This window comes from Mucilaginibacter gossypiicola (assembly GCF_900110105.1).
Lineage (GTDB): Bacteria > Bacteroidota > Bacteroidia > Sphingobacteriales > Sphingobacteriaceae > Mucilaginibacter > Mucilaginibacter gossypiicola.
The window spans coordinates 346029-401545 of the sequence record NZ_FOCL01000005.1; the positions used below are offsets into that span (position 1 = coordinate 346029).

Sequence of the window (55517 nt, forward strand, 5' to 3'; positions counted from 1 at the left end):
TCATCGCCAAAGTCCTCTAACTCATAGGTCGTAAAATCAGCTTTTTTTGCAGCCGCGATACAGAGCAAAATCCCTGATAGACCCGAACTTAAACTGTAATTATTGATGTTGACGGCGCCAGCGTCCGGATTATATAAGCTTGACTTGAAAATGTTTAGTCCTTTAAGTATTGTTTCCTGTGCGCTTGACTTGGGCAATGCTTTCCTTACATCAATACTTTCTGTCTGTGATTTAGTGAAAAGTGCCGACAAGGATTCACGAAGATCTAATGCTTGACCTGCTAAGCGGAGAGCGGCGATTTCATGAGCTATATCTCGATTCCCCAAGAAAAATAACAATTGTTTTTCCAATACGCTCGGATCGGTGTTTTCAAATTTTAGTGGCGAACAGCCGCTAAACAGTTTGATCAATATGCCTGATAATCCGTAGAGATCATCGCGAATGGAAGGTTCATTTCCTTGAAATTGTTCCCGTGTCATATAACCTGGTGTTCCGACGCCAAACGGGGGTTCCGGCCCTTGCCTGTTAAGCGAAGCCGAAAGCTCAAAATCTGTCAGGACCAATTCGCCCGAGTTCCTTACGATGAAATTTTGCGGGTTAAGGTCGCGGTGCACATAATTAAGGGAATGCAGGTTTTTAACGATATCGATGACCTGTTTAGCAAGGTTGATAACGATGGACTGGATTTCAACCGTAGAAGATTTAAAGCTCTTCCCTGCATATAGCGATTGCACCCGGTCGCTCAGGCTTTGGCCTTCAATATACTCCATCACCAGGTAGCCGTCACCATCAGATTCGAAGTAATCCAAAACTTTAGGAATGCTCAATTGAGCCTGCAAAACCTGGTGGACACGAAACTGCCACGAAAGCCTGCTCCTGATATCGCGATGATGATCGTCGTAGGATTGCGACTGTAAGCCTTGCTTGATCAAATACGTTACCGGGTTTAAAGTCCAGGAAAGCCTGATTGCTTTAAAAACCTTCCCCTTCGGGTCATCTTTGATGATTTCAGTAAGTACGTATTTTCTAACGATCTTCGGATGTTCTTTTCTTTTGACGGTTTTGAAATTCCGAAAAGGCCATGCGTAGCCTGTAGCCCTCCATTTGATAGCTGAATTCGAATTCAGGTACTGCTCGGGATTTCCGTGTCCGAATCTCGCAGGAATGCATGATGTAAATACACAATTTCCGAGCTTGAATGATCCAGGTATATCCGGGCCGGCAAAGTCGACGGCCAGCCCCGTAATTTGAACAGCCAACTGCCTTGCTTCAATTTCATTTTTAGGGTATAGGTTGATAACTTTTCCATACGTTGATGGCCCGTGTTTTCCTGTGAGGAGGTTTTGATGAGCCTGCCTGTCTGCAGGGATATCGAATGGAACGCTGAACTGCTTAAGTAAAGGGAGAAGCACGCCCAGGAATTTCGAAGTTAAGGGAACGACTAAGGAAATATGCAGTGCCCATCCTTCGAAGGGCTTATCAGCCCCGACGCTCAGATAAGGATAATTGACGGCGGAATTGAATTTTCCGGCGTTTAGGTATTGTCCATAGTCGCCTGACCCACTATTCGTGTGATTGAACATTTCGGCCGCCTGTGTCTCCACCGGCAGGAAGGAGTCATTTTCGAAATTTTTTACATCCATTTGGTCTCCTGGTTTGATGAACCCAAGTTACCCATGGTTTTTGGTGCTGATTTTGATATACCGTATCAAAAATCTGATATTCCTTAACAAATGCCGCTGTTTTCTACGGCGTCGACTTCAATACGGCAGGCCCTTATGGATTCGGCTGAATGTTTCTTTGGTTATATTCAGGTATGAAGCGATAAGGTAATGAGGAACCTGCAGCGTCAAATATGGTTCCTTTATTTTCATGAGATTGTACCTCGCCTTAGCAGAGCCTAACCTCAATAAAGATTCCCTGTAGCGCCCGGCAATTGATACCTCCAGCGATAGCATGATCATTAAGGATGCCGCCTCACTATATTTTTCGGCGATATGCATAAGGTGCGCAAAGGGAATGGTAAGCACCTCGACCTTGGTAACGGAAATGACATATTCTTCACCGGCTGAATTGTTAAAAAGATTTGGCGGGATCACCAGTTCTCCTTCCTTCTGAAACCATGCCGTCATCCTGTCTTTTTCGCCTTCAAATGCGCCCCGTATAATTCCGCTTTGTATATAGTAAATGGATGTCGGATAATTACCCGGCGATAAGATCGTCTCAAGTGCTTCGTATCTGTTAAACCGGGCCTTTTCCGTGATTGCGGTTATTATTGCCGGAGATATATCTTTCGTAATTGTGAGCCTATTTATAAGCCCTTTAATATCTGTCATCGGATATTTTTTTTCGCAAATAAATCATTCATGATAACCCGGTCAAGTGGCAACAGGTGGCAATAATATGCCATCTTATCGCTGAAAGACCATAAGTGTCGGAAAAACAACTAATATTTCTGCTTTTTTTCCCTGTATAGGGAAAAATTAATTACTTTGTAAATAATATTATAGCTTAAAGGAGTAAAATACGGCAGTTTAGCGGTCATGGGTTGTGAACAAGCAGATTATGATTACATCACTTACAAAAATAAAGGCATTTATTCATACTTACGGGGAATTGAACAACGCAGAGATTTCTGCGGCAACGCTGGAGGAACTAAAAACATTTGCGGGGCACGCAGTGACTTCTCTTATTTTAAATATCGACGATGAGATCGTTTTAAAAAAAGACGAGCGGGAAAGACTTTTGTTTACGGAACAGCTGCAGTTAGCCCTGATAGGTATTATCGATGACCTCGCAAAAATAAGCCGGGGCAGCGACGATTTAAGCGGGATCTTCGTTTGGCTCGATACTGAACTCATAGGCTTGCTCGAACACCTGCACCAATATTTCGGAAGTTATTTTAGTAACGAGGTACCGGTTCCGGCAAGCTTTGTTATTCTTCATAAACGAAAAATTTATCCCGAATCAATTGAATTAGTCGCTCAGTTTCGTAAAATGGTCAGCGATGAAAACTTGACGGACCTTTTTTCATCCTTTTTGCTTGCAAATAATGTTAAGGACCGGTTTTTTATAAGGAAATGGAACCAATGGCTATTTTACAAAAATTTCATCGCAGAGGCTACCTTGTTTTTTAACGGTGCTCTCCCGGAAGAACCGAGTATCGCGGTCATGAAATTATTCATAGAACTCAATTTCAACAGCCTCTATGTATACAGCTATTTTCTGAAGTTCATGGATGGAATTTCGTCCAGGGACGCGGACGACGAAGAAATAGAACACGAATTATTTTACCTCCTTAAAATTTTCCGGCAAATCAATACGCGTTACCAGAAAGGCTTCGACCCCGAATCAAAGACGTTAAAAGAACTTATACGAGGGGCCATAACCGCAGAACTCAAATATATTTCGCAAAAAAATAAACTGTTTCAAAAAGTTTCCAAAGGGACTGAGGAACCCGGAGTTTCCAGGTATTACTTCATGGTGATGGTAACCCTTGCTGAACTGATGTTTCTGTTGAGGATTATGGTCGAAACAGAATTCCTGGTTACCAAATTGAAGTCACATATATATGAATTTGTAGCTAATCATATCCGGACGCAGCGTGCGGAGAATTTTTCAAAGAAGAGTATGCGAAACCGGTTTGGTTCAAAACCCTTCTCCGACGGCATCGTACACAATGTCAGGCAGTGGTTGTTGAAAATGGTTCAACATATAGATTTACATTATAAATGATTTTGGTTTCTTATTAGTATGAAGCTTGAATTTATTATAAGTTGTCAGTCTAATACCTTAATAATTAGTTTTTACAATTGTATAGTTGTTCTTTATTACAATATCGTTGTGCACTTGGTTTTCCGAATTACATAAGTTTACAGCAACTGATTGTAAATTAAACGAAAACGAATCCATAAATATACTCATGAATTCGTTGTTGATAGCATTTAGTGCGTCAAATCATTCCTTGACATTTTTATCGTGCGGCGGTAGAAACTTGTCTAATTCTTCAAATTCATTGGCGGTTATTTCGATCGTTTTAGTATTGTCTTTTTCCAAGATCAGCTTTGTCTTCGTCAAATCATAAAGCATACTGATTCTTTCGCGTTCTGTTTCAAGTTTGGCTTTTTCAAGTTCAGCATCGCGTTGGTTTTTTCTATTAGTTACCCAGGCAGTGATTGCGGTAACTACTATCGGGCTTAACGTTGAAATTATTCCAATTAATCCCGGCTCCAATTGCATTCCGGGTGTGGATTTATAATCCTCCTCAATTTCCAGGGTAGCATCTGCCTCATAAATTAACTGATGGATTTCTTTAAGGTTGTCATGATCGCTTTCGATGCGAATTTTCATATTAATATTTTGTTTAAGGTTTTAAAAATTAAATCTGTTTGCGGTATGTTATTTTCTATTAAAAACTTTCGCCAGATCTGAACTTCAGTTAGCGCGAAATTTTGGAGAGCTTGCGTGCCGGCGAATATCTGAAATTGTCCATTAACTTCTTTACTTTGATGCTCCACAAACATTGGCAGCAAGATAAATTTATGGTTGATTTCACTATCGAAATTGATGTAATATAATAGTTCCGGCACAAGCATTTTACTTGCTTTGATAAATTCCACAACCGCGGGAATGGAAAAGATTGGCCTGGCGTCATGGTTGTAACCGTAAAAGTCAAGACTAATCGAAGAAAACAGGCTTTGACTTGTTTCCCTATAACGATCTTTCAGGTAAGCAATGAAGTCCGGAAACATCGTTTTCGTCCTTTCATCTTTGATATCCTGAGCGTCAATAGTCAGGAGGTATCCCGGATTCAGCAATTTGTATTCAAAACTACGGGACTTCGAAGTGCGGCGACCATATTCTTCATAATTGGCATCGGCTTCTTCTTTCGAGATTTTAATCAGGGTTTTATTAGCTAAATTTATTTTTCTATAGAAAAGATAGGCAAAAAATTGAGGAAAGCCACAGTCATTGAAATCTAAAGGAATAGAGTTCCAAAGCTTGCAAAGGCCCAGGGAATAATAAGAACAATCCCGGTGATGGCAATTGTTGTCTATGGAAGAATGAATCCTTGAAAAGAGTGCGAGTTGCGTTTCTTTTATCTTGATCAATTCCTTAACATAAAAAGGATAAGTAAGGCCAAGCGGTGTAATGGAATCACGATAATCTTCACCCATTACGATTGAACCGTTTCTTCCATCAAAATCTTTGTAGTGGTAATGGATAGCAAAAGGATAATATTCTTTCAGTAATTCCTGAAAGGTAGCTTTGTTCGCCTGCAAAATGCGGGTTTGATAACCGGGTTCATTTTTAATGCGAGCCACTACTTTCTTAAATTGTTTATTTAGCGGAAAATGTAATGCCCCCCCTTCGCCGTCAGCTCTGGCGGTAACAAGCTCCATATCTTCGTAGTGGACGGTAGAAACAGGGATAGTCATCAGAAAATGATGCTTTTTCGGATCAAGGATAATTCGGCCCATTTTACTTTCCAAAAACGACATAACCTCATTAAAAAGCTCATCCATCGACTTTCTCTTGTAGTCAAGTCCTCGGATATTTATATAAGAAACCGCACCTGAAAAACCGGATAAAGGATCTGTACAGCTAAAAGCCGCCTGTACAATTAAAGGCAGGAGATTAAAAGTATTTTCTCTGCCCAGCAACGTTTTTAAGAACCGGTAGGTTTTTTTGTAACAATTGTTGGCAGGATTGTTTATCCACTTTTCGAACCCTTCAGCAGTCGGATTTTCCTCGTAAATCCGATACTCAAAAATTGTTGTGGCATCTTCCAGCAAATCGTTCAAAGTGAATACATTACTTCCGTAAGTTTCAGTTTCAGGAATACGTATTTTGAGGTGGGACTTTTCGATGTAAAATTCAACCAACTGGTGAAGGAAATAATAATTTCGAAAGAAATCATCATTCATGTGAATACTGCTAATCGGAAAAGATTCAACTGTCGAATCTTTTAACTGGTTGCCTAAGTACATTAAATTATCAAGCTCCAGCCAGCTCAAATAATACAGGAAGGGATAAAACAGCCCTTGAAGGTAATGATGAAATTCATGGGCAAGCACCCTAAGCATTTCCTCATTTGACTGATGTTCCATTGAAAGATGTCGCGTAATAAACTCACGCCTGATAGGCGCCGATGTTTCCGATTCCTTCAAGTACTGCCGCATGGCATCAGTACTTTCCGGTGACATCCCCGAATACCTGTTGATATGAATGATCCTTAATGTAGTATCAAGGTATGATTTTACTTGCGGCATGATAAGATTTGTTAGGCAAATATATGTAACGATATTGCCAATATCCTATTTAAAACAAGATTACATAAGTGTTAAAATTAATCTTGCTGATCTGATTTCGGGATATTATATATCAGTATAAATATGAAAAATAACTTGCTCATCTATTGTAGCTATATTCGTTTTCACCTATTCCGATCATTTGTCAAGAATCCTTTAAAATGAATTTCAATGGAACAGAGCAAATTAGATATTGAAGATGGACATTATGGCGGCAAATTAAACTTGCAGCTTTGGAAACTAAAATCGGATCCGAGTCACAAAGAATCTTTTATCGAGTTATTTCAGAGCATTGTTGACCTGAACTTACTGGACATAACGCTTGAGTTCCTGAAAGAGCATTTTAACGAAAAATTAAACGATATCGTTGAACTGGATGTTCCAAAACTCGGGGACAATAAGGAGTTGCTCGCGCGTTGTCTCGATATTAAGATCCTGGTTCATAGTTCAAATATCAAAAAACACCTAAAGACAGCAGTTAATAATTATTGGGATGTGTTTCTTGCTACCGGTCACCATGAGTACCTGGTCAGATATTTAGGTTTGATACGGCTGGCTAAGGCTATGTTTGCATCGCAAATCGATGAAATTTACGAACGAATCAAAGAAATTGTGATACCGTTACCATCGATGTACTGGCAATTGCAAATCATTAAACAGATGCCGGCTGTTTTCGGAAAGGAGAATTGCCAGGAATTACTGGGCGCACAAATTGAGCAGAAAATAATTGATTTGAAAAAAAGCCTGGACTTTAATGCAGCGCGTTTATGCGTTCAAAGCTTAAGGGCTCTTGAACTTATTTCTGACGATGTTTCTAATATAGAGCAAGCGCTATTGTTTGAATACGAAGCAGATTTAATCGTTAGCGAGAAACAACCCAATACCTTTTACCCGACTATTTCACAAAAATATACCATAGCATTAGAACAGGTATTCAACGTACCCAATTCCCAGGAAATTAAAAACAGGATCATTTTAAAGTTGCAGGAGGCACAACTTGAGGATTCAAAAATGATTAACGCGGTCGGTATAAGCATGGGGGCGACAATAGATTACAAGGGTATTCAGGAGACGATCAATTCTTTAAATCTGACCAGCTTTTACGATGCGTTTCAAACTTTACTTATGTTGCCGATCCTTCCGAAGCAACCAATTGACGAAACCGCAGCAATCGAAGATGAAAAGGAATCACCCATTGCCAAAGCATTTTCGAAACATGTGAAACTTTCAGGCAAGGGAAAACCGATTGGATTCGGGGAGGAAAAGAAGCCAAAGCGAACGTGCTCAGAACGAGCCATCGTGATATTTTGATCGTCATGATCAAAATGTTAAAAACCGTCATGGATATGCATGCGCGGCTAACAAAGGATCAACTTTTTGACATTCTTCAAAAGCTCGATAGCCCTTTTGTTCCAACTACGAGGCTATACATCTATACGGAGGGGCTTGGGGCAGGATTTGAAAATAACTTTATAATGGCATCGCATTTTTTGTTACCACAAATTGAAAATAGTCTAAGGGTAATCGCTGATTTAAAACAAATTTCTGTAACTAATTTTAGGAAACCTGAACAGTTTGAGAACACATTTGGGAGGGTACTTGAAAAACTTGCGCCTGATATGAATGCAGACCTCTATGCTGAATTGCAAAGTTTTTTCCTCGATTCCACTAATGTGAATTTTAGGAACGAATTGTTGCACGGATTAATCGATACCGCCAGCACCCAGCACTTTGGCTATTACGCCTGGTGGCTAAGCCTTAAATTGATTTATTTTACAAACACTTATTTTAGTTTGGGCAAAACCGAAAACCCCTAAAATTTCACCAGGTGCAATTTTTTTTTAAGTTGATTTTCTGACATTCAATTCCGTTTGTAAAATAACGTGCTGTTTGAAATCACTCCTGACGGTGTTCAGCCTGTTAAGCAAAATTGTAATCAGCTGGTCGGCAATGATATCAATCGGCTGAGCAATAGCGGTGACCGTTGGGTTACTCAATTCGAAGACCTCGAGTAATCGAAAGAGATCAGCGCGATGTCCTCCGGTATGCGTTTATTTAGTTTTTTGAGTGCCTTGAGTCCGCTCGTAGCGAGGCAATTATTCCCAAACAAAATTGCATCCGTTTCCTGATGCTCATTTAAGAAATCAACAATCGGGCCTGCCAGTTTTTTTTTTAGCCTGGTAGAAATCAACCGCCCTGAAATTTGTTTTCAGCTTGCTTTCATCCATTGCCTTCGTATAGCCGCCAAGCCTGTCCACCATCTGGCTCTGGTGCGCATGAATGCTGATGAATGCCACATTTTTATATCCCTTGTCGATTAAATATCGTGTCGGGTTTTAAGTGCTGAATAAATTATCAACCAGCACGTAATCAGTTTCTACTTCCGGTAAATTTCTGTCGAAAAGTACAACCGGAAATCCGTCCCTGATGAGTGCCCTAATATCGTCTTCCACGCCTTGTGGTGGCACGATGATGTATCCGTCAACATGCCTGTCCCGAAGCATGGCGATCAGTTCCCGGGTTTTATGCGTATCGTTATCTGTGCTGCTGTAGACAATTTTATACCCGTTTTTATAGGCTCGTTCTTCAATCTGCCGGGCTATGCTGGAAAAGAAGATGTTGGATATATCTTCCACCAATAATCCGATGATATTTGATTTACCGGTATGAAGGGTTTGGCAACGGAATCGGGTTTATAGCCGACCTGTTCAACATATTTCAAAAACCGGTCAACCAATTCCGAACCTATCCTTTTTTCACGGGCCTTCCGTTTAAAATAAATGAAACAGTTGTTTAAGATATATTCAGGGCATTGGCTATATCAACATTAGATAACTTCTTTTTCAAAGGTTTAATGTTAATTGTTCAAATATAGAATATATATGCGGGGCGTTGTTTTAAACAATTCCCACGATTGCAATTACCTTATCAAAATATGATCTGTATCATATATGATCAAAAATTTCCAAGAGCCTGTGGAAATTTGTTGCGTTAAAAAGGTTAATAGAAAATTCAGTAATTTCAACGATCAATTTAAACCTGATCACAACAATGAAAATTACCAGGATAAGACTTAAAGGCTTCCGAAATTTTAAGAATTCCTTAATCAACGTGACTGAAAAGACACTGATTATCGGTGCTAACGATGTCGGCAAATCTAATATGCTGCATGCCATGCGGATCCTACTGGATCGCTCTATGTCTGATTGGGATATTGAACCAAAGGATTCTGATTTTTATTGTCACGAAGAAACAAATGAACTTGCAATCTACATTCGTTTCGAAGAGGTCACAGAAGATTGCGTTTTATCCAAGCTGCCCGGCAAAGTGAGTGATGATGGCGTTCTTTACCTTGGTTTCAAGGCCTGGAAAGATACGCATGATTATAAATTTTACGCCGGCTCTTCCTTTGAACTGTTGGAAGAAATTCAGGAACGTTTTTACCGGAAAGTACTTCACCTTAAATATATTAGCAGCAACCGTGATTTAGCGGGATACATCAAACGTGAAAAAAAGGGTTTACTTAAAGAGGCACAAGACAAACGTACCCCGGCGCAAGAAAAAGCAGATGATAAAAGCATTTCCACAATTGAGAAAAAGCTGAGCGAGGTCAACGATAAAATTGTAAGCCTGGCGTATGTTAACAAGGCAACAGAGGCCATCAATACCGAGCTCAAAGAATTGTCTTTTCATCATGAAGGACAGGAAGTCATCTTTGACATCGGTGCATCCGACGTTAACAGCTTTATCGAAAATCTTCACCTTTCATCCAAAGTGAATACATCGAACCTGGCCATTGGTGGTGACGGAAGAAACAATCAGATATTTTTGGCTTTATGGGCAGCAAAAAATGGGATCAACGAGGACAACCCGCTGGAAGTGGTCTTTTACTGCATCGAAGAACCCGAGGCCCACTTGCACCCGCATCAGCAGCGTAAGCTGGCGGAATACCTCATCAAAACGTTGAAAGGCCAGGTTTTTATTACCTCCCACTCCCCACAGATAGCCTCTGAATTTTCGCCAAATTCTATTGTCCGTTTAAAGCACACAGGTAAATCTACCAATGCAGCCAGCAAAGGATGTAGTAAGATCATCGAAGATTCGATCTACGAATTTGGTTATCGCCTGAACGTTATTGCCGCGGAGGCATTTTTTGCCAACGTCGTATTTCTTGTCGAGGGGCCATCTGAAATATTATTTTATAAAGTATTGGCGAGGGAACTTGATATAGATCTGGATCGTCTCAATATCAGCGTATTAGTGGCAGATGGTATCGGCTTTGACGTCTTTGTAAAAGTCTTAAATGCTTTAGCTATTGACTGGGTCGTTCGGACTGACAATGACGTTTTTAAAATCCCTAAAAAAAGCGAATACCGTATGGCTGGCCTGCAGCGTGCAATCAGTGTTTACGACAAAAACGTGGGAACAGACGGCGACATTGATCGCATGATCAAGGAAAAAAGCCATCTTTTGACGGGTTTTCCTTTAAAAACCCCTCCAAAATCCACATTGGAAGCTGTAAAAGAACTTATCACTGAGCTGGAGATTTATAATATATTCTTATCCGAAACAGACCTTGAACAGGATATGCTTGGCCAGGGCCTAAAGACTTCCATCTTTAAGCATTTAGGGGTCGATACCAACGCCGATGCACTTGAGCAGATGCAAAAACGTAAAGCCTCGTTCATGTTCGAATATCTACGGAAAAACGCCACGGTGCTGAAAAAACTCAAAAAAAGTGCATTGGCAGCTCCATTACTGGCCTGTCAAAAGATCATCACAGGGAGTTCGAAATGAAAGCGACCGACCAGCAACAAAAAATAATTAACTACGAATCAGGTTCGCTTGTCATTATTGCAAATCCTGGCAGCGGGAAAACCTACGTAATTTCAGAAAAAATCAAATTGATCTTACCGCGAATAATGGAATTTAAGGGAGTCATCGCGATTTCCTATACCAATAAGGCATCCAACGAATTGAAACAGCGTTGCTTCAAGGACGGTCTTGATCCAAAGGGTTCTTTTTTCGGCACAATTGACAAGTTCTATTTGCGCGAAATCATACTTCCTTTCGGCAAAATGCTTTTCGGAATTCCTTATAATGATATCAGCGTAATCAAGCTTAAAGATATTGATGAGGAACGCCAGGAAGAATGTCTATGGATAGCGGATCTGGCAGGAGGCGAGACGCTTTCCAAAACACAAATCAAAATATTAAAAAAACTGTTTCTAGGCGGAATCCTGGTACTTGAAACTATTTCATTACTGGCCCTATATGTATTCGACCATTCTATCGCCTGCCGGCACTACCTGAAAGCACGCTATACTCATATATTTATTGATGAATACCAGGACTGTGGTTTAGAGCAACATCAGATCTTTTTACAGATCAAAAACCTGGGGTTAACGGCAATTGCTGTTGGAGATGCAAATCAATCAATTTTCCAGTTTTCCGGCAAGAGTTCCGAATTCCTGATTGACCTTGGTAAACGTAAAACAGAATTTAAGTTGTTTCCGCTGGATTTTAACCATCGTTGCCATCCATCTATCGTGAATTACTCATTGCTATTGCTCAACAGCGAAGCAGAGCTGTTGCAGTCCAAAGAAATATGTGTGTTTGAAAAGCAAGTCGTCGGAAAGGAAGACCAAATCGCAAGCTGGTTGAATACCGCAATTCCCAGCATCAGTAAACAATTTGCCGTCGCAGAAATGCATAAGATCGCAATCCTTGTCAAGAATGGAAGAACGGGTTCGATCATTAATCAAAACCTAAGTCTTGCCCATAAATATTTTGAGAACACCCCGCTTGATGAAGATTTCACCATGTGGTCGGGCATCTTCCGTGATTTATTGAATCTTTGTTTTGACCGTACTTTATCCCGCACGTCATTCGTCGAATCATTTATTGACACGAATGCTAACCGAAAAACTGCCATTGCCGTGTTGCAGCTAATTAAAGAATTAGAAGTCGGGCTAAATATTAAAAGCCCTGCAGTTGATGAGCTGATTAAGCAATTTATTGCCATTGCAATAGCATTACATCCAGCTGGTACCAATAAACGATCAATCGAATTACTTAGGGACATTCTAGCGACACCAATCATGTTGGACGTTTACCGTCCCGCTCAAAGTACAGAAGTTCAAATCATGACGCTCCATAAATCTAAAGGGCTAGAATTTGATGCCGTTTTTCACCTTGATCTTTGCGAATGGATTTTACCGCAAAAAGCAATCAATAGTGGAAAAACAGAATTTCCAGATTTAACCCAGGATGTCAACCTGCACTATGTGGGCATCACAAGGGCGAAAAAATGTTGCGTATTAATTCATAGCACAAAGAGGACAAATTTTAAGATGGAAATTAAACCTGGCAACCCATCAGAATTTCTGCAATTTGATGCATTAGCGGACAAGAGAACCATCTCACCGCATTGAAAATGATCGACCTGCTGAAAGGTTGTTTAGGGCCGGTTGGTTACAGCAATGCACCCCTGAGATGATCTAAATCGAATAAAATTCAAATGAGTAAACATATAGACGAAATAAAAGAAATCATAGCCCATGAGGGTGAGGGCCGAAGTATTGATTTTAAATCCATAGAATATAAAAGCGGGATTTTCATGGAGTTCCTCAAAGACGTGATGGCGATGGCCAACAGTGCTCATATTGGCAACCGCTATCTAATTTGCGGCGTCAAATACACATCAGATACCGACAAACAAATTTTAGGAATTGAGGGGCCTGTCACCGATTCTGCGGTTTATGCGCAACTCATCAATGACAATATAGAACCCGAGGTTCATTTTGACTATGTTGATTTTGACTACGAGGGCAAAATGCTAACTGCTTTTGTAATCTACGATTGTTTGGACCAACCCTACATGTTGAAGAAAGCATATATTAAGCTTCAGGCCGGAGATTCTTTTATTCGTAAAGGCAGTTCAACCAAAAGATTAATGCGGAGCGATATTGACCGGATCTTTGAAAAACGGTCGTCTTCCAAATATTTTCAGGGCGAACTGAATTTGTATTTCAAAGAAACTGGCGCCGATGATCTGATGGTTAGGGTTGCCAGGGATTTTGAATTGCCTTCCGTGACTTTTAAAAAAAGAGCCGAAGCTGTCATCCGACAGAAAGAAAGCCAGGACTACATCAGCCAGGCATTTGGTTCCCGTAGGCCGAACGGGCCTGCAGGCGACCTTGCGCTGGAAAATTTGACAACAACTGAAATTCAATCCATAATAAATTCAATTCCTGAAAATTGGGTTCAGGAGGATCAATATGCTTTGAAAGAGCTTTACAGTTATAAACTTAATGCCGAATTTGTCAATAACGGCGAAGAATATGTGAAAGACCTTTCTTACATCATTACGGTAGAAGGTCCTGAATCGTTGACGATTGCAGAAAGAATCATGTACAGACAGATAAATATCAATACCTCCAACGGCATTAGGAGAGGCTTTGAAATGCAAGCCCCGGCCAACTTAAATGAAGGTTATCCAAATATTTATAAAGAAAACGGTAAATACATTATCGCAGGAAAATTGGGTGACCTGAAACACGGCTTACCTGAGAATTTGTTTCAGGTACCCATCCGGTTGGTCATCGCAAATCCCGGCTTAATTAATAGCGAGGTTCAGTTCAATTGTAAATTCTACGGAGAAAATATCCAAAACTTTATTGTCAAAACATTAAAAGTCAAATTCATCTAATTTTCGATCAGTCAGTATTTTTTGTAAAACAAAAAAGGCTTTACACAAACGCTAATAAACATTCATGCAACCCATATATATCAACAGAGATAAAAACGAGTATAAATTTTTCAAAAAGAACTTTATTGAGATCTGTAATGAATTTCGTTCCCAAAACCGGGCGCTGGCATTCGCATTTATTTTATACGATTTCAAATCACCACAAGTGAAAAAGGTATTGGAGGATCGGGATTATTGGAATGCCCTGAATGCTATTTCCGGCAAGCACCTGACAGTATTTACCTTTCATTATAAAGAGCGGCCGAGATTTAAACCGCACAATATCCTTACCACGTTAATTTCCATGCCTATTTTCGGACCGCCAGAAAACGAAATTGATGACATCATGATCAAATACTTCGATAACCGGCAAAAAATCTCTTACCCGGCGATCTTGTTTTTCCAGGTAGACCAAATCAAGGTTATTGATACGATGCTGATCGGGTTAAATAACGAACAGATTGAGGAATCATTTTTAGAAATCAAAAAATACCTGGACCGTGGAGTTAGCGCACTGAGTAAAATTGACCCACAAAATAGAGACAATCATAAGGAAGTATTTGATTGCCTGGAAATGGAAATAAAGAACTTTCAATCTATTAAATTGATCCAAAGGATGACCAGACGGGCTGGCAACATACTTGGCCTCGTTTCATCGATTAAAGGGCTATTTTAACTATTTTCAGATATGCCACGAGGTAGAAAGGATTGCGCGTTCTGTGCCCGTAAATTGTCCCAGCGCTATCCGAAAGTTTTATTGCGGCAAACCATTCGTTTTCAAAAAACTGATAAGCATTTCCTCTTTAGGTTTGCAGATCGTTCAGCTTTCGGGCATCTCAATGGAGCTATGGCGTTACTAATAAAAATAGCTGATTACGGTCTTCCAGGAACCTTATTAACTCATTCAGGCAGTCGTAATCAAAACCTTCAAGCCTTTGCAACTTTACCCATCCCAGTACGACGATCTCTTTTAAAGTAGTGAATTCCAATTGCCTGGTTTTTTTGATAAATCTTTTGCTAAAAGGGCAATGATCCAATGGAACATAAAAAAGTTCATTGATTTCTAATCTGTTTTCCATGTTAAAAAAATAGCGCGGGTCAGCAGCTATCTGTAAGAGAGGTCCGGCTAAAGACCTACACACAAGGTAAACTGTTGCCCGCGCATAACGCGGACGATCAGTCTATTTACCCCCTGTGTGTTTTTGAAATTTAGCCGGTTTCTCTTTACAAGGTTAATAGCGTCGCCACTAAAATATATTTATATCTGTCTTATTCTATTTCATGCTTCAAAGTTAGCTATACAGGATTAGGTTTTCAACTCGCTGTCTAATTAAAATTACATATTCGCGTGGCTGGCATTTTACGGGTTTGCTTTATCCAAACCCTGGTTGATTATCCCTTTATTGCATGAAACCTGCCACCCTTGCCACTTTACCCTGTTGCGAAAACCTGTTTGATTTGCAGTATTGATTGATAGTAGCTCATATGGAAAAGATTAAGGCATTACAGGAGAAGTTATTTTCGTTACTAGCTTCACTAAATTTCGAAGCCGATCTGTCATTAAGACAACTTAACATGGCATTGGCCGTAATCAGCTCGGCCGTCGGAGAACTGAGAACGCATGTCGCTGTAATTCGGCTTTCGCCGGCTGAAGAAATAGAATTTTTTAAACTGATCAAGCCAAAAGTAATCGCCCTTCATTTTTACTACACCCATTTATTTAAACTGGAAAACGAAAAACCGGTGGGAGATCCGCAAACGGTCAGGCAATATTACCACAATGCGCTGATGAGCCTTACTGCATACTTTTCGGAACACCGTTTCTATTATGATTACTACCGGTCCGGATCCACCGACCTTGATCAATATTTATTTATACGCGGCGCTTCGATTCCCTTAATACCGCTTGCAGAACTTGGACCGCCTGACAAGGAGTTTTCCTCGTTTCTGGATCATACGCTCGCGAAGTTTATATCTCTGGAATACCTGAGCGATCATATCGCCGACAAATTGGGCTACAGCGGAAATTTAAAGCTTTCCAATTCAGATGAAAATCCCGGTAAAATAAAAGGGAAATTGAAATGGACCGGTGAAACCGTTAACCTGGTCGAGATCGCTTACGGCATATGGTTGACCGGCCAATTGAATAACGGCAATGCCACCATCACAGATATTTTTTATTGGTTGGAAGATAATCTGCAGGTATCGATTGGTAAACCCCACAGGCGCTGGTTAGACATATCGAAGCGAAAAAGACTAAGCCCCACAAGGTTTATCAACGAGATGGAAACCCAGATCATTAAAAGGATCGACAATGAAATCGCTAAGTAGGCCGGCAAGTATAGGCGTTTTGTTTAGGCAATTGGGTAGCATACCGATTTACTACCTGACAAATGAAAAGGCTTCATCTGAAACCTTTTTTGCTATAAATAGGATAATGTCTTCCAACGGGAATTCCCTGTTTTAGCTGCTGGAAATTAGTTTTTTCGATTTTATATAATTGATAATCAATTAATTGGTGTTGTTTTTTTGTTCTCTATCCTAATATTTCAGGTACCGTACCCCAAGCCAACCCAAAAGCAATTCCCATCCTTCCAACCTTTGTTCATGCCCCGGGATTAGCACTGAGGTATGTTGAAAATGAAGCTTGGAGAACTCATTATCCTATTGAAAAATGCCACGGCCGGATGCTCAAAAGCATTTACGACGGCGACATATTCAATGCCGGTAACAATTTCTAAAACCTCAGCATATCATCTATATGGCAGGACCAATGTAGATCGCTGGCTCAGTGAAGGCCTCATTAAAATTTCGGATAAAAAATTGGATCGTGCGAAGCTGAATGCCGTTGCCGGCGCCAGTAACCGCGTGACCTATCTGCCCGTGGCAGAAAGATAAACACCGCTGGACGCGGGAAGCTCTTTGACGTACAGGGATGAAGCATTATTCCGATAACCACCGGAAAATTTTGCGAAGGTGAGGTTGAAAGTATACCAATAACTGAAAGCGCATTGGCAGACGAGAGTCCGTATCGTAGGATACGACGTGAGTAATCCCGAAAATATTAACCGGCAGAAGTGAATTGAACGGGTTCGATGCCCGCTGCCGGTTCATGGAAATATCCCGGATCCAATTAGAAAAATTCATGCAGCAAGTTGCTGAACTGGCCGCTATAACGACTTTGGTGAAGGCTGGACTGCTCAGGCCTTATCTCAAGAAATCAGAAGCATTTAACATTTACGGAAGGAAAAATATAGAACGATGGTTAGAGCAGGGTTTGATCACGCCAAGAAAAGACGGTGATCACTCCGCGGCCTGGCGATTGGATAGGGTAGAGCTTGAAACGATTGCCAGGGCCATCAGCATCTATTATTGCCTTCCCCCTTAAAATTCGACTATATGACAGAAATATTAAACGCAAAGCAATTGAAGGACCGGGCTTCTTTGGTGGATCTTCTGGCAAATCTCGGTTATAGCCCTGCGCGAAAGTCGGGCAAAGAATTAATGTACCGGAGTATGCTGCGGGACGATGACATCAACCCCTCTTTTGCCGTGGACGATGCTATCGGTGGCTGGTATGATCACGGAACGGGCAAGGGTGGAAACATTATCGACTTTGGCCTCAAATATTGGCCATTGCTCACATTCAAGGAAGTTGTCTCCAAAATCAATGAAGTGTTGACCGGGAGCATCCAGCCCGTTTCTGATCACAGGATAAAACGGGCACGGGTAAGGCGAAAAGTTCCTTATTTTATCGTATCAGAAATCAAAAGTATCGGAACCCACCCTGCGATATCTAATTATCTGAAAGGCCGCGGAGTTTTTGAGGTTGGAGCCGGTCTCCTTTTTGAAGTTTACTACTACGTAGATGGCGTGCAACCGCAGAAAGAGTTTTTCGCGGCTGGCTGGCAGAACGAAAATGGGAGCTGGGAAGTAAGGAACCGTTATTTCAAAGGATGTGTTGGTACGAAAGGCATCTCCTTCATTGCCGGTGACGAAAAGAAACTCGCGGTCTTCGAAGGTTTCATGGATTACCTGACCTGGAAGATTGATAACCACGATGCAGAGCACAGCATATTGGTTTTAAACTCGCTGGCACTTTTAGCTGCTGGTATCGCCAAAGCCAGGCAATTCTCCCATATCGACATTTACTTCGACCGCGATATCCGCGGTCATCAAGCCACCCAGGAATTAATCTCGGTATTGCCATACGCCACAGACAAGTCCGTGGCATATGAAGGCTTCAATGATTACAACGCCATGCTCATCGCTTTTATCAGGCAAAAGGATTCCTTTGTGTCCACTGAGCAAACCAAGAAAAAGACAATTTAATTTCACCAGTTTCAAGTCGTTACTAACCCAATCTAATATGGTTTTCCTTTACGGAAAACCTTTTTGATTTTCTAACGGCAAGATGTCTTTTTGTCGGACAAAAAATCCCGTTCCGGGCGATTTTTCATCCATCCAAAAACATCTTGCCCTCCGGGGGACTTGCTAAAACTTCGCAACTCGTTTTTCTTATGGGCGAACAGAAAAAGTTGGCAGGGCGGCCAGCGCTTAAGGAAGGCAAACGGTCGAAAAAAATTGATGTCCGTTTTACGGAGGACGAATATAAACTGGTGCTGGAACTTGAAAAACAACTTGGTATCGGCAAGGCTGAACTGGTAAGGCTCAGGGTATTACAGGATGGAAATAAAACCGTCGTCAATGCCCGGGAATTGGTAGCGAAGCTTGATCTAATAGGAGCTGAGCTGGCAAGGGCCGGAAACAATATCAATCAACTGGCCCGTTACGGCAATGTTATGCAGTTGAAGGAAGTTCTCGAACCGCAGGTTATTATACGCTTCAATGAGCTCCTTGATCAATACATCGGTACACAACAAGCTCTCGAAATTGCTATCCGAAAGATTATCCGGATGATGGGCCGTTAATATTATTTGAAGGTCTGATTGGTCGGGGTATCCCGGTACTATGATATACAGATGTGTGGATATCCCTGATCTATGTAACATTGTAAAAAGTTATCCTGATATCAGGATAGATTGATATCAATGTATTTAGATTGATGGTTGCATCGGTATACTGATCGCCTGTTCCAGGGATATTGAATTAGGCAGGTACAATGCTGTGCAGTTACTAAATTATAAAGAAACAGCGTTGGTATATTATCGGGTTATGTAGTTTAAGCGATACCCAGGCACCTTGAAACTTAGGTGTTCAGAGATGCGGATAGGTTATCATATTGTTCTATTGATCTTTTGTTATAAATACCCTATGATTTTATTCGAACATATCCGGTGCCCGCTGCACCGCTACACCTTTAGTGTAAGGCCGATCAGGGAATGGGTGGAGGCAAATGCAGAGGGTTATGTGTTAAACCTTTTTGCCGGGAGAACAATATTGGCGTTGAACGAAGTGCGAAATGATATTGACCCTGAAATGGTGGCAGAGTTCCATCTGGATGCCCTCGAGTTTTTGCGGACGTGGAATGGAAGAAAATTCAATACGGTTATTCTTGATCCGCCTTATGCGTACCGCAAAAGTATGGAGTTATATAACGGCCATATCTGCAGTCCTTTCCGACAGTTGAAAGATGCGCTCATACCGGTTATCCAGCCATACGGTATTGTGATGACTTTTGGATATCACTCTATCGTGATGGGAAGGAACCGGGAATTCGAACTTCAGAAACTGGCACTTTTTAGCCATGGCGGCGCGATACATGATACCATCGCCTGCATAGAAAGATTTAACCCGGTAGCGTCAGGCCCAGCTTAAATGCGGAAACTCGTTTTATAAATGAACCAATATTGCTTTGATCGTCAAATTTTTGAAGCCTGCTGTGACATTTGCGGCTGTATTTTACAATCTGAATAAGGTTGACGGCGCCAGGGCGGAACTGATGAAGGCGGCGAATTTTGGGATCGCAGGGGCGCTGACAACGATGAAAATGCAGGACTATTTCAATTACCTTGATATGGTTACCAGCCTGAACAAGAGGATCGAGTTTCCGCAACTCCATGTTGCCATTTCCGGGAAGGGGAGGCTATACGATAAAAATAGTCTGTCATTGATCGCGGAAGGCTGGTTAAAAGAAATGGGCTACGGCAATCAGCCCTACCTCCTCGTATTTCATAAGGATACGGATAACAATCATCTGCATATTGTCAGCACGAGGATTGACCGGGATGGTAAAAAGATCTCAAGCGGTTACGAACGTAAGCGAAGCCGGATCGCCATTGAGAATGTCCTTGGATATAACATGGCTATTAAATATAAATTCAGCACAAAAGCCCAATTTTTAATGGTGCTTGAAACCCTTGGATATTTAGGAAAAGATCCGGATGAAGTCAAAGTGCTCGAACGTGCCGCCCGGTACAAACCGGATAAAAAGAGGGCTGCGGAGATCCGGCTTTTGTTCGAACAAAATAAGACATCTCCTGCTATCGGGTCCCTGCTGAAAGAAAAATACAATATCGATCTGCTTTTTCACGGAGCGGATGGTCAGAAGCCCTATGGCTATTCTATTGTGGACCATGAAAGAAGGATCGTGTTTAAAGGCAGTGAAGTGATGGAGTTGAAAGAATTACTTTCTGTAACTGAATTTAATTGGGCTCCCGCAAGTGATAAAAATGAGCGCAGCGAAAATTTGGCAAACTTTTCCAATACCTATATACCTCCAGTGATGATCGCCGATGATGTCGATGACCAGCAGATCCATGGGATGCGAAGAAGAAGGCAGAAAAAGGCAAGGACGAATACCCGCTAATTATATCTTAAAATTATGACAATACTTATTGCAAACCAGAAAGGAGGGGCGGGAAAGAGCACCCTCACACTGGTCATGGCCAATTACCTGACGACTGCGAAAAATTGCCCCGTTACCGTGGTCGATATGGACTACCAGCAGTCAATATCCCAGAAATTTGATAAGGCCAAGATCCTTGAGAACGCCGAACCGTACCAGGTGGTTGCGACGAGCCTTGAAGCATACCCGGTATTGCGCAATATCGTAGGCAAAAAGAAGGAAGATTGTGTACTTATCGATCTACCCGGTAAACTGGACGACGATGGCCTGATACCGGTTTTTCAATCTGCAGACCTGGTGATATGCCCATTTTCATACGACGAATTCAGCTTTACTTCTACCATACTTTTTACCGTCGTATTGCGCAAGATCAATCCCAAACTACCGATCGTATTTGTCCCCAACAGGGTAAAAGCAAATGCCAGGTTTGAGATCATGGACGAAGTAAACGAGCAGCTTGCCAAATTTGGCAGGATCAGCAGCATGCTTCCTGACCGCATCGATTTCCAACGTGTTAACACCATTCAAACGCCCTTGTCCCTGCTTTCACTTATCGTTCCCGTCTTTGGACCTATTTATAATCATTACATACATGGAAAACATGAAATCACTGGCTGATCAGCTTCGCGAGGAACTGGGTAAGCCTGGCACTAAAAAAACAAAAAAAGTTGAGAGGAATAAACATGGCCCTGAAATGCCTCAGATACTCCAGGCCATTATCAACTATGATAACAGTAATAATAAAAGCATGGTGCATGTACGGTTCGACGCAGATTATGCACTATTGCTGAGCCAGTTTAAGATCGCCACCAACATAGATACCACAAAGGTTGTCGCTTTTGCTGTCAGATACCTGTTTGAGCAGCATCCTGAACTGAAAAAGGTAATCAAACAATTTATGCTAAATACAGAATTATGAACTGGATAAAATTTACGATTTGGCTTTCGGCCATTTATGGGTCCTATTACGGACTATTGATCTCATGGGACTTCCTTGGCTCAGCTAAATCCAAAAATATTGAAGAAAGAAACGAATTGACTTTCGTGGAGACCGAAACGCCGGTAAGACTTCAATCGGGAACAGATGATGCCGGCCCCGCCAGGTTGGAATCACCCATCGTATCTTCCGGTGGGGTGCGCATCAAACAAATGTTCAGCCTTGCCCAGCAGGAAGCCATTGAGTTCACGCGGGCCGTGAGTTTTTCCTGATGAAAAAGCTCTTACCATTCTGTTGCTGCCTGCTTGCGTTGGGCGCACAAGCGCAACCTGGCATTACCGAAATGCAGCAGGCGCGACAGGACCTTGCATCAGATTTTTTTTCAACCGTCGACTTCTCATTTGTTACGGCGGGTATTTTAGGTATCATCGGTGCCCTCAAGATCCATAAACGGATGCAGGATGGGAACCGGGATATTACGCCAGACATATCAGGCTGGTTTTATGCAGCAATCTTCATATTGCTCGCCGGTGTTTTTTTGAAAGCGTTGTTCGGGATCTGAACGCTTTTTTATTGAACAGCTGCCACCCGGTAGTTTATAAAAGTTCCCCGTCTTAAAACCTCTAACGATCTTATTCAGATCAGCAGCTGCAATCAATTGCGGCTTTTTTTATGCCCTTCGGCTGTATTCCTGACGGTGTTGTTCGAGATCTGAACGCCTGATATGCATACACGGCTGTCTCCCAGGCAGCTTTAAAAGATCTCCGCCTTCATTCTCATACCGCTTTCAATGTTTACCAGAACAAAAAAGTTATGGGCCATGGCGTTCCTGCTTGCCCTTTCAGTCCCCGCATTTGCCCAAAACGGTGTCAATGGCCTTAACACCGCGACCACAACCCTGAAAACTTATATCGCCCCGGTGACCAATATCACGTTGGTCATTGGCGGTATCGTCGGCATCGTTGGTGCCATCCGCGTCTACTCCAAGTGGAATAGTGGGGACCAGGATATTAACAAAGAGCTTATGGGCTGGGGAGGAAGCTGCGTCTTCCTCGTTGTTTCAGCGCTGGTCATCAAAGCTTTCTTCGGCCTGTAAATGCCGCCAAAGTACGCTGTTTATAAGGGGCTTCAGAAGCCCCTTATTTTCAAAGGCTTTAAAGGGAAATTCATTTATTGGGGAATCGGCTTTCTGCTCGCAGGCCTGGTGCTCGGCGCACTGACCATGTCGCTGATCAATATGTGGCTCGGTGCGATCGTACTCGTCGGCTGTATAGTCGGCGGCTTGCTCTTCACAGCCTCGAAACAGAAAAGCGGCCTGCATGTGAAAACAAGGTCAAAACACATTCTTATCCTGAATCATTATGGCCGCAAAAACTTTATTTAATATCCCTTACGCCGGGATTGACAAAAGTAATGGTTACCACTTGCTGATCGGAATGAATGGTGAGACATCGGTCGTGATCCGAATGACAAACCCCGTTACGCGCTATGCTGCTGATGCGGCCGGGTACGAAGAGTTTCACCGGCAGTTGATCAATATCATTTCCATTCTTGGCGACGGTTACATCATTCAAAAACAGGATATCGTCTGCCGGGCCGGCTATCGGGGGAAGGACCAGGCTGAATACCTGCAACAGAAATACAATGATCATTTTGAGGGAAGGCAAGCCCTCAGGATCGAAACTTACCTGACCATTACCCGGCAGGTTAAGAAGGGGAGGTTTTATGTTTACGATTCAAAACTGCTTCAGGAATTCTTGCGGGCAGTCGGGAAAATAATAGAACTGCTGCCCGGGGCCAAAGTTTTACAGGAAGGTGCCATTAACCACCTCGTTTTACGCTTGCTCGGGATGAATTTCAGCGAAAGCCATCTTAGACTGGATAACATCGCACCGGAGGATGACAGGATAAAGATTGGCAAACGGCACGTTCGGAGCATCAGCCTCGTCAATATTGATACCATTGACCTCCCGCCCGAAGTAAGTCCGTTCATTGAACTCAACGAAAGTGAAAGCCTCCGCGGTTTTCCGGTAGATTTCCTTTCATTTCTTTTCAGGATACCTCATATGGACGTCGTGGTTTTTAACCAATTGATCGAGATCCCAAACCAGGTCATGACGCTCCGCGCACTGGAGGCGAAGAAAAAAAAGCATTCCGGGATCCCGGACCCGGTAAATAACCTTTGCGTGGAAGACATCGACCGCCTTCTGGCTGACGTAGCCCGGGAAAACCTGTTATTGGTCAATGCCCACTTTAACGTGATCGTCGCGGCCGTGGAAAATGAATTGCAAAAAGCAACCAATTTTGTTGAAAATGCATTATTCCAGTACGGAATTATACCCAGCGAGAATGCTTATAACCAGCTCGAGTTATTTCGCACCGCGCTTCCCGGCAATGGCGTGGAACTTAAAAACTATGATTGGTTTCTGACAACGGCTGAAGCCGCGGCCTGTTTCTTTTTTAAAGAATCGCTTCAACAGGATGAACTATCCAATTTCCTGATCCGGTTTACAGACCGTCAGGGTATTCCCGTTGGTATAGACCCCGCTGACCTGCCAATGCAAACGGGCAGGATCAATAACCGCAACAAGTTCGTGATGGGGCCGAGCGGGTCGGGCAAAAGCTTTTTCATGAACGCACTGATCGAACAATACATGTTGTATAACATGGACGTCGTGATTGTTGATACCGGACATTCTTATTCAGGCCTCTGCAAATACTATAACGGAAAATACATTACTTATACGGACCAGCGGCCGATCACCATGAACCCTTTCCTGATCAGTAAAGCTGAATATAATATCGAAAAAAAGGATTTCCTGATCACGCTGGTCGGCGTAGTATGGAAAGGATCGGAGGGAAGCCTGAGCCAGGTAGAACGGGACGTGATTTCCAATGTCATCAGTGCTTATTATCTGCGTTGTTTCGCGGGGGAAGGAACAATGAGCTTCGATACCTTTTATGAGTTCGCGCTGGAAAAAATCCCCCTGATCCAGTCCGAGGAAAAGATCGCTTTCGACTTCGACGAGTTCAGGTTCGTGCTTAAGAAGTTTTATCGCGGCGGCGAATTTTCGTTGATCCTGAACCAGGATACGGATAGTTCATTGTCCACCGAGCGCTTCGTCGTATTCGAGATCGACCAGCTGAAGGAAAACAAAGTATTGTTCCCTATAACTACGCTCATCATCATGGACGTTTTTATCCAGAAAATGCGATACCGCAATCACATGCGTAAGGCATTAATCGTAGAGGAAGCCTGGAAGGCTATCGCCAGTCCGCTCATGGCAGGTTACCTGCTCTATCTGTATAAAACCGTGCGGAAATTCTGGGGCGAAGCCATTGTGGTTACACAAGAATTGGGCGATATTATTGGCAACGCGGTTGTAAAAGACAGCATCATCAATAACTCGGATACCGTTTGCCTGCTTGACCAATCTAATTTTCGAGATAAATATGCGGAGATCGCGACGCTGCTGTCCATCAGTAAAACGGAGCAGAAAAAGATATTTACGATCAATCAGCTGGAGAAGGATCCCGCCCGGGGGCGTTTCAAGGAAGTATATATTCGCCGGGGAACGGTCGGGGAGGTCTATGGCGTAGAGGTTTCTATTGAACAATACCTTACTTATACAACAGAGAAACCGGAAAAGACTGCCGTTGAAACTTATACAAATGCCTTCGGCTCTTATGAAGATGGGCTTGACGCTTTCGTTGCCGACTTCAGGGAAAGCGGGCTTTCTTTGGCTGCCTTTGTAAATACAGTAAACCTCAAACATCAATCCTGACCTGGTTCCCGGAACAATCATTTCGCTTTGCCAACCGGAAAATCCGGCTGGCTTTTTCATTTCAAATCTGATCATATGAAAATACATATTGCACTGCTCCTTGCAGTCCTGCTGTATTCCGCGGGTACACATGCGCAGGAACTGGTAGTTGATCCGGCGACATCGGCGGCCATCGCGGTGAATGCCGGGGTAATTAATGGCCAGCTAAACACAACTAATGATAAGCTTAACCTGATCGGTCAGGGGCAGCTGGCCGTGAGCAGCCAGCTCGTGCTGGTCAATAATCTTCAGAATAAGATTTACCAGGGACTGAGCCAGGTCGCCGCAGTCATCAATAACTTATATACGGTTAAGGACATCGCACAATGTGGAACAGATATAGTCAACGATGTAACCTCGGCTGTTAGCATGGCCCGTTCCAACCCGGTACTGCTGTTGTTCGCTGAACAAGGTGCCCGCGATTTTGAAACAAGGGCCACAATGCTCGCAGCCGACGTCAGCGCATTTGTCTTAAAGCCGGGTGCCGGTAACCTGATGGATTCAGGCGAACGCGGCAGGTTGTTGAACCGGGTCGCGGACGATATGCGGATCCTGCGGGGTATCGCTTTTGGCATGAACCGCGCGATTTACTGGGCAAAAATGAACGGCATATTTCGGTCCCTTAATCCCTGGGCGGAATGGCAGAACCAGGATACGCGCATCGCTAATGAAGTGCTGAACAACGCCAAATACCTGAAGAAATGAGAAGATTAACGTTAATTTTAGTTTGTTGGATATTCTTGTTGCTTTCATCGGGAAACGCTGTTTTTGCCCAGCACAAGGTTTTGAATATTCCCGCGATCCATCAGCTTGTTGAAGAATCCAAATCTGAAAACAAACGGCAGACCGAAGCCAGGAACAGGCAGGCGGCCGCGCTGGCAAATGAGCAGGCAAACCTGACGCTCCTTGCGAAACTGAAAGTCACCTATCGGAACCTGCAGGACCGGTATAATGCACTCGGTACCGCGATCAATGCAGCCCAGATCGGTTTATACGCGACACCGATGGTACAGCGGATCATCAGCAACCAAGCACAAATTGTCAGTTACGTCGAGAAGAACCCTGCATTGATCGCGATCGGATATGGTGCGGCTTTGAATTTTTCAGAAAAGGCCAAAGACCTGCTCGGTTATGTATCTGGATTGACATTATCTATTGGGGATGTTAACCAGATGAAAGCATCGGACCGTAAACTGCTCTTCGACTACGCCCTCTCGGAACTCAGCGCTATCCAGGACCAGTCGGGGAATATGCTGGCCATGATGCAGTATTCACGTCTGTCGGACCTCCTGAAAGCCACTAATCCCTTCCAAAGTTTTATTGATGCCGATCAGGACCTGGCTAAAGACATCCTGCGAAATGCTAAATACCTCAAACCATGAAAATGATTTTTATCGTTCTTTGGGCCTTTATACTGACTGAAGGCGCAAATGCTCAAAAAGCTGTCTTCGATTCGAAGCATTACCAGTCAGTAGTTGCTAACGCTGCTGTACGCAGCTCAGCCGAAACAACGCATCAGCAATACCTGGCGAAGATCAATACCGATATTGACAACCTGAATACCAATGCCGGATCGGTCGTCCTTGCACAGGATATGATCTACCGTTCACTCTCCAATGTGAACGCTGTGCTTAAGGATGGCCTCGAAGTCAAATACATGTTGTTTATCGTGAGCGATATCGGCTCCTATATCAGCCAGTCCCTGGTGTTGGTGAAGGCCGATCCTTTCCTGCTTGTGTTTGCGAATGGTATGACAGATGAAATGCGAAAGCGGGCAGCGGCACTGGTTTCTGATGTCTCCGGCTTTGTTCTGAAGGAGGGAGGAAATATGCTCGCGGATTATAACGCGAGGGATGAGCTGTTACATAAGGTCATTACGCAATTGCAGATCATCGACGGGCTTGCCTTTGGCTGCTGGAAAGCCATGTTCTGGGCCAGGCAAAACGGTTTCCTTAAAAGTATTAACCCTTTCCGCGATTTTATCAATCATGACCGTGATTATGTCACGCAAATCATCAGAAACGCTAAATATTTAAAAGAATGAAAAGGTATACATTTTTATTATCCTTCCTTATTTTGTGTCTTACGACTGTTCGTGCACAGCAGAAAATTAATGATGAGGCACTGCGTTACCAGGAACAACGGATGGTCTTTCAGCAATGGGACCAGAATAAGTTCAAACCTTCTTCCGGATTTTTAGGCCTCAACCCGTTTTATTGGCTGGTCTGGGGATTTCCTTATCCTAATTACCATAAGACAGACTTGCGCCCCTTGCGGGCGAACGGCCCCCAAACAGTGCGGCTTGCAGCGGTCGCTGCCATGCAGACGGCCGATAGCAAGTATAAGATGGAATCCGATACTGTCCGGAATACCGCCATTTCCCAGATAGCATCTCAATCCGGCCTGTTAAGCGATGCCGATCCCCTGTGGCTGCTTTATTATAAAAAACAATTTGACCCCGTTTTGAACTATTCGATGGCCTCTGTTCTGGCTGGGTTGACGGTTCCGGTACAGCAGAAGCTCATTTCCGAAGGCCTCTGCGATTGGTACATCAACGAACTGGACCGCTTGAAAGAAAGGGTAAAGGGGGCTCACGATACTGATATGGACCGAGGGGCGAGGATCATGGCCTGGTATCGTTTACTGCTGGAATATCGAAATGTGTCCGGTGTATGGGCGATCCGTACTGCCTCCGCTAAAGTGACCATGGATATGACGGCGCAGCAGCAGCAATTAAACAATGGAAATGTCAGGGTTAGCAACTGGACACCGCAATCCGACATTGCAATAGCTCAAAAAGTATTACAACACATCCGATGAAAATGAAAATTCCTATTATTTTATTACCCCTATTGTTTTGCGCAATAGCGGCATCCGCACAGTCCGCAGATGATGACCATACCAAAACGCTGGAGTTCCTTCAGGGTGACGGCGTATATGAATCCGGTGTCATGGTTTTTTTGAAAGGCCTTAAAGAATCCATATGGACACATTTCGATCTTTTCATTACAGACGCCAAGGCCCTGGCGGCCATTTTTATGATCATTTTTTTTGCCATCAAATCCTATGAAATGATGGTAGGGGACAAGCAGCTGGAGATCATGCCGCTCATGCGTCCCTTTGGGTTGGCCATGATCATCCTGTGGTGGGGCGTTTTCGTTAAGATGGTAGCCTTTCCGACCGATCTTGTCGCTAACCAAACGGAGGAAATGTTTAATAGCGAACAGCATATCGTTAACCAGCTTCGGGTCAAGCGTTCCACACTTATCCTGGCAGTCGCTAATTCGCTCTACACCTACCAGGCCCAGACCGAAGTGGCTGAGAAAGAAAGCGACACCTGGTACGGGCAAGCCTGGGATTCCGTGACGAGCACGGTCAAACAGGGGATCAGCACTGTTGTAGCCCCTATACTGGAACTCAAGAACCGCCTTACCGTCGGCATGCAATTGCTTTTCACGGAGCTTTTTGAACTGCTGGGGATCTGGATCCTGCGCATCGCAGTTTATGTTATTTTTATGCTTCAGATCATTTATTCCACCATCCTCATTATTCTTGGGCCTTTTGCCGTAGCGGCAAGTATCCTGCCGGCTTTCCGTGACAGTTTCAGTACCTGGGTGGCACGCTTTGTGTCCGTTAATTTATATTCCGGGATCGCCTATCTCATCATGTACCTGACCGGTCTGATGCAGGAATATGCACTGAGCTCCGAGATCAGCAAATACCAGGAACTGGTGGGGCAGGATGGACTTGGACCGGATATGGCCAAAATTACGTTGTTTGCCGGGAACGGACTGATTTCCTTTGGTACCGTGATTATCGTTTTCCTGATCGGCGCGATCTGCATGTTTACCGTACCCAGCATTTCTACCTGGATCATTTCCACCTCAGGGATCAGCTCTGCGGCTTCAACTTTTGGCAGAAGTTCCGGAACGGTGACCGCAGCCGCAAAGAAAGCGGTCGTCGCGGTCCTATAATTTTTTTATTAATTCTTTAATTGATTCACGGCTCCTTTTGGGGCCTTTTTTATTTATAGTTATGATCATCAAGAATATTGAAGACAAGATCAGGCTGGCCGCCATTGTCGCCATAGGAAGTCTTTTGACAGCACTTATAATCGTCGCTGTCAATTGTTTCTATTCTTACCGGCTGATAGCGGCATCCCAGCGGAACATTTACATCCTCGACAACAATGTGCCGATCCTGGCCAAACAGACAGACATGCAGATGAACCGTCCTGCCGAATACCGGGCGGAAGTAGACGTGTTTCACTCGCTCTTCTTTTCATTGACGCCCGATGATAAATACATGGAGTACCAAATGAAAAAAGCCATGTACCTCATCGATGAATCCGGCATGCAGCAATATAACGACCTGAAGGAAAAAGGGTTTTTCAATTCCATCCTGAGTTCCAGTTCCGTGCTTACGCTGCAAACAGATTCCATAGTGCTGGACATGCAGAAGCGTTACTTTCGCTACTTTGGAAAACTGAAGATCGACCGCAGGAGTTCGACGGTCATCCGCTCGCTCATAACAGAGGGCTACCTGAAAGACATACCCCGCAGCGACAATAATCCCCACGGGGTTATTATTACCAACTGGAAAACTTTAGAAAATAAAGACCTTGAAGATGTGGAAAAGAATACATTCTAACCGCGATCCGAGGGATACGCTGTTGAGTGAGATCAAAAAAGAATTCAGCCGTTACTTTAATTTTTTTGGTATGGCATTCCGGCAGGGGGCCGAAAAGCACCCAAAAGTTTCATTTGCTATCATGATTGCCGCGATGTTTTTGTCCATGATCCTGTCTTTTACCTTGTTCAGGCAGCGCGAAAAACCTGGGCTTCCGGCCATTTCAAAAGTATTTGCGCCAGCAGCGGACGGTTTTGACCGGATCATCGACGCTAGCTCCGGTATCCGGGAAACCCTTGCCCTGAAACACCTGGTAGACAGCCTGGCCAACAAGAAGGTGTTGTCCGCGAAGGATAGCCAGGAATTAGAGCGCTCGCTCGACAGGCTGCGGGCGATCAGTAATCACCATTAACAATACACATCATGAAAATAGATTTTAAACAGCCCAAATATGTGCTGCCGGCCATTGCCTTGCCTTTTTTGATCCTCTTTTACTACGCCTGGCAAAGCGGTTTTTCTAAAAAGGGACCCGAGCTGAAGCCCCAATCGGGATTAAACGCGACGGTGGCAAACGTATCGGCGGATGTGCGGAAAAAAAACCTGTCTGATAAACTCGATGCCTACAGGAATACCTACAAGGATGCGGACGGCCTGACCGCCGTTAATGTCATCCCAAAGGAAACATCGGCCAACCCGACTTTCCATGACCATTATTCCGGAAGCGAAAAGCGCACATTGGATTCCATTGAAAAAGCGATGAAAGCCAGATATGCGCCATTGCCTGTCGATAAGCAGGATATCGCTATAGCCCCGACTATTGAGGAAATCGAGCGCCATCGAAGACAGGTTCCCACGAAGCAGCCGGTGCCGGAACCTGGCCCCATGGATATTTTCAAACAGCAGATGGCTTATATCGACAGTGTGGGGAAAATGAATGACCCGGAATATAAGGCGCAGAAACTAAAACGGGATGCTGCAGAACAGCTGGCGAAGCAGAACGCTGCCATTCCGGCTCTGGTCGTCAGGAAGGATGAAAATGCCATTGGCAGTTTTAATACGGTCAGGCCCGGAGGGAACAACGGCTTCATCTCCGCGATAATCGATGAAAGCATAACAGGGTACGCTGGCTCGCGCCTTCGCCTGAGGTTGCTGGAGGATATCCGCGCTGGCGATAACCTGGTGCCAAAAGGAACTTTTCTTTATGCCCAGATCAGCGGGTTCAGTGAACAAAGGGTGGGCATGGTCATCAGTTCTGTAGTTGCCGGCGGCAGGATACTGCCGGTAAGGCTGCAGGTTTATGACCTTGATGGCTTACCTGGCCTGTACGTTCCTTCGTCTGCATTCCGCGATTTTACAAAAGATCTTGGCGGAAACTCTGTGCAGGGTGTTACCCTTGATGGTACCTCAGGGAGCCAGTTCATTATGAGTTCGGTCAGTAAAATGTTCCAGTCGACCTCATCAGCAATCGCCGAGCTGATCCGCAAAAACAAGGCGAAGCTCAAATACAATTCTTTTATCTATCTCATAGATAACGATTCCTTACAAACTGCCCAAAAGAATTAATATATGAAAACGATCTTTTTATGGCTTTCATTCCTGGCAGCACCGGCACTTTATGCCCAGGAAAAACTGCCCCTGGTTTACCTCCCTCTTAATTTAACGCTCCATTTCATCTCACCGGAGCCCATTCAATATGTGGATATCTCCAGTAAAGGAATGGTCGGTGACCTCCCGTTGAAAAACGTCTTCAGGTTGAAAATGCGCGATTCGACAGTGATTTTTTCTGATGCGGTCATAACCATTATCGGCGAAAAATTTATTGCGCAATATCACATAGTTCCCGGTGGGGCAGGTGTTCCCACTGAAATAGAAATTGTGCCGGGTGATACCCACCCGCTCGATGTCGGCGGCATTGGATTTTCGGAAAACCAGCTCAGGAAGCTGGCACTCGGAATCTATGCGTGCCGGGCGCGACACCCTGTGCAAAAGACCGCTGCTTTTGGGATCGAGGGCAAAGTAAATCAGGTTTTTACGGCAGGTGATTACCTGTTCCTCGATATTGGCTACCGGAACAATACCAATCTGAAATATGATCCCGAAGATTTTCAGTTCAAGGTCGAGGATAAAAAAGTGACCAAAGCCACCAACGTACAATCGGTGGAATTAGCACCTGTCTTCCGGTTGTTTGACATCGCCCCATTCTCGAAGAGCTACCGGAACATATTTGTGTTCAAAAAACTCACTTTTCCCGGAAATAAAGTGCTTTCCGTAGAATTAAATGAGAAACAGCTTTCCGGCCGGGTTATCAGGATCAACCTGTCCTATAAGGACATCCTCGCTGCTGATACCATTCCAAACTAAGCTTATGACCGATGTACTTGCCTATGCATATTTGAAGCTGGTACTGGAAGAGGAGTTTCCCGAAACCTACCTTCAGTTCAGGAACCATGGAACATTATATTATGAACTGACCAATGTCCTGGAACTGTGTGCCCCGCTGATGAAAGGGCTTGACGAAAGTGACCGCTTTTTGAAATATGAAGTCATCTGTACGATTACCGATTACTTGGAGGAAGAATAAGATGTTTCAATAATCCTCAAAGGAGCGCGCAAATACCGTGATCGTTAGCACGGCGAACTGTTCTGTCTTCCCCGGACAAAATACTATCCAACCGGTTTACAGCGGCCGCAAGCGCTGAAAAGGGAGCACGGCTTCCAAAGTCAATCCTCAATCAATCATAGTATGGAGGAAACCCACGATCAGCAGAAGCTGCACGGCTTCCTGCGATGCTGTATCTACCTTTCGGTTGCGCTGGATGCTGCCGTTTTTATCTATCCTGATGCCCCGTTCTGGGGCATTTTTATTTTACCCCTCCAAAGACTTGCAGGGATCATTGTTTACCACAAGCTCATCTACAGTAAGCTGGCCACGTTTACCCTCATCTGCCTCGTCAGTATCGGGACGCTGGCAAAAAAGGAAAGAGAGCTTGATCCCAAAAAACATATCGTCTACCCGCTGGCCCTCGGCCTGCTGCTATTCTTCGGCAGCATCGTTTATATGGGCCGCGCCTCGCCTTTCATCCTGCCTTATACTTCGGGCTTCAGTCTTCTCTACATCATATGCTCATTCGCCGGGGCGCTGATGATCAGCCTGTCCATGGACAACATATCCAAAATGATCAGGACCGGGCTGGGCAAGGATAAATGGAACGTGGAGGCCGAAAGTTTTATGCAGCCGGTAAAAATAGTCGAGACGCCGTCTTCTGTCAACATTCCGATGCTGTTCTACCATGACAAGAGAGTTTGGCACGGTTGGATAAACCTAACAAATATTTTTAGGGGTACCATACTTATAGGTACACCTGGCTCCGGAAAATCCTTTGGAGTGGTAAATCCTTTCCTGCGCCAGCTGATCGGCGATAAAAGCTTCGCCGTATGCCTGTATGATTTCAAGTTTCCCGACCTTGGCCAGATCGCCTACTACCATTACCTGCTGGCCAAACAGGCTGGGCGGATAAAGGGTTTTCGTTTTCACGTGATCAACCTGAACGATGTGGAAAAAAGCAGGCGCATCAACCCCTGGCGTGCAGATTATATCAGGTCGCTGGCGGATGCCGCCGAAACAGCGGAAGCTCTCGTCGAGGCCCTGAAAAAGGGGGACAGTTCAGGTGGGAGCGATCAGTTCTTCACGCAATCGGCCATCAATTTTCTTGCCTGCTGTATCTATTTCATGAGTAAACATGATCAGGGCAAGTTCTCGAGTGTGCCGCATGTGCTCGCACTGTTGAACCGCAGCTATGACGAAATATTTAACGCGCTGATCTCCGAGCCTGAACTTAAGTCAATGCTCTCACCATTCATGACGGCTTACAATGCGAAAGCATTCGACCAGCTGGAAGGACAGATCGGCACGCTGAAGATCTTTATCAGCCGCCTGGCAACAAAAGAAACATTTTGGGTTTTTTCAGGCGATGATTTTGACCTGAAGATCTCCTCGAAAGAAAACCCCGGCATACTGGTGCTGGCCAACGATCCTAATACCCAGAATATAAACTCCGCCTGTTATTCCATCGTGATCAACAGGCTGACGAAACTGATCAATACCAAAGGAAACCTGCCCTCCGCGCTCATTGTCGACGAAGTGCCTACCTTATTCGTACACAAGGTCGAAAATCTTATCGCGACAGCGAGGAGCAATAAGGTAGCCGTCCTTCTTGGCCTCCAGGAACTGCCGCAGTTCAGCCAGCAATACGGAAAGGACACAGCGGCGACCATAACGGCGGTCGTCGGCAATGTGCTTTCCGGTTCGGTACGCAATAAGGAAACAATGGAATGGCTGGAACGTCTTTTCGGCAAATCCAAACAGGTCGGCGAAGGCCTTTCCATCGACCGCAACAAAACCTCTACATCCCTGAACGAAAAACTCGAGGAACTGATCCCGGCAGGCAAGATCGCTTCCCTGAAAACAGGTGAAATGGTCGGCATTATCGCTGATGATGCGCAGGAGGAATTTACAGGCAAGTACAATACTTCCGCCGTTCACTGTCGTATCCACCTCGACATGAAAGCAATAGCGCGGGAGGAGAGCAATTATAAACCACTTCCATGTTACTACGATTTTGGGGAGCATAAACAGGCTACGCTGACGCAGAACTTCTTCCGGATCAATCAGGAAGTACAGGAAATCGTCCTGAAATTCAAAGCACCCCCGGTGTCGCCGGCAGCGGTAGTTAAAGGAACCATGAGACCCAATGCAAAATAATGAACAATGACGAGCTGAACGGGCGCTATGTGCTGGTACATCCTGCCCTATGGGACGATCCCGCGGAAAAAAATGGCGAGATCGGTATGATCACCGAAAATAACCTGGACGATGATATCATCAAACTGAGGTTTAACGACGAGAAACATGCCTTTTACGCTTCCAACGCGTTGCTGGTCTTCCAGCCGTCGGATAACCTTTACGAAACCCTCAAACAAAACGCCACGCTGCTGTCCGCGCAAAACTTCAAAGACTTAAAGAGCGTCGCCCTGCTCCTCGACTACGGCAGGCCGGAGCAGACAAAAGCCGCTATGGGGCTCGTTTTGCAAAATCCCGACCTGCTGGAAATGAGCATGGTGTCGCTCGAAGACAGCTTCGTATTGACCAACCGGAGGCAGATAGGCCGGTAACTGCTTTTTACTATCCGTAATTCTCATATCGCTAACCTTTAAAAAAATGCCATGACGAACAATGAACTATTGGGCACACTTGCCCTCGTCCGGCCGGATATGGAAAATGATCCGGCAAAAAAACAAGGTAGCATCGGGGTCATCACTTATGTTGACCATCCGGAAGAATTGGTTTATATCAGTTTTAAGGGTGGCGAGGAAGGGCGATACCCGGCGGCTGATTTGTTCCGCCTCAAAGACCGGGACAAACTTTTCCCCAACCTGATGAAAAATGCACTGCAACTGGATGTCAAAGATTTTAAAGACCTGTACAAAATAAGTAATCTCCAGGATTTGGGAAGGGGAGAAGACTTATGGCAGGCCCTCGAAATCGCCAGGGACAACCCGAATATCTGGGAGGGGGGACTGGAAACACTGGATGCCGGTATTTCCAAAAGGCAGGCAGTCAGTCGGTGAAAGTCCTGCTTATTTGTTCTCTTATTAGCCTTCCCTTAAAAAGCCTGCATCTGACCTCACCATTCGGTTATCGCATTCACCCGCTTAACGGGAGGTATGCGTTGCATGCGGGCATTGACCTGCGCGCGCGCTCAGACACTGTTTATGCGGTCCTCGACGGTCGTGTTGCCTCTACCGGCTACAATACCTACCTCGGCCGGTTTATCGATATTGACCACCGGGGATTTAATTCCGGGTACGGCCATCTCAGCCAGATTTTCGTCGTCCGGGACGAGGTTGTGAAAGCCGGCGAGCCCATAGGCATCACAGGTGCGACAGGCCGGACAACCGGCGAACACCTCCACTTTTTTATCCGCTGCGGACACCGCAGCGTCGATCCGCTAAAATTTCTTTATCAAATCTTAATTCAACATACCATGAGTAAAAATTTCAGACAACTACCCGAGATCGTAGCGGGCAAACTTTCATCCGAATTAAAAAACGGCACATCATTCTTTCAAAAACCTGTTAAGGAAAATGGGCTGCCAGCTTATGTTACGCCTGTTAACCCCAATTCCGGGAAAGGCTACAGCGCACTGAACGCCATGAACCTCGCGATGCGCGGCTATGACGATCCCAGGTGGATGTCCGCGAAAGATGCCGGCTTTACCGGTTGCGTAGTAAAAGAAGGGGCTAAAGGCACCATGATCTCTTTCCCGAAAACGACTGACATACAGGCCATGCGCGATTTCGAAGGCAATAAGTTTACCGACGAGGAAGGCAGGACACAGGTTAAGGTGGTGGAATTTGAGCGGCCGCAGACGGCCAACTACTTCCTTTTCAACGCTTCGCAGATCAACCGCATACCGCCGTTGGAGGATTACCTGAAGGCCAGTGACCCTGAACAATTGACACCGGTTGAGAAGGCAGGGAAACTGATAGCTGACAGCAACGCGGTGATCGAACACGGCGGCCAGGAGGCTTATTACGACAAGGTGAGAGACGTGATCCATCTGCCGGAAAAAGAACAGTTCGAAAACGAAACCGCGTACATGCAGGCTGCTGTACTCCAGTTGGCACACTGGAGCGGGCACGAAAGCCGCCTGAACCGCCCATTGGAAGGAAAGCTGGGTTCAATGGACGCCGCCAGGGAAGAATTCCGTGCGGCCACAGCAGCTGTCCAGATCGGGGCGGAGATCAAGCTGGGCCATAACATACCGCTGCACGCAACCTATGCGGGAACATGGGCCAAAATGTTAAAGGACGATCCATTTGAAATCTCCAGGGTTGCCACAGACGCGCAGAAGATCAGCAACCTGCTGTTAGGCGTGAACCAGAAACGCGAACAGGAACAGGAACAAGGCCCGGAAAAAAAAACTGAAGAAAAAAAGGCTTTTGCCATTGATGACGAGATCCCATACAAGGATACGGTTTATAAGGTACTGGAGCTTTACAAAAACAAAAGCGTCAAAGTCGAAGATGCAAATGGTGCCCGCAATGTGTTCAAAAAGGATGATGCGGTTTATTCCGCCCTCCTCGATGCGAAATACGCGGAAAAGCAGCCTGAGATCGAATTGGGCGAAGAGCAATCACAGCAAGCAAAAATAGGGAGGTAACTATGGATTTGATCCGCTTTAAGCAATCGGACCTACCGATGAAAGACCTCGAAATACTTGGGCTGGCCGCAGAGGGCCAGCTTAAGCTCAAACACAATGACCTTCAGGCATTATTGTCAGGCAGGCGCACCTCATTGCTCCAATTGCAGAACCTCCGGGCTGAAAATATCAAGATAAAAGCGATGGATGCCAAGATCTCGCTGACAACCGGTGAAAACGGTGTCACAGACCTGCTGATCCATCCGGTCTACCGGAAGCCGGCCACACCCGATTTCCTCGATGATCATGAAGCAGCGCTTTTGGAAAAAGGCGAAGTCGCGAATCTCCAGAAATTAGTTAAAGACGGTAAAGGCAATAAGCAGGAGCTCCTGGTAGAATACGATCCGGAAACGCACGAGTTTGTTGTCTCGGACTCGGAGAAAATACTGGCACCTGATATGGTCAACGGCGAATTCCTCACGCCGGCGCAAAAGGAAAAGTACCGGAAAGGCAAAGAAGTGGAGGTCGCAGATCACACGAAATTCAGCTATTCTGCTGTCGACGGAAAGGGCATCCGTTCGGACAAGGTCGCGCTGATAGCCTCAGTCCTTATAGATGGCGGTCTTTCCTATGTTGCTTATAAGGGCCTGAACGCGCTTTTTAATAAGAAACGTGACCCCGCCGAAGCTGAAAAACTCAGCCCTGGTTATCATCAGGTCGTGGCTGATATGGAAGCGGAGAACCCTGTACCGGATAACAGCCACATCCGGTTCGACGCCAGGCGCAGGGTATTCCGGTAATGAGGCAAATCCTTTCGAAGCTCGGCTTTGCAGATGAAATTCTTGATTTTTTCGGTATCGATGAACCTTCGTTCACTTATGGGCCTGCCGGTCCGACAGAAATCTTTGCCGATGGTTTTCACTATGTACCCGCGGCAGATCGGGCCTGGATATGGAACGAGGCCGCAGGAAGGCATGTAGTGATTACACATTCCATCATGGAAGCCATTGCTTTTTTGTCCTGTAACCGGCATCGTTATCCTGATCCCTACGATGTCTCATTCGTTGCATTGGGACGGTATATCCACATAAAGCCGCTCAGGGAAATCGAAGGACGCTTTCCCAATCGCAAGGTCATACTCGCCTTTACCAATGATCTTCCTGGCCATTTGACGGATATCTACGTTGCGGCGGGATTGAGAAACCACAATCTTCGCTTGATGTTGCGCGGTGAGCAGGTTGAGATCGTCTGCAACGGCCGGTCAGCGGTATTTGAAGCAGAACGTCTGACATTGAATGTTTTTCAGAAATCATTTGGCATCAGGACATTCTGCCGTACAGTAAAGCCTAAAACCTATGAGAGCTTTTTAACGCAGCTGCTTCATTGTTAAACCGGATCTTAACAAAAATAATATGTTTAACAGGTACAATAATGCCGTGGAATTTAATGGCAAGGCAGAGGACGTCCTCGAGGTGCTGGCCTGGTTCAAAGAACTGATCTATGATAAGGGCGCAGGTTGGCAAATGGGCGGGGAAAAGTTCAGCAACATCTCCTTTCTTGGCGACGGCAGGATTTGGTTTGAAAGCAATGGCGATTCCGGCCCGGAAATCCTCCGGGAAATCGCCGAAGAGTTCAGGGTAGGTTTCGTTCATTATTTCGGGAAAAACAGTTACTATGGTGAAGCTGTATTTAGCCAGGGCAATCTCCATATCACAGTCCTGGATGAGGACGACCTTGGCTCCATCGGATACGATGAAACAATTATGAGCTATACCGTTGGGCAGCGGCCTTTTGCAAACCACCGCGACGCAATCGACCATCTTTTGGCGCAAAAGAAGCTGGAAAACCAGCCCGGACAGAACGAGGCTGATAACTATCGTGGTCAAAAGCGATAGTTATCCACAAAATTTGTTCCTGATTGTTAGGAGTTTTGAGTGTGCGTCAAGCCTTGATCACTTGCATCTTACTAATGAAATTAGTACTTTTAACTATTGAATATGATGAAGAATATCTTTTATTTTATCGTCACCTCATGCATTTCCACATTCGCATTCTGGGGTTCGCTGGGCGCAAAAAATCCGTTCCCATTGTACGCCGTTATGTTCGGCATTTGGGCACTTTTTCTCTGGGGTTACAATAACCGCCTGAAAAAGGAGGCCGCAAGACGTTTTCACGAACGTATGTTCGAAGACTACATGAGATCAAGGCACCGGGCAAACAACCGGAGGTAGCACCGTAATCACACTGTTTTTTTATATTACATTTGTCCATTCGTGCGGGAAACCTCCCGCACTTGTGATAAGGTTTAGGTTAAAATCCCCAGACGGCGAGCGTTCTGGGGATTTTTATTTTAAGCCTGTTGCATCTTATCCCCAATCATATGAAAAATCCTGAAGACGTTTTCTTTAAATCAGAAAGCCAGATATCTCCTCTCGAGATCGTCCTGAAATACGGCAAAATCAATCCCTGGGAGTTTTATTTCAGGCTTGCGGAACACAAGAACTTCGAAGCAGCAAAAGCCGTGTTTGAACGCTGGGATGACGATCTGGTAAGAAGATCAGATGCCTTCCTGGTCACCCGGTTCGTTCATTCCGAGTGGGCGAAGGAAGAGCGAAAAGTTTACCTGGCCCATTGCTACCTGATGAGACTGATCCGGGAACGGAATGTCCGGGACCCTTTTGCTTTGGAAAATGACGACCAGGAAGATATTGCTACGTTGCGGCGGCTTGCCGGAATTCTTCCTCAGATCGACATAGGCGGTACAGCTTATCATGTCGACTGGGAGGCCCGCGAACTGCGGGAAATAGCCAACCCTGCCGGAAAAATTGATATCAATGCCATGGAACTGAATTATTTTAAAGATGGGTACGAAGCTTTATACAATTCGGCCGACCGGCAGCTTTACGCAGTTCAGGCCGGCAGTACTGAACTGCCGCCTGATGTTTTTTTATTACATATTCCCTACGAAATGGAGCTTGATCCTGTTGCTGTGGCACGCGAAAGAGGACTCGATGACCTCGCTTTCACAAACGGGCACCCGGTTCGCTCCAATCTGAAAGGATATTTATGGTTTGTCGACCAAGCCACTTTGTCCCAGATGTCCAGCCAACCCCAGGACGAGGCACAGGCACAGGGACGCCGAACCGGGAGGTAGGATCAGCCCAATCCGTTCTGGGATTATTATTCATTCTATCAACAGAAAACTTTATGGAAACACCTGAAGAAATCCTCTTTAGATCAACTGGTCATATCACCATCAGTGAATTGACTGAAAAGTACGGGGAATTAGGTCCCGGAGATATTGTTTTTAAAATGGCCGAACATAAAAACTTCGACGCGGCAAAAGCTGAGTTTGATACCTGGGAGGAAATGGAAGTTTTCGATATGCAGTATTACCTCACAGAGGCTTTCCCGCATAAGGAATGGGTAGAAGAATCACTTGATAGCTATATCGCCCATTGTTTCGCCATGAAACTTGTCGAAGAAAGAAACAACTGGCCCCGGACGGCCCCGGGACAGCCTGCGTCCCAGAACGTCCTTACCCTAAAGAGGCTGGCAGGCATCCTGCCTCATATCGATATCGGTGGTACCGACTTTACCATTGACTGGCGGCTCCGGGAACTTCGTGAAACCGATAAGCCCTGGAATAAATTAAATATCAATTATATGGAACTATCGCCAAAGGATGATGGTTACCTATCATTCTACCATGTTTTTAATCATGAGCTTTATCAACTCGAAAGTGATCTGGTTGAGTTACCGGCACATGTGATGTTGCTTGAAATTCCGAATGAGATGATGTTAGACCCGGTAGCTGTGTCGAGAGAAAATGGCCTCGGCGAACTCGCGTTACTACGGGAATTCCCGATCCGCGAAGTGATCAGGGGCAAACTTATTTCACTGAGGCAAACAGCGCTGCCGCAGATCGTCGCGCAAAATGCCGCTAAATTACAACACGACGGGGGCTCCCGAAGGATTGGCCGCTGAATGCCTGTGTTATTTTAACTATATTGCGGGATACCCCTGATCCCCTTACAACAATGAAAATCCTGCGTGGCATTTTTATCGCAATTTTATCACTTCTTGCGGTTTCCATGATAGCCGGTTTAAGCTACGAGTTTTTTTCGCGACAAAGCGTTCACAGAAAATATGATTCCGGGCAGGCATTTGTGAATCTCGGAAACTACAAACTGCATTATAACGTTTCCGGCAACAGTGGCCCAACCGTTGTTTTTGAGTCGGGGCTGGATTTTGGCGGGAGCCTTTGCTGGTATAAGGTACAACCGGAGGTAGCCAGGTTCGCCAATACCTTTACCTATGACCGTGCCGGGATCTTCCTGAGCGAAAGGGGGGGGGCAACCGAAAACGGGCTACCAGATGGCTGTCGATCTGAATAACCTCTTGATCAGGTCAGGGCAAAAAGGGCCGTTTATTCTGGTCGGACATTCGATGGCGGGTATTATCCTGCCGAGTTTTATCCGGCTTTATCCGCAGGAAGTAAAAGGAATTGTATTTGTGGATTGTTCACATCCCCTGCAGGTCAAACGTTTCGCGGGATATCCGGAGCTTACTATCAAGGCACCGGCGCAGTGGCAGGCGAAGCTAATGGGAGATTTCGGATTATTGCGGCTTTTTTACCATGACCGTTACCCTTCAATAGCCATAAACGACAGCATAAATATTGCAGCGCAGGATTTTATTCCTGAAGCGGCCGCTGGCGTGATTGATGAAGCCAATGCCTTCAATTCCATGGCGGACAGCGCAGCGCTCATCCGAAATTTTGGAGATATCCCGTTGGTGGTACTAACAGGAACCGCTGCTAAAAGGATCAGTGATCTCCAAAATCCTGAAACGGGCAAAGCTTTTATGCGGATCTGGCTTGAACTGCAAAATGATCACTTGCACCGGTCAACGAATAGTAAACAGATCATGGCCACCAGAAGCGGTCACTATATCCAGCTTGATCAACCAGAACTGGTCGTCGATGCGATCCGGGGACTAGTTAACTAATGTGCCTGGATTTTTAAAACGGCGGTTATTCCGTATAGCCGATCCGTGCCCAAAGTTCCGGTGTACAGTCACCCACCGTTAATTCGGGACCCAAAGCCCGTTCGAGCGTAAAGTGTCCGTCTGCATCTTTTGGTTTTGCCGGGCTGCTCCTGAAATAATCATATAAGGCCCTGTCCCGTAAAGAAAGGCTGTCCCTATATTCCCGGTCTTTTTCAGACAGGGAATCTAAATATACTTTATGTTTGATATTCATGTTTTCTTAAACTAATCCCTGAACATGTACGAATGATAAGGCAAACCTGCCTGGTAATTCGATGTTCCCAATACTCCCTTGAAATAAAAATCTATCGCGTCAAAATACATTTGTTTCGGGCGCATAAACCCATCCATCACCTGGTCGCAATTCAATATCCTGAATACAAAATTTGCGCGTATTTCCCATTCTTCAAAATCGAACCGGATTGCTTCTCCATCAACAAAGGGTTCGTATAAAGTGGCCGATAATACCGGGCCGCTTTCAACCTCATCAGGCTGACGTTGTTCGACACTCATACTGAAAGTGCCGTCAGTCAGGTAGATAATCTCTTTTCCGTCCCCGTCTATAAACTGAAAATCGTAATCGATGTTTTCGGATTCCTGCAATTCCAACGCAGGGTAACTTCTGAGACCGTTCTTGTCTACGCAAATCTCCCCATGAAATTCCAGTCCGCTGATGTTGTCCCGGCTTACATTTAGCCTGGCCATACCATAATATTCTATAGCCTCAAACCAAAGCAGGAAATTTGGTTCTACCCAATCCCCATCCTGAAATTTAATATCTATTCCCTTAAAATCGTAAATTAGGTCAACAGGAAATAGCTTTTCCGGCAGTTCCACCCCCCTGAACACAACTCCGATAGTATTGTCGACACAGGAGTAAATGCTGTAATTTGTAAGATCCCGGTCCGCTCTTTTATTTGGGGGAATTACTTTCAGCATAAAACTGTTTTCCAGCGAAACCACGTGTTCCGCGCCATCAATTTCTATGATCTCAAATGGCTTTTCCATATTCTTAAATTAAAATGGTTCCGGCAGACCGGAATAATCCTGTTCACTGTCTTCGGTATCCCAATGTTCGTCACCCGGATAAAAATCAGAAAATTCAGGGATGCTCATCAGGTAATTCCGTGAGTTGGGGAAAGCGTACATATAAAAAACAATCGCCTCGCGGAAAAGCGGGATCTCCGTTTTTTCAGGCGCATTACTGCTGAGTACTTCGAAAACGTAACTGCATTCTATATGGTTGAATTTATCAGCTTCCCGGTAAAGGGAAACCCAATACAAGGGCCCGGACGCTTCGGGTTTAAGAATACGGTTCTTATCAACCTGCATCCTGAAATTCTGTCCTCTTAAAACCACGAGATCGTGGCCGTTTCCCCATTGTACGCTGAAATTATCCATAGCATCAACTTGTTATACAAATTTATGCTAAAAAAATTAGTAAATACAAATACTTTTTGATTATTGACAAGTTTGGCCAAATAACAACATAGCGTTATGGAGTATTGTAAACAGATAAGGGCTAAAAGCAGTTGATATTTAAAATAAAATTAAGATCGCCACGCGGATTTTTTTGTTCATTTATCGGATCAATTATTATTTTGCGCGGCAGATATGCTAGACCCTTTTTACCTGGAATGTGGTGACCTGCTTGTACATCCTTTCCGCCCGGAAGATTTCGAAGTTTATGATGAATGGGTTTCGGCTGTATTTGACCTTTTTTCTGACAATGAAATGTTGCTTTTTATACCTGAAAAAAGAATTGCCAATAAAGCTGAAGCTGAAACATGGCTGAAGCTTACGCTGCTTAATTTTCATTCCGGCCAGAACTATGTTTATTTTATTACTGACAGGGAAAATTCTAAGCTTTTGGGTGTCATCGATATTTTAACACCTGCGAAGGTCAGGCAATTTTATCAACTGCAACAATATCCGCACTTTGTCGAATTTTACCTGCGGAAACAATCAACCGGGCAGTCGATCATGACGACCTTATTGCCGATGCTGATCGGACAACTCAGAAAGCAAGGCATCAATACCCTGGCGGCCGTCGCAAACCGGAATAATATAGCTGCAAAAAAAGTCTTGAGAAAATCAGGGTTTAAAATTCGTGAGGCTTTTGATCATAACCAGGATTTGTATGAGATAAATGCTGCATAATCAGCCACCATTAAAAGCATAATAATTAGGTGATTTCCGAATGATCGATTTTATTTCGACCAGGAAGCGCCGCCGTCTATCCTGATGGAAGTTATTGTCTTAGTACCAATCGCTACGTTATCCGTGTCTGGCTCGTAACTAAAATAGAATAGTCCGCTTTCGCTATCAAAATTCCTGAAATAAACTGTCGCCTCAACGTTGTCCGCCACCAGGCTGATTACAGATTGATTAGCTATCAAATTGTTCTGTTCTATAAATTCTCTAATACCCATGGTCAGATAAGGAACAAGTTGACTTAATGTTTCATGTCATTCGTAAGCCGCTAAAACAGGGTGATTGGCAGGACACGTGCTCGTTTGACTGGTTGAGACTGTTACCAACTTTGCGGACCTGGCCGGTTCAGAGGATAATTTTGTTTGATTTAACTGCTGGTTAACCTTTTAATAAATAGCATAAGTATTTAATAAAAGGCTGATCGTAATGATCAGCCCTATCCCAAAACATTTTTTAATTTGCTTATTGTGCGTTCTTTTTTTCTGTTACTTCTTTGCGGATATCTGTAGCAAGGACTTTCAATGCCTGCATGGCGTTGCGCAGTCGAGTACCTGCCGCTTTGTTACCTTTGTCATAAAAACTTGCTGCATCTGCTTCCGCCGCCGCGATTACTTCTTTTACTTTTTCGAAATTTTCCATTACATAATTTTTAAGGGTGCTAAATTAGTATTTATACGCAAAACCTTATTCCAGGGCTACGGAAGAACTTTGGTTGCTAAAGTTTCTCATATGAAAATAAAATACAACGCTAAGTACACGGACCTTTACAGTTGAATTATTGTCAGGAGAAAATGCGTCCTGAGACTACATTCACAAAAAAGGTTTGTCTTAAAACCTTTCACATGAAAAAAAACGCTGCGTCCTTCTCTGCATAGATATGCCCCTGCAAACATAATAGCTATCAAAAAAAAGTTGGTAATCTGCCAACATTGTATTATCTTTGATCTATCATTCCGGGAAGGTCCCGGTTGAGCGACGTAAAATGCAATAGTGCAAAGTTTAAATGTAAAAATGTAAGGAGATCGCCGATGGCTAACAAAAAACAAAGAAACGATGACCATCATCTATCAAAAGAAATTACAGGATTTCGCTAAGAAACACGCAGACGCCGCTAACAGCATCTCTACCTGGAGAAAGGTAGTGCAAGAGGCCAAATGGGAAAAAGGAACCGATATAACGGCCGACTTTCCAAAAGCAAAACTAATACCCGCGAAAAGGGCCCGCTTCAAGATCACCGGTAACAAATACCGGCTGATCATCGAATTGGATTATGCAGATCAAATCGTAGAAGTACGTTTTATCGGCACCCATTCAGAATTTGATCAGATAGATGCGGGTACCATTTAGGGTTAACCTACTACGATATGACCAAAAAGCATTGGTTTTTACTGGAAACTGAACAACAGTACAATGAGGCTGTTGCCAGGTATGAAACAATCAAGTATGCAACAGCAGGGGAGGACCACCGCGAGAAACTCCTGTTGGTGCATTTGATTGCTAATTATGAAGAAAAAAACTGGGGCCTCCCTGAGGTTGACCCGGTGGAAATGATCAAGATCCGTATGGAGGATTTCGGTTACAAAGCATCGGACCTTGCCGCTGTTTACGGCGATAAGGGCACCGTAAGCAAGGTGCTGAATTACAAGCAGCCGTTATCGTTGACGATGATCCGCAAATTCAGCGAATTTCTACGATTGCCCGCGGCGGCGCTGCTCAAAGAATACGACCTTGTCAATTGAAATAAGAGCAGGCCGTTGTCTTGAGGTGAAGACCGACATATCCGCAAAAGTTTTTTCAGAACCTCTGAAGCGCTTATTTTTGATCCTCTATTACTATAAAGCGGGATCACATCAAAGTAGATTAAAACGAATCCATGACTACGGCTTTGACTTCTTCAATGCTGTGCAGGCAGAGAAATTTTTCAAAATATCAAAAATCACTTTAGCCAGTCACTAAATATTCTAATTATGCAGCATCCAGTGATATCTCCAGCACCGCATGCACCGGTATCTTTTTAAGGGTATCCAAAATAAAAAGCTTTTCATGAAAATGGTTCGCGGAACACGCTGGAAATCGGAATAATTCGCGCCGCAGCTGCAGGTTTTCGGTGGTGTTGTGCCTCTTTTTGTAGTGTAATTCATGATTGTAGGAGAAATTAATTGCCCCCACAAAAAAGGCTATGAATTGGTTTCGTAAATATAACTTATCCCTGACGTTAAAAACACTTCCGTGAATTATTTGTCCTGCTGAATTGAGTGAAATACTTTAGGTGCAATTTTCAATTCGACGACGACAAGCCCGGTCAAATCCCGACCCGGCCCTTTGGGTGCTGCGCCCGGTACCTAAACCGGAAGGCAGTCGTGATTTCTCCGGCCGATTTATTTCTTTCAGACTTTTTCATCCTGTTCCTCCCGCCCCATTTTTCTAATAGCATTCTTGTTTAATGTTGTTCATTCAGCCTTTGCTGAGGCAAATTTACACCTCTTCGGCGGTCAAGGCCATGCAAATGCCGCATAAAGAATCTCCACACCTCCGCTGTGCGCCGGGTAGTATTCTTTAAGCGGCAGCCTTGGCTCGCCAGCCCCACGCACGAGTTTATTGCCTCTATCAAAGGCCAAATGAGGCTTTTGCTGAAACGATTAAAAAAAGCAGATCAGCATGAAGAAGGTAGTAGACAGACACACAGTCGCCCACCTGTGGGCAAACAAGGCGCAGAGCGAAGCACGCACGGCACGAGGTAATTTCTTTTTCAACGACGACCGGATCTGGTCGTATGGTTCCCATTTTCTGATCGCTTACCACACGCACAACGACAGGGGACAGCATGCGGTGGTGATCACCCGCAGCAGGTATAGTAATACTACGGCCGAACAGGTGGGTATTGTCCGCAGCGCATCCGGCCACCTGAAACAGTTGACCGTTCCTGAGGCGGGAATGGACAACAGGCAGCTTTTCGAAAAATGGTATGACGAAATAACCGGGATCGCGGGCAAGCTGGGCAATGCCCGGAAACCGGAAAAATATATCGCGCAGATCAGGGGGATCATGGCCGAAGCAACAGCTTATGTAGAATTTTTTGGGATTGAAATGCCGGAGCGCATGGTGGAAGCCGGTAAAATTCAAAGTTCTGAGCAGTTCGCCGCGATGCTGGCAAAGGAAGCGGAATTAACAAAAACGGCGTTCGAAAAAAGAAGGGCGGCAGAGAATAAAGCCCATAAATCGCAGTTAAAAGACTGGCGCGCCTTCAAAACAGCGTACATTAAAACACGTGACGGTTATGATTATCTCCGCTTTAACCATACGACCAAACGGGTGCAAACCTCGCAGCGCGTGGAAATTCCGGAAGCGATAGCACGGGAATTTTATAACCTTGTGTTGCAGACCATAGCATCAGGCGGATGCGCTGATTGCAGGATAAGCCTGATGGAAAAGTACGAGGTTGCGGAAATCAATAAGGATTTTATCAAAGTGGGTTGCCATAAAATAACCCTCAAAGAAATCCGGTCATTCACCAGAAAACTGGGCTGGTGAACAATCAAATAAGGTCCCGGGGATGCCTGGATCAAATTAAGTGTGTATCAGTGATATGCAGGAGGGAAAGTCATCCGGCGGCCATGGCGCCGCCATGGCCCTCGTCCGGTCGGCCAGTTTTTCATACTGACCGGCCGAAGCTGGTGATTTCAATGCATTTCAGGAAATAAAGCTCGATTATGCATGCGCATTAGGCTTTTCATCGTTTTTTATTGATGAGGTGTTTATGCTTTTAATATCAATGATTTCTGGTGTCCTTTTAGGTTGAGGAATAATGCGTGATTAAATTTCAATGATAGTAATTATATTAATAATAATATATCGTTGATTTGGTTTCGGGAAAATGCTAATCCTCGTTATAGCTTTGGTTATTCCGGAGCCATTCAGCCATGTTTTCCGGTAATTCATAATTCCCTTCGTAAAGTAAATTTGTTTTTCCTTTAATCAAATAAGGATTGCCAATCTTTATCCATTGACTTTCCTGCGGTAATAGAAGATTCTTAACTTTTATATCCGGCTCGTTTGCCTTTTTTTTCCATTGCTCTGAATACGGGCGCAATTCGCGGGCCGTTCAGATAAATGAGGTAAGCAGGTTTAGCCCATATAAATTTTACAATGACATTCGTGCTCAGCCAGGTGTCATTAAGTCTCATCCACATCATTTCATCCCTCAGATCCAATTTTTCAAACGCCTTAACCTTTGGCTGCCTTTCAAGATATTTATCGACGATATAATCTTTTAAAGCTATCTGGCTGATGCCGCGGTCAAGCGAAATCTTACCATAATCCTCTTGTCGTGCAGTGATCTGCCGGGGGGGATTTAACAGCATTTCGTTGCTATAAACAAATGACTGACTAATTTCTGCACTGCGTAAGTAGGGACTGAAATATTTTACCGGTACTTCAGGCTCTATATGGAAGTTTTCCATTTCAAAGTCTTCGCGGCGTAGAAATTCGATGCCATAGAAAGGGGCCATAGCCAAAATGTTTTTTTTGATATGGTGGTTATAAATCAGATAACATTTTGACAACTTTCTCTCTTGGACCAACGACGAAAAATGTATTATAAGATCCTGGTCAGGATTTGACGACTCATCAATTTGTTGGAATAAGTATTGCACCGGCAAACCTTCAACTTTTCCTTTTACAGAAAATTGAACATCCTTTTGATGCACGATGATCTGCATCCCTGGAAATAAAAGGGTTAGTCGCTCAATCATAATTCAAAAATGAAGAATCTTCCGAAATATTAAAAGAATACGCTTTTAATTTCCACTATTAATTAAACGGTATGATTTGCAACTTAACCCTTCTTGAATTTTTATTCCAGCACAAAATTGTCCGGTCCCTTATACTTTTAACTTTGGTTTATTCGCTTTGATCTTTGCTGCTAACTGCTGAAGTAACCAGGACAATTTTTCCAAGCGTATGATGTTGTTCCAGTTCGTCATAAGCACTTGCGACGTCACTGAGTGGATAAGTACCGGCAATAGGAATCTCCAACTCCCCTTTATCAACCATCTCTGACAGTTCTTGGAGCACATCGGCATTGCCTGCGGCGGCATTACCGTCGGTCTTTACTTTGTACTTTTTTGCTGCGTCGAAGTCAATTATGGTATTGATGCGATCCGGCGGGATATCCATGTAAACAGCCATCGCGACGTAGCCTTTACCCGATGTGTCTATAAAAGCATCTGCTTTCTTTCCGTTCAAAGCCTCTTCGATATTTTTCTGAGTATCTCCATGATACAATGCCGGGATAATCCCGTGATCACTTAGCCACTCGTGATGGGGTTCGCTTGCAAGGCCAACCACGGTGACTCCTTGTTTTTTTGCAAGTTGCACCGCAATAGCACCTACGCCTCCGGCCGCACCGGAAACAATCACAGTATCACCATCCTTCAGGCTCACCGCCTTTACCGCTGCATAAGCCGTCGTGCCCGCGACAAATAAACCACCGGCAACCTCCCAGGATACGTTTGCCGGACGGTAAACCAACTGATCTTCCTTAACAACAACATAGTCGGCCTGTGCGTTTCTTTCATTTGTAAATCCGATCACTTCATCGCCTGCCTTAAATTGCCCGGCTTTTCCGCCGACAGCTTCTACGATGCCCGCAAAGTCAGTTCCCTGTCCCGAGGGAAATGTAGAGGGGAACATTTTCTCCATTTTTCCTTCACGTATAGAAGCCTCACCGGGATTGATCCCTGCAGTTTTGATTTTCACCAGGACTTCTCCCGCGCCGGCTTCCGGCTTGGGTGTTTCCACAATATGTAAAACATCGCTGTGTCCGAAATGATCATAGCGAACGGCTTGATTTGTTTTCATAGTTAAAATAATTTACTGATGATTCAACGATGCTGACGCGAAATTGTTCCTTAAAATTTCATGATGGGAATTGAAAATTACTTATACGTCAATTTCAAATCTGCTGAGCTGGCAGTGAATGATGGACCAATGTCAAAAATAGCAAGGTGATAATAATAATAGCATATCTGAAATTTACGCTAACTTTAAACATTGTCAGTTAGTTACGCCTTAGTTTGCCTGTGTCAATATGAAAATCTACCACATTATTCCGTTATTGATATTACTTATATCCCCAGTTGCCGGGCTGTGTCAAACAGGTTTGGACACAGCTGCTGTTTTAACTGGTACGGCAAAGCGCGCTATACCAGTTTCAGACCCCATTAGACCCTCAGCACCTGAGACTTTTAAACCGGCTAGGGTTCCGAAACCATCAGCGAAGAATGTCCACGAAGCAGAGAAAGAAAAAGAAACAACTAAGCGGGATTTAACACCGGCAGCGTCATCTGCATTGGACCCTTCCGATTCGACGGTCTCTAAAGCCTTTCAGGCCTCGCAGGTTTCCTACTATGCAGCTATTGAAAAGAGAAACCTGAATAACAAAATTATTAACGATTCGGTACGGTCATATTATTTGTGGGCGCTTCAAAACCGTAAACTGATTATCAGCCGCCAACAGTGTACCGGAAATCTCATTTTTATCCTGGTGGTCACATTGGTATTGAGCGGGTTAATTTTCTCCGGGATCCAATTTTATATCGCGTTAAAAAGCCTGAAGAAGCGTTCAGGAGGAGCCAATACAGCTACTTCGTTTAAAGCGTCATTATCAGGTATCGAGGTTTCGTCATCAGTATTGGGGGTGATTGTCCTGACTATTTCGATCGTGTTTTTCTACCTCTACTTATCCCGCGTTTATCCGTTGGTTTCATTGGATCAAATACCGGTTCAGCTACCCGAAATTAAGTAAATTACTTAAATCAGGGTGTAAGATTAATAACGCGATTTCGCTCACCCGAAAATAGTGGTAAGGAACAGGCTGTTCATTTGATACAATTCCTGGAATAATGTTTAAAGGTGCTCTAACCCATTATAGACTATAGCAAGAAGTTGCGTTTTTACATTTGCCACCTTTGATTTTTTTAACCCGAATTTCCGTTGTTCATTGAATCAATTGTGGCGATAAAATTGGTAATCACAGATTGGTGACCCTGATTGGGGAACCACTGATTTTGTAAGTAGCTGGTGAAATCTAATTTTCTTTGCTAAAATATCTCCCGGATCATTCGAAAAAATGCCTTTTGAATGAACCTCGCAAAAGTGAGGGTTATTGTTTTTAAAAAAAGACTATTAATGTCGGCAAGCGGTTCAATTCAGCAAGTTGTATTTCCGGATAAGGCCCCTGAAATTTTATATTGAAACACACGGACAACATAGGTGACAGGGAAAGTGGTTTCGTTATTATTCTGCTTTCATATCCCGTATGAGCTTTGAACGATGTTGTTTTCCCCATTCAGCAATTACTTCAATAATTGGCTTTACGGTTTCTCCGTATTCAGTTAGTTCGTATTCTACGGCGATCGGTTTGGTATTCAAAACACTGCGTTTTACCAGGCCGTTAAGCTCCAGCTCTTGCAATTCTTTGGAGAGCATTTTCGCAGCTACACCGTTAATGCTTTCCTTTAAAGCCATGAACCGCATTGGCCCGAAGTTTAAAGCCCCGATGATCCGTATTTTCCATTTTCCGCTTAACAATTCCATCGTATCGCGGATAGCCAGGTGGTGTGCTTTGCAGGCACTTTCGTTCAGTTCTTCCTTTTCCATAGCTCATGTGTGGTTTCCTTCAGGTAACTGGTTTCTAAAAGTAAACCCATTACAAAAGTAAATCATTGTCTTGGTAGTTTTGAAAAAAAAAAGTTATTTCTATGAAGCAAAAGAAACTTATTTATTGGGCAACCACGGGTTTGGTTGTTGCGGGTATGCTCCTGTCAGTCGTCAATTATTTCTTCAACCCCGAACTGAAAGTCGCTTATGCGCACATTGGCTTTCCGGATTGGTTCCGGATAGAGCTGGGTATTGCCAAGCTTTGCGGGGCATTGGCGCTCGCCATTCCGGTGGTCAGACCCCTTATCAAGGAGTGGGCCTATTTTGGCTTCTTTGTCAATTTCTCTTCAGCTATCCTTGCGCATTACATGGTGCATGATCCCTTATTCAACCTCGCCGCCCCATTCATCATGCTCGTTTTAGTAATCATATCTTATATCTCTTACCATTCCATCAACAAACATGAAATCAAATAATCATCCTGTAGCTCTCACCGTAGTTTCCGTAGCGCCGATCAGGTTATCTTCACCCGGTAGAAAAACTGACCTGGAGTTACGTGTATCGGCACCCTTAAATGGAAATAATTTGCCCGTCATCATTTTCGCCCATGGCTTTGGCTCTAATATGGATGCCTATGCGCCTTTGGTCAACTATTGGGCCGCACGCGGCTTTGCAGTGATCCAGCCGACTTTTCTCGATTCAAGAAGTTATGCTGAAAGCCATCATGCTGACCATGGTGAAGCAGTACAGGCTTTTTTAAACGACCCGGCAAGTAAACATATCTGGCGTCAGCGCATCACGGATCTTAAAGCGGTTTTAGACCAGCTGGAAGACATTGAAGAATCATGCCCCGGACTTCAAGGTAAACTCGATAAAAGTCGGGTAGCAGCAGCTGGCCATTCGTTTGGCGCACATACCGTTGCTATGTTTTTGGGAGCCAGGACTGTTTTGCCAGATGGAAGCCCGGTGGAAGATTTTAAAGATGAGCGGATAAAAGCCGGGATTTTGTTGAGCGCCGCCGGTCGCGGGGATGACGCGCTGAGTGCATTCGCCAAAGAACATTTTCCATACCTTAACCTGGATTACACGTATTTAACGACGCCCGCGCTCGTCGTGGCTGGAGATCAGGACCACTCACCACTGACAGTTTTAGGCCCTGACTGGTTTACTGATGCCTACCTGATCAGCCCTGGCGCGGATACGCTGCTTAGCCTCTTTGGCGGCGAACACATGCTTGGCGGGATATCCGGCCACCTGGTGAGGGAAACTACCGATGAAAACCCTGAACGGGTGGCATTGGTCAGTGAGGTAACCTTGGCCTATCTTCAAAAGATTTTATCTCCGAATGATACACTCTGGAAAAAACTGAATGATCAACTATTTGGTGCGGGAACGCAGGTTGGTAAAATCAATTTAAAGGATTCTTAGATAAAAGTCCGGTAAAATTTCTTTTTTTTAAAGGTCCGCCCAACGTCTATTTTATGTTTACCGATTCGCGTTATTTAAACCGAAATGCCTACTGACAGTTTAATTTTTCTGTTCTATCGCGTATCTATTTGCAGCAAGTCGATATTTATAAAAAAACATTAATCTGGTTTGACTGATTTAGACTAATAAATTCAGCAATAAGCCTAAGAATCCTGAGCGCTTTGTACTGATTTTTGTAACTCAATAAACAAATTACGATGGCAAATCAAAAAGATTATTCAGAACAAAATAAACCTGTAGCATTAATTACCGGGGCCAATCAGGGCATAGGTTTGCAGGTGGCGAAAGAGCTTGTTAACCATGGTTATACTGTGCTGGTAGGTTCACGCGATTTTAACAAGGGCGAAATTGCTGCAAAAAATATCGGCCGGGATGCAAATGCGATCCAAATTGATATTACTGACAAGGTCTCTATCACGGCTGCGGCAGCACGGATTCGTGATGAATTTGGCCGGCTCGATTTATTAATAAACAATGCTGCTATCTCAAATGCCGGAAAACCTGGCAGGACACTTGAAGAGATGATACTTACAAGCAAGGCGAGTAATGCCTCAATAGATGAGGTGCGGACAGTTTGGGAAACTAATGTGTTTGGCGTACTTGCCGTTACGCAGGCGATGCTTCCTATCCTGTTAGAAGCTCCTGCGGCACGAATTGTAAACGTAGGAAGTGGGGTAGGCTCTCTTACATTAAATGCAGATCCGGCATTTCCTTACCGCCAGGGATTTGGCGTTGTATATGCAGCCTCCAAAACAGCGCTGAACGCAATCACACTTGCCTTTGCTATTGAACTTGAAAAAACAAATGTAAAAATAGGGGTTGCCAGCCCAGGCTTTACGTCAACGGCACTCAATAATTTTGCAGGTACCGATACGGTTGAAGAGGGTTCCCGAAATATTGTGCGGGCCGCACTTGGTCAGAACGATCCTGATAAAATGTTTTCAGGACCAGACGGACCTATGCCCTGGTAAATACTAAAATAATTATAACCGTTAAATAAATGATTAGCGGTTATAATTATATTGATCTCAAATGAAAAAAGAAGATTTTCAAAAATTAGAATCTCTATCAGATGTTACCCGAATGCTTGGTTTACCAAAGCCAATGCACCCGCTGATAACCTTGATTGATAATACCAATAACCACATTGAGGCTGATAAATTCCCACATTCACATGTATTAAAATTTTACAAAATATCTTACAGGGCCAGTTTGAGCGGGAAGTTAAAATATGGCCAGGGTTATTTTGATTTTGATGAGGGCGGGCTAATGTTCGCTTCCCCCGGCCAGGTTATCGGACGATACGAGGATACGGGCGAAAATTCCGGATACACGTTGCTGATACATCCCGACCTTTTTTTATCCTATCCCTTAGCTAAAAAAATAAGACAATATGGTTTTTTCTCCTATTCGGCAAATGAGGCGCTACACCTCTCTGACAATGAAAAAACTATTATTGTTTCCATTTTTAAAATTCTGCAGGCAGAATTAAACAGCAGGATCGATAATTTTAGTCAGGATGTTATAGTATCGCAAATTGAAGTGTTATTAAATTATGCTACCCGCTTTTACAAACGGCAGTTTATTACCCGCAAGGCTGTCAACAATGATTGTTGCAGAAAATGGAAGATATTTTGGAACAGTAT

At 44.3% G+C, this 55517-nt stretch carries 66 protein-coding genes (2 of these 66 cut by a window edge); 51 read left to right on the forward strand and 15 right to left on the reverse strand.

What is annotated here, in order from left to right; translation table 11 throughout:
- Together BMX50_RS18995 and BMX50_RS19000 are read right to left on the reverse strand one after the other, a co-directional pair.
- Window positions 1–1643, reverse strand: partial view of a lanthionine synthetase LanC family protein gene (locus BMX50_RS18995; RefSeq protein WP_091212126.1) — the 5' portion only. Its footprint begins 937 nt before the window's first position; the window shows 1643 of its 2580 coding nt (coding positions 1–1643); the start codon lies at window positions 1641–1643; its stop codon lies off the left edge, out of view.
- A 117-nt stretch (window positions 1644–1760) separates the two neighbouring features.
- Window positions 1761–2336, reverse strand: a complete 576-nt coding sequence (locus BMX50_RS19000; protein WP_091212127.1) for a Crp/Fnr family transcriptional regulator — start codon at window positions 2334–2336, stop codon at window positions 1761–1763.
- A 229-nt stretch (window positions 2337–2565) separates the two neighbouring features.
- Here BMX50_RS19000 and BMX50_RS19005 point away from each other — a divergent pair, with 229 nt between their 5' ends.
- On the forward strand, window positions 2566–3735 hold the full coding sequence (locus BMX50_RS19005; RefSeq protein ID WP_091212128.1) for a hypothetical protein: 1170 nt from the start codon (window positions 2566–2568) through the stop codon (window positions 3733–3735).
- Window positions 3736–3957: 222 nt separating this feature from the next.
- Here the strand turns inward: BMX50_RS19005 and BMX50_RS19010 are convergent, their stop codons facing one another.
- A complete protein-coding gene (locus tag BMX50_RS19010; RefSeq protein ID WP_091212129.1) occupies window positions 3958–4350 on the reverse strand; it encodes a hypothetical protein in 393 nt (130 codons plus the stop codon).
- Window positions 4347–6272, reverse strand: a complete 1926-nt coding sequence (locus BMX50_RS19015) for a hypothetical protein (RefSeq protein WP_091212130.1) — start codon at window positions 6270–6272, stop codon at window positions 4347–4349. The genes BMX50_RS19010 and BMX50_RS19015 overlap by 4 nt, the downstream gene beginning before the upstream one ends.
- 210 nt (window positions 6273–6482) lie before the next feature.
- Here BMX50_RS19015 and BMX50_RS19020 point away from each other — a divergent pair, with 210 nt between their 5' ends.
- The gene (locus BMX50_RS19020; protein WP_091212131.1) at window positions 6483–7622 is read left to right on the forward strand and encodes a hypothetical protein; all 1140 of its coding nucleotides are present in this window, start codon (window positions 6483–6485) and stop codon (window positions 7620–7622) included.
- Window positions 7623–7627: 5 nt separating this feature from the next.
- A complete protein-coding gene (locus tag BMX50_RS19025) occupies window positions 7628–8128 on the forward strand; it encodes a hypothetical protein (protein WP_091212132.1) in 501 nt (166 codons plus the stop codon).
- Between the two features lie 327 nt (window positions 8129–8455).
- Here BMX50_RS19025 and BMX50_RS34935 read toward each other — a convergent pair whose 3' ends face one another.
- Both BMX50_RS34935 and BMX50_RS34940 read right to left on the reverse strand, forming a co-directional pair.
- A complete protein-coding gene (locus BMX50_RS34935) occupies window positions 8456–8608 on the reverse strand; it encodes a hypothetical protein (protein ID WP_244281040.1) in 153 nt (50 codons plus the stop codon).
- 39 nt (window positions 8609–8647) lie between these two features.
- Entirely contained in the window at window positions 8648–8947 is a 300-nt protein-coding gene (locus BMX50_RS34940) for a type 1 periplasmic-binding domain-containing protein (RefSeq protein WP_244281041.1), read from the reverse strand.
- Between the two features lie 415 nt (window positions 8948–9362).
- Here BMX50_RS34940 and BMX50_RS19035 point away from each other — a divergent pair, with 415 nt between their 5' ends.
- The 4 genes from BMX50_RS19035 (at window position 9363) to BMX50_RS19050 (ending at window position 14737) form a co-directional block, all read left to right on the forward strand.
- Window positions 9363–11108 carry an ATP-dependent nuclease gene (locus tag BMX50_RS19035; protein WP_091212133.1) on the forward strand — a complete coding sequence of 582 codons (1746 nt, stop codon included), beginning with the start codon at window positions 9363–9365 and terminating at the stop codon, window positions 11106–11108.
- Window positions 11105–12745, forward strand: a complete 1641-nt coding sequence (locus tag BMX50_RS19040; protein WP_091212134.1) for a UvrD-helicase domain-containing protein — start codon at window positions 11105–11107, stop codon at window positions 12743–12745. Before BMX50_RS19035 ends, BMX50_RS19040 begins: the two co-directional genes overlap by 4 nt.
- An 86-nt stretch (window positions 12746–12831) precedes the next feature.
- On the forward strand, window positions 12832–14022 hold the full coding sequence (locus BMX50_RS19045; protein WP_091212135.1) for an AlbA family DNA-binding domain-containing protein: 1191 nt from the start codon (window positions 12832–12834) through the stop codon (window positions 14020–14022).
- A gap of 64 nt (window positions 14023–14086) precedes the next feature.
- The gene (locus BMX50_RS19050; RefSeq protein ID WP_091212136.1) at window positions 14087–14737 is read left to right on the forward strand and encodes a hypothetical protein; all 651 of its coding nucleotides are present in this window, start codon (window positions 14087–14089) and stop codon (window positions 14735–14737) included.
- A gap of 169 nt (window positions 14738–14906) precedes the next feature.
- On the opposite strand, the gene BMX50_RS19055 is transcribed toward BMX50_RS19050, so the two are convergent.
- Window positions 14907–15140 (reverse strand): hypothetical protein, encoded by a 234-nt coding sequence (locus tag BMX50_RS19055; protein WP_091212137.1) that lies wholly within the window; start codon window positions 15138–15140, stop codon window positions 14907–14909.
- A gap of 406 nt (window positions 15141–15546) precedes the next feature.
- On the opposite strand from BMX50_RS19055, the gene BMX50_RS19060 reads away from it, so the two are divergent.
- From BMX50_RS19060 to BMX50_RS19235, 35 genes are all read left to right on the forward strand, one after another.
- Window positions 15547–16392: an RteC domain-containing protein gene (locus BMX50_RS19060; RefSeq protein WP_091212138.1), complete on the forward strand. Its 846-nt coding sequence runs from the start codon at window positions 15547–15549 to the stop codon at window positions 16390–16392.
- A gap of 309 nt (window positions 16393–16701) precedes the next feature.
- Entirely contained in the window at window positions 16702–16959 is a 258-nt protein-coding gene (locus BMX50_RS19065; protein WP_143065218.1) for a hypothetical protein, read from the forward strand.
- A gap of 247 nt (window positions 16960–17206) precedes the next feature.
- Window positions 17207–17449: a hypothetical protein gene (locus tag BMX50_RS19070; protein WP_091212592.1), complete on the forward strand. Its 243-nt coding sequence runs from the start codon at window positions 17207–17209 to the stop codon at window positions 17447–17449.
- A gap of 11 nt (window positions 17450–17460) precedes the next feature.
- Window positions 17461–18393 carry a toprim domain-containing protein gene (locus BMX50_RS19075; protein ID WP_091212140.1) on the forward strand — a complete coding sequence of 311 codons (933 nt, stop codon included), beginning with the start codon at window positions 17461–17463 and terminating at the stop codon, window positions 18391–18393.
- Window positions 18394–18581: 188 nt separating this feature from the next.
- The gene (locus BMX50_RS19080) at window positions 18582–18992 is read left to right on the forward strand and encodes a plasmid mobilization protein (protein ID WP_091212141.1); all 411 of its coding nucleotides are present in this window, start codon (window positions 18582–18584) and stop codon (window positions 18990–18992) included.
- Between the two features lie 343 nt (window positions 18993–19335).
- Window positions 19336–19839 (forward strand): hypothetical protein, encoded by a 504-nt coding sequence (locus BMX50_RS19085; RefSeq protein ID WP_091212142.1) that lies wholly within the window; start codon window positions 19336–19338, stop codon window positions 19837–19839.
- A 37-nt stretch (window positions 19840–19876) separates the two neighbouring features.
- Window positions 19877–20830, forward strand: a complete 954-nt coding sequence (locus tag BMX50_RS19090) for a relaxase/mobilization nuclease domain-containing protein (protein ID WP_091212143.1) — start codon at window positions 19877–19879, stop codon at window positions 20828–20830.
- A 15-nt stretch (window positions 20831–20845) separates the two neighbouring features.
- The gene (locus BMX50_RS19095) at window positions 20846–21487 is read left to right on the forward strand and encodes a ParA family protein (RefSeq protein ID WP_091212144.1); all 642 of its coding nucleotides are present in this window, start codon (window positions 20846–20848) and stop codon (window positions 21485–21487) included.
- On the forward strand, window positions 21462–21788 hold the full coding sequence (locus BMX50_RS19100) for a hypothetical protein (RefSeq protein ID WP_091212145.1): 327 nt from the start codon (window positions 21462–21464) through the stop codon (window positions 21786–21788). Before BMX50_RS19095 ends, BMX50_RS19100 begins: the two co-directional genes overlap by 26 nt.
- A complete protein-coding gene (locus BMX50_RS19105) occupies window positions 21785–22078 on the forward strand; it encodes a hypothetical protein (RefSeq protein ID WP_091212146.1) in 294 nt (97 codons plus the stop codon). The genes BMX50_RS19100 and BMX50_RS19105 overlap by 4 nt, the downstream gene beginning before the upstream one ends.
- The gene (locus tag BMX50_RS19110) at window positions 22078–22368 is read left to right on the forward strand and encodes a DUF4134 family protein (RefSeq protein ID WP_091212147.1); all 291 of its coding nucleotides are present in this window, start codon (window positions 22078–22080) and stop codon (window positions 22366–22368) included. The genes BMX50_RS19105 and BMX50_RS19110 overlap by 1 nt, the downstream gene beginning before the upstream one ends.
- A 228-nt stretch (window positions 22369–22596) precedes the next feature.
- Window positions 22597–22902 carry a DUF4134 domain-containing protein gene (locus tag BMX50_RS19115; protein ID WP_091212148.1) on the forward strand — a complete coding sequence of 102 codons (306 nt, stop codon included), beginning with the start codon at window positions 22597–22599 and terminating at the stop codon, window positions 22900–22902.
- Window positions 22903–23190, forward strand: a complete 288-nt coding sequence (locus BMX50_RS19120) for a plasmid transfer protein (RefSeq protein ID WP_091212149.1) — start codon at window positions 22903–22905, stop codon at window positions 23188–23190. It begins immediately after the preceding gene.
- Window positions 23168–25591: a TraG family conjugative transposon ATPase gene (locus tag BMX50_RS19125; RefSeq protein WP_091212150.1), complete on the forward strand. Its 2424-nt coding sequence runs from the start codon at window positions 23168–23170 to the stop codon at window positions 25589–25591. Before BMX50_RS19120 ends, BMX50_RS19125 begins: the two co-directional genes overlap by 23 nt.
- Before the next feature lie 75 nt (window positions 25592–25666).
- Window positions 25667–26335, forward strand: coding sequence for a hypothetical protein (locus tag BMX50_RS19130; RefSeq protein ID WP_091212595.1), 669 nt, complete (start codon window positions 25667–25669; stop codon window positions 26333–26335).
- Window positions 26332–27012 (forward strand): hypothetical protein, encoded by a 681-nt coding sequence (locus BMX50_RS19135; RefSeq protein WP_091212151.1) that lies wholly within the window; start codon window positions 26332–26334, stop codon window positions 27010–27012. The genes BMX50_RS19130 and BMX50_RS19135 overlap by 4 nt, the downstream gene beginning before the upstream one ends.
- The gene (locus BMX50_RS19140) at window positions 27009–27674 is read left to right on the forward strand and encodes a hypothetical protein (protein ID WP_091212152.1); all 666 of its coding nucleotides are present in this window, start codon (window positions 27009–27011) and stop codon (window positions 27672–27674) included. Before BMX50_RS19135 ends, BMX50_RS19140 begins: the two co-directional genes overlap by 4 nt.
- Window positions 27671–28450, forward strand: coding sequence for a hypothetical protein (locus tag BMX50_RS19145; protein ID WP_091212153.1), 780 nt, complete (start codon window positions 27671–27673; stop codon window positions 28448–28450). The genes BMX50_RS19140 and BMX50_RS19145 overlap by 4 nt, the downstream gene beginning before the upstream one ends.
- Window positions 28447–29604, forward strand: coding sequence for a TraJ family protein (locus BMX50_RS19150; RefSeq protein ID WP_091212154.1), 1158 nt, complete (start codon window positions 28447–28449; stop codon window positions 29602–29604). The genes BMX50_RS19145 and BMX50_RS19150 overlap by 4 nt, the downstream gene beginning before the upstream one ends.
- A 37-nt stretch (window positions 29605–29641) precedes the next feature.
- Window positions 29642–30280, forward strand: coding sequence for a conjugative transposon protein TraK (gene traK / locus BMX50_RS19155; protein ID WP_449406560.1), 639 nt, complete (start codon window positions 29642–29644; stop codon window positions 30278–30280).
- On the forward strand, window positions 30258–30671 hold the full coding sequence (locus BMX50_RS19160) for a hypothetical protein (protein WP_091212156.1): 414 nt from the start codon (window positions 30258–30260) through the stop codon (window positions 30669–30671). The genes traK and BMX50_RS19160 overlap by 23 nt, the downstream gene beginning before the upstream one ends.
- 11 nt (window positions 30672–30682) lie before the next feature.
- The gene (gene traM, locus BMX50_RS19165; protein WP_091212157.1) at window positions 30683–31822 is read left to right on the forward strand and encodes a conjugative transposon protein TraM; all 1140 of its coding nucleotides are present in this window, start codon (window positions 30683–30685) and stop codon (window positions 31820–31822) included.
- A gap of 3 nt (window positions 31823–31825) precedes the next feature.
- Window positions 31826–32620: a DUF4138 domain-containing protein gene (locus BMX50_RS19170; protein ID WP_091212158.1), complete on the forward strand. Its 795-nt coding sequence runs from the start codon at window positions 31826–31828 to the stop codon at window positions 32618–32620.
- A 4-nt stretch (window positions 32621–32624) separates the two neighbouring features.
- Complete coding sequence (locus tag BMX50_RS19175) at window positions 32625–32840, forward strand: hypothetical protein (RefSeq protein WP_091212159.1); 216 nt, start codon at window positions 32625–32627, stop codon at window positions 32838–32840.
- A gap of 162 nt (window positions 32841–33002) precedes the next feature.
- Window positions 33003–35021 (forward strand): type IV secretory system conjugative DNA transfer family protein, encoded by a 2019-nt coding sequence (locus BMX50_RS19180; RefSeq protein ID WP_091212160.1) that lies wholly within the window; start codon window positions 33003–33005, stop codon window positions 35019–35021.
- Entirely contained in the window at window positions 35021–35431 is a 411-nt protein-coding gene (locus BMX50_RS19185; protein ID WP_091212161.1) for a hypothetical protein, read from the forward strand. Before BMX50_RS19180 ends, BMX50_RS19185 begins: the two co-directional genes overlap by 1 nt.
- 51 nt (window positions 35432–35482) lie before the next feature.
- The gene (locus BMX50_RS34325; RefSeq protein WP_143065219.1) at window positions 35483–35887 is read left to right on the forward strand and encodes a hypothetical protein; all 405 of its coding nucleotides are present in this window, start codon (window positions 35483–35485) and stop codon (window positions 35885–35887) included.
- On the forward strand, window positions 35884–37482 hold the full coding sequence (locus BMX50_RS19195) for a zincin-like metallopeptidase domain-containing protein (RefSeq protein ID WP_167668015.1): 1599 nt from the start codon (window positions 35884–35886) through the stop codon (window positions 37480–37482). Before BMX50_RS34325 ends, BMX50_RS19195 begins: the two co-directional genes overlap by 4 nt.
- Window positions 37483–37484: 2 nt before the next feature.
- On the forward strand, window positions 37485–38261 hold the full coding sequence (locus tag BMX50_RS19200; RefSeq protein WP_091212164.1) for a DUF4099 domain-containing protein: 777 nt from the start codon (window positions 37485–37487) through the stop codon (window positions 38259–38261).
- Complete coding sequence (locus tag BMX50_RS19205) at window positions 38261–38851, forward strand: hypothetical protein (RefSeq protein WP_091212165.1); 591 nt, start codon at window positions 38261–38263, stop codon at window positions 38849–38851. Before BMX50_RS19200 ends, BMX50_RS19205 begins: the two co-directional genes overlap by 1 nt.
- 22 nt (window positions 38852–38873) lie before the next feature.
- Window positions 38874–39356, forward strand: coding sequence for a DUF1281 family ferredoxin-like fold protein (locus tag BMX50_RS19210; RefSeq protein WP_091212166.1), 483 nt, complete (start codon window positions 38874–38876; stop codon window positions 39354–39356).
- Window positions 39357–39841: 485 nt separating this feature from the next.
- Entirely contained in the window at window positions 39842–40615 is a 774-nt protein-coding gene (locus BMX50_RS19220) for a hypothetical protein (RefSeq protein WP_091212168.1), read from the forward strand.
- 53 nt (window positions 40616–40668) lie between these two features.
- Window positions 40669–41448, forward strand: a complete 780-nt coding sequence (locus BMX50_RS19225) for a hypothetical protein (RefSeq protein ID WP_091212169.1) — start codon at window positions 40669–40671, stop codon at window positions 41446–41448.
- A 53-nt stretch (window positions 41449–41501) separates the two neighbouring features.
- Window positions 41502–41858, forward strand: coding sequence for an alpha/beta fold hydrolase (locus BMX50_RS19230; protein WP_091212170.1), 357 nt, complete (start codon window positions 41502–41504; stop codon window positions 41856–41858).
- Window positions 41839–42471 (forward strand): alpha/beta fold hydrolase, encoded by a 633-nt coding sequence (locus BMX50_RS19235; protein ID WP_091212171.1) that lies wholly within the window; start codon window positions 41839–41841, stop codon window positions 42469–42471. Before BMX50_RS19230 ends, BMX50_RS19235 begins: the two co-directional genes overlap by 20 nt.
- Before the next feature lie 25 nt (window positions 42472–42496).
- Here the strand turns inward: BMX50_RS19235 and BMX50_RS19240 are convergent, their stop codons facing one another.
- From BMX50_RS19240 to BMX50_RS19250, 3 genes are read right to left on the reverse strand one after another with little or no spacing between them, the layout of a single operon-like run.
- On the reverse strand, window positions 42497–42724 hold the full coding sequence (locus tag BMX50_RS19240; protein ID WP_091212172.1) for a hypothetical protein: 228 nt from the start codon (window positions 42722–42724) through the stop codon (window positions 42497–42499).
- Between the two features lie 11 nt (window positions 42725–42735).
- Window positions 42736–43518, reverse strand: coding sequence for a hypothetical protein (locus tag BMX50_RS19245; RefSeq protein WP_091212173.1), 783 nt, complete (start codon window positions 43516–43518; stop codon window positions 42736–42738).
- Window positions 43519–43527: 9 nt separating this feature from the next.
- The gene (locus BMX50_RS19250) at window positions 43528–43911 is read right to left on the reverse strand and encodes a hypothetical protein (protein ID WP_091212174.1); all 384 of its coding nucleotides are present in this window, start codon (window positions 43909–43911) and stop codon (window positions 43528–43530) included.
- 213 nt (window positions 43912–44124) lie between these two features.
- Between BMX50_RS19250 and BMX50_RS19255 the strand changes: the two genes are divergently transcribed.
- Window positions 44125–44670, forward strand: a complete 546-nt coding sequence (locus BMX50_RS19255) for a GNAT family N-acetyltransferase (RefSeq protein ID WP_091212175.1) — start codon at window positions 44125–44127, stop codon at window positions 44668–44670.
- A 50-nt stretch (window positions 44671–44720) separates the two neighbouring features.
- On the opposite strand, the gene BMX50_RS19260 is transcribed toward BMX50_RS19255, so the two are convergent.
- Entirely contained in the window at window positions 44721–44942 is a 222-nt protein-coding gene (locus tag BMX50_RS19260; protein WP_091212176.1) for a hypothetical protein, read from the reverse strand.
- Window positions 44943–45186: 244 nt separating this feature from the next.
- Complete coding sequence (locus tag BMX50_RS19265) at window positions 45187–45363, reverse strand: histone H1 (protein ID WP_091212177.1); 177 nt, start codon at window positions 45361–45363, stop codon at window positions 45187–45189.
- 414 nt (window positions 45364–45777) lie between these two features.
- Here BMX50_RS19265 and BMX50_RS19270 point away from each other — a divergent pair, with 414 nt between their 5' ends.
- The 3 genes from BMX50_RS19270 (at window position 45778) to BMX50_RS19285 (ending at window position 48255) form a co-directional block, all read left to right on the forward strand.
- Window positions 45778–46071, forward strand: a complete 294-nt coding sequence (locus tag BMX50_RS19270; RefSeq protein WP_091212178.1) for a type II toxin-antitoxin system HigB family toxin — start codon at window positions 45778–45780, stop codon at window positions 46069–46071.
- A 17-nt stretch (window positions 46072–46088) separates the two neighbouring features.
- Entirely contained in the window at window positions 46089–46463 is a 375-nt protein-coding gene (locus tag BMX50_RS19275; RefSeq protein WP_091212179.1) for a helix-turn-helix domain-containing protein, read from the forward strand.
- Between the two features lie 919 nt (window positions 46464–47382).
- The gene (locus tag BMX50_RS19285) at window positions 47383–48255 is read left to right on the forward strand and encodes a hypothetical protein (RefSeq protein WP_091212181.1); all 873 of its coding nucleotides are present in this window, start codon (window positions 47383–47385) and stop codon (window positions 48253–48255) included.
- Between the two features lie 500 nt (window positions 48256–48755).
- Here BMX50_RS19285 and BMX50_RS19290 read toward each other — a convergent pair whose 3' ends face one another.
- Together BMX50_RS19290 and BMX50_RS19295 are read right to left on the reverse strand one after the other, a co-directional pair.
- Window positions 48756–49430 (reverse strand): hypothetical protein, encoded by a 675-nt coding sequence (locus BMX50_RS19290; protein WP_143065220.1) that lies wholly within the window; start codon window positions 49428–49430, stop codon window positions 48756–48758.
- Window positions 49431–49623: 193 nt separating this feature from the next.
- On the reverse strand, window positions 49624–50583 hold the full coding sequence (locus tag BMX50_RS19295; protein ID WP_091212183.1) for an NADP-dependent oxidoreductase: 960 nt from the start codon (window positions 50581–50583) through the stop codon (window positions 49624–49626).
- 229 nt (window positions 50584–50812) lie between these two features.
- On the opposite strand from BMX50_RS19295, the gene BMX50_RS19300 reads away from it, so the two are divergent.
- The gene (locus BMX50_RS19300; RefSeq protein ID WP_091212184.1) at window positions 50813–51529 is read left to right on the forward strand and encodes a hypothetical protein; all 717 of its coding nucleotides are present in this window, start codon (window positions 50813–50815) and stop codon (window positions 51527–51529) included.
- Between the two features lie 491 nt (window positions 51530–52020).
- Here the strand turns inward: BMX50_RS19300 and BMX50_RS19305 are convergent, their stop codons facing one another.
- Window positions 52021–52383 (reverse strand): winged helix-turn-helix transcriptional regulator, encoded by a 363-nt coding sequence (locus BMX50_RS19305; RefSeq protein WP_091212185.1) that lies wholly within the window; start codon window positions 52381–52383, stop codon window positions 52021–52023.
- Window positions 52384–52484: 101 nt separating this feature from the next.
- Here BMX50_RS19305 and BMX50_RS19310 point away from each other — a divergent pair, with 101 nt between their 5' ends.
- The 4 genes from BMX50_RS19310 to BMX50_RS19325 form a co-directional block, all read left to right on the forward strand.
- Window positions 52485–52859 (forward strand): DoxX family protein, encoded by a 375-nt coding sequence (locus BMX50_RS19310; protein ID WP_091212186.1) that lies wholly within the window; start codon window positions 52485–52487, stop codon window positions 52857–52859.
- Complete coding sequence (locus tag BMX50_RS19315; protein ID WP_091212187.1) at window positions 52846–53811, forward strand: alpha/beta hydrolase family protein; 966 nt, start codon at window positions 52846–52848, stop codon at window positions 53809–53811. The genes BMX50_RS19310 and BMX50_RS19315 overlap by 14 nt, the downstream gene beginning before the upstream one ends.
- A 257-nt stretch (window positions 53812–54068) precedes the next feature.
- Window positions 54069–54842, forward strand: coding sequence for an SDR family NAD(P)-dependent oxidoreductase (locus tag BMX50_RS19320; protein WP_091212188.1), 774 nt, complete (start codon window positions 54069–54071; stop codon window positions 54840–54842).
- 61 nt (window positions 54843–54903) lie between these two features.
- On the forward strand, window positions 54904–55517 hold the 5' portion of the coding sequence (locus BMX50_RS19325) for a hypothetical protein (protein ID WP_317040894.1). It continues 64 nt past the right edge of the window; only the first 614 of its 678 coding nucleotides appear in the window; the start codon lies at window positions 54904–54906; its stop codon lies beyond the right edge, outside the window.

Bases quoted from the DNA above. Each gene is read 5' to 3' on its own strand.
- BMX50_RS19000 (WP_091212127.1), bottom strand. From the start codon at position 2,336: ATGACAGATATTAAAGGGCTTATAAATAGGCTCACAATTACGAAAGAT.
- BMX50_RS19005 (WP_091212128.1), top strand. From the start codon at position 2,566: ATGATTACATCACTTACAAAAATAAAGGCATTTATTCATACTTACGGG.
- BMX50_RS19010 (WP_091212129.1), bottom strand. From the start codon at position 4,350: ATGAAAATTCGCATCGAAAGCGATCATGACAACCTTAAAGAAATCCAT.
- BMX50_RS19015 (WP_091212130.1), bottom strand. From the start codon at position 6,272: ATGCCGCAAGTAAAATCATACCTTGATACTACATTAAGGATCATTCAT.
- BMX50_RS19020 (WP_091212131.1), top strand. From the start codon at position 6,483: ATGGAACAGAGCAAATTAGATATTGAAGATGGACATTATGGCGGCAAA.
- BMX50_RS19025 (WP_091212132.1), top strand. From the start codon at position 7,628: ATGATCAAAATGTTAAAAACCGTCATGGATATGCATGCGCGGCTAACA.
- BMX50_RS19035 (WP_091212133.1), top strand. From the start codon at position 9,363: ATGAAAATTACCAGGATAAGACTTAAAGGCTTCCGAAATTTTAAGAAT.
- BMX50_RS19040 (WP_091212134.1), top strand. From the start codon at position 11,105: ATGAAAGCGACCGACCAGCAACAAAAAATAATTAACTACGAATCAGGT.
- BMX50_RS19045 (WP_091212135.1), top strand. From the start codon at position 12,832: ATGAGTAAACATATAGACGAAATAAAAGAAATCATAGCCCATGAGGGT.
- BMX50_RS19050 (WP_091212136.1), top strand. From the start codon at position 14,087: ATGCAACCCATATATATCAACAGAGATAAAAACGAGTATAAATTTTTC.
- BMX50_RS19055 (WP_091212137.1), bottom strand. From the start codon at position 15,140: ATGGAAAACAGATTAGAAATCAATGAACTTTTTTATGTTCCATTGGAT.
- BMX50_RS19060 (WP_091212138.1), top strand. From the start codon at position 15,547: ATGGAAAAGATTAAGGCATTACAGGAGAAGTTATTTTCGTTACTAGCT.
- BMX50_RS19065 (WP_143065218.1), top strand. From the start codon at position 16,702: ATGAAGCTTGGAGAACTCATTATCCTATTGAAAAATGCCACGGCCGGA.
- BMX50_RS19070 (WP_091212592.1), top strand. From the start codon at position 17,207: ATGCAGCAAGTTGCTGAACTGGCCGCTATAACGACTTTGGTGAAGGCT.
- BMX50_RS19075 (WP_091212140.1), top strand. From the start codon at position 17,461: ATGACAGAAATATTAAACGCAAAGCAATTGAAGGACCGGGCTTCTTTG.
- BMX50_RS19080 (WP_091212141.1), top strand. From the start codon at position 18,582: ATGGGCGAACAGAAAAAGTTGGCAGGGCGGCCAGCGCTTAAGGAAGGC.
- BMX50_RS19085 (WP_091212142.1), top strand. From the start codon at position 19,336: ATGATTTTATTCGAACATATCCGGTGCCCGCTGCACCGCTACACCTTT.
- BMX50_RS19095 (WP_091212144.1), top strand. From the start codon at position 20,846: ATGACAATACTTATTGCAAACCAGAAAGGAGGGGCGGGAAAGAGCACC.
- BMX50_RS19100 (WP_091212145.1), top strand. From the start codon at position 21,462: ATGGAAAACATGAAATCACTGGCTGATCAGCTTCGCGAGGAACTGGGT.
- BMX50_RS19105 (WP_091212146.1), top strand. From the start codon at position 21,785: ATGAACTGGATAAAATTTACGATTTGGCTTTCGGCCATTTATGGGTCC.
- BMX50_RS19110 (WP_091212147.1), top strand. From the start codon at position 22,078: ATGAAAAAGCTCTTACCATTCTGTTGCTGCCTGCTTGCGTTGGGCGCA.
- BMX50_RS19115 (WP_091212148.1), top strand. From the start codon at position 22,597: ATGTTTACCAGAACAAAAAAGTTATGGGCCATGGCGTTCCTGCTTGCC.
- BMX50_RS19120 (WP_091212149.1), top strand. From the start codon at position 22,903: ATGCCGCCAAAGTACGCTGTTTATAAGGGGCTTCAGAAGCCCCTTATT.
- BMX50_RS19125 (WP_091212150.1), top strand. From the start codon at position 23,168: ATGGCCGCAAAAACTTTATTTAATATCCCTTACGCCGGGATTGACAAA.
- BMX50_RS19130 (WP_091212595.1), top strand. From the start codon at position 25,667: ATGAAAATACATATTGCACTGCTCCTTGCAGTCCTGCTGTATTCCGCG.
- BMX50_RS19135 (WP_091212151.1), top strand. From the start codon at position 26,332: ATGAGAAGATTAACGTTAATTTTAGTTTGTTGGATATTCTTGTTGCTT.
- BMX50_RS19140 (WP_091212152.1), top strand. From the start codon at position 27,009: ATGAAAATGATTTTTATCGTTCTTTGGGCCTTTATACTGACTGAAGGC.
- BMX50_RS19145 (WP_091212153.1), top strand. From the start codon at position 27,671: ATGAAAAGGTATACATTTTTATTATCCTTCCTTATTTTGTGTCTTACG.
- BMX50_RS19150 (WP_091212154.1), top strand. From the start codon at position 28,447: ATGAAAATGAAAATTCCTATTATTTTATTACCCCTATTGTTTTGCGCA.
- BMX50_RS19160 (WP_091212156.1), top strand. From the start codon at position 30,258: ATGTGGAAAAGAATACATTCTAACCGCGATCCGAGGGATACGCTGTTG.
- traM (WP_091212157.1), top strand. From the start codon at position 30,683: ATGAAAATAGATTTTAAACAGCCCAAATATGTGCTGCCGGCCATTGCC.
- BMX50_RS19170 (WP_091212158.1), top strand. From the start codon at position 31,826: ATGAAAACGATCTTTTTATGGCTTTCATTCCTGGCAGCACCGGCACTT.
- BMX50_RS19175 (WP_091212159.1), top strand. From the start codon at position 32,625: ATGACCGATGTACTTGCCTATGCATATTTGAAGCTGGTACTGGAAGAG.
- BMX50_RS19180 (WP_091212160.1), top strand. From the start codon at position 33,003: ATGGAGGAAACCCACGATCAGCAGAAGCTGCACGGCTTCCTGCGATGC.
- BMX50_RS19185 (WP_091212161.1), top strand. From the start codon at position 35,021: ATGAACAATGACGAGCTGAACGGGCGCTATGTGCTGGTACATCCTGCC.
- BMX50_RS34325 (WP_143065219.1), top strand. From the start codon at position 35,483: ATGACGAACAATGAACTATTGGGCACACTTGCCCTCGTCCGGCCGGAT.
- BMX50_RS19200 (WP_091212164.1), top strand. From the start codon at position 37,485: ATGGATTTGATCCGCTTTAAGCAATCGGACCTACCGATGAAAGACCTC.
- BMX50_RS19205 (WP_091212165.1), top strand. From the start codon at position 38,261: ATGAGGCAAATCCTTTCGAAGCTCGGCTTTGCAGATGAAATTCTTGAT.
- BMX50_RS19210 (WP_091212166.1), top strand. From the start codon at position 38,874: ATGTTTAACAGGTACAATAATGCCGTGGAATTTAATGGCAAGGCAGAG.
- BMX50_RS19220 (WP_091212168.1), top strand. From the start codon at position 39,842: ATGAAAAATCCTGAAGACGTTTTCTTTAAATCAGAAAGCCAGATATCT.
- BMX50_RS19225 (WP_091212169.1), top strand. From the start codon at position 40,669: ATGGAAACACCTGAAGAAATCCTCTTTAGATCAACTGGTCATATCACC.
- BMX50_RS19230 (WP_091212170.1), top strand. From the start codon at position 41,502: ATGAAAATCCTGCGTGGCATTTTTATCGCAATTTTATCACTTCTTGCG.
- BMX50_RS19235 (WP_091212171.1), top strand. From the start codon at position 41,839: ATGGCTGTCGATCTGAATAACCTCTTGATCAGGTCAGGGCAAAAAGGG.
- BMX50_RS19240 (WP_091212172.1), bottom strand. From the start codon at position 42,724: ATGAATATCAAACATAAAGTATATTTAGATTCCCTGTCTGAAAAAGAC.
- BMX50_RS19245 (WP_091212173.1), bottom strand. From the start codon at position 43,518: ATGGAAAAGCCATTTGAGATCATAGAAATTGATGGCGCGGAACACGTG.
- BMX50_RS19250 (WP_091212174.1), bottom strand. From the start codon at position 43,911: ATGGATAATTTCAGCGTACAATGGGGAAACGGCCACGATCTCGTGGTT.
- BMX50_RS19255 (WP_091212175.1), top strand. From the start codon at position 44,125: ATGCTAGACCCTTTTTACCTGGAATGTGGTGACCTGCTTGTACATCCT.
- BMX50_RS19260 (WP_091212176.1), bottom strand. From the start codon at position 44,942: ATGGGTATTAGAGAATTTATAGAACAGAACAATTTGATAGCTAATCAA.
- BMX50_RS19265 (WP_091212177.1), bottom strand. From the start codon at position 45,363: ATGGAAAATTTCGAAAAAGTAAAAGAAGTAATCGCGGCGGCGGAAGCA.
- BMX50_RS19270 (WP_091212178.1), top strand. From the start codon at position 45,778: ATGACCATCATCTATCAAAAGAAATTACAGGATTTCGCTAAGAAACAC.
- BMX50_RS19275 (WP_091212179.1), top strand. From the start codon at position 46,089: ATGACCAAAAAGCATTGGTTTTTACTGGAAACTGAACAACAGTACAAT.
- BMX50_RS19285 (WP_091212181.1), top strand. From the start codon at position 47,383: ATGAAGAAGGTAGTAGACAGACACACAGTCGCCCACCTGTGGGCAAAC.
- BMX50_RS19295 (WP_091212183.1), bottom strand. From the start codon at position 50,583: ATGAAAACAAATCAAGCCGTTCGCTATGATCATTTCGGACACAGCGAT.
- BMX50_RS19300 (WP_091212184.1), top strand. From the start codon at position 50,813: ATGAAAATCTACCACATTATTCCGTTATTGATATTACTTATATCCCCA.
- BMX50_RS19305 (WP_091212185.1), bottom strand. From the start codon at position 52,383: ATGGAAAAGGAAGAACTGAACGAAAGTGCCTGCAAAGCACACCACCTG.
- BMX50_RS19310 (WP_091212186.1), top strand. From the start codon at position 52,485: ATGAAGCAAAAGAAACTTATTTATTGGGCAACCACGGGTTTGGTTGTT.
- BMX50_RS19315 (WP_091212187.1), top strand. From the start codon at position 52,846: ATGAAATCAAATAATCATCCTGTAGCTCTCACCGTAGTTTCCGTAGCG.
- BMX50_RS19320 (WP_091212188.1), top strand. From the start codon at position 54,069: ATGGCAAATCAAAAAGATTATTCAGAACAAAATAAACCTGTAGCATTA.